The organism is Plantibacter sp. RU18 (genome assembly GCF_050613355.1).
GTDB lineage: Bacteria > Actinomycetota > Actinomycetes > Actinomycetales > Microbacteriaceae > Plantibacter.
Window position 1 is genome coordinate 1,867,438 of sequence record NZ_CP159618.1, and the last position, 57,390, is coordinate 1,924,827.

A 57,390-nucleotide genomic window follows, 5' to 3' on the forward strand; every position below is an offset into this window, starting at 1 on the left:
GATCGACTGGTCGCTGCGCTGAATCGTTGCGGCGCACGGGCCGCGCAAGGGCTGTCCGCGGTCCTGCCGCCTGGCTAGGCTTGGGGCATGCTGGAAGAGGAGTACGAGCCGAGGCGCAAGCTTCCGCCCCATCTGCGCAAGCCGCCGACTCCCGAGGCGCCCTTCAGCTTCACGATGCGGGAGGCGACCCCCGAGGACCTGCCCGACATCCGGGCGATCTACAACCACTACGTCGCCAACAGCATGGTCACCTTCGATGAGGACGCGATGACGCTCGCGGAGTGGCGTTCGAAGTTCACCTACCTCAGGCGATTGCAGCTCCCCTTCATCGTCGCCGTGAACCCGAGCGGTCAGATCCTCGGGTACGCGCTGTGCGCGCCGTGGAAGCAGAAGCGCGCCTACCGCTTCACCGTGGAGAGTTCGATCTACCTCGGGGCTGCAGCCACCGGGAAGGGGCTCGGGACGGACCTGCTCGCCGAGCTCGTCGAACGTGCGAAGGCCGCCGGGCTCAAGGAGATGCTCGCGGTGATCGCCGACAAGGGCGCTGAGTCGTCGATCGCCCTGCACGAGAAGTTCGGCTTCACCGAGGTCGGACGCATGGGTCGTGTCGGGTTCAAGTTCGACCGTTGGATCGGCACCGTGCTCATGCAGAAGTCGTTGAAGCGGTAGCACCTCGACAGGCTCGGTGGCCGGGTCCGGCTCGGTGACCGGGTCGGTAGGCTTGGGGAATGGCGGACCTCCACGAGTTGACGGCCCTCGAGCAGTGGCAGGCGCTCCAACGCGACGAGGTGTCACCGACCGAGTTGGCCCGGCACTACCTCGATCGCATCGAGCGGTTGGACGGCGAGATCGGGGCGTTCACCGCCGTCGCCGCGGGCGGACTCCCGGCTCGTCTCGCCGCCGTCGAGTCCCTTCCGCGCACCGCTCCGCTGTGGGGACTGCCGCTCGCCGACAAGGACCTCGTGGCCCGCACGGGTCTTCCCGTCCGATACGGCTCGCGGCTCACAGCCGACGTCGTCGCGACCGCCGATGACGAGCTCGTCGCGGTGCTCGACCGAGCCGGGGCGGTGAGCCTCGGGAAGACAGCCACTCCGGAATTCGGGCTCTACGGCTACACGGAGCCGATCGGAGGGGTGCCGACCCGGAACCCGTGGGCGCTCGACCGAGGCGCTGCGGGATCAAGCGGTGGCGCGGCGGCGGCGGTCGCAGCACGACTCCTCCCGTTCGCTCCCGGTTCCGACGGCGGTGGTTCGATCCGTATTCCGGCAGCGGCATGTGGTCTCGTCGGCTTGAAGCCTACCCGCGGCCTCGTCCCGGTGGGCTCGGGCGTCGATCGTCTGGCGGGTCTCGTCGTCTCGGGACCGATCGCCCGGACCGTCGCCGATGCCGTGCTGCTGCTCGACGCCATGATCGAGCGCGTCCACGGGCGCATCGACCACCACTTCACCCTCCGAGCGCCGGAACAGGACGACGGTCCGCTCCTCGGTCACGCGATCCGAGGGGAGGGCCGTTTCCAACTGGCGGTCCTCCGCGGCTCGCCGTGGGACAACGCCTTCGACCTCCGCTACGACCCGGGAGCCATCGAGGCCGTCGACGTCGCGGTGCAGGCGCTGAGCGGCATGGGGCACGGTATCGACGAGGTGCGCCTGCGGGACGCCGACCGTTACCCGACGGACTTCACGACCATCTGGCAGGCCTCGGCCTCCGGGGTCCCGGCGACCACAGATGCGGAGCTCGCCCTCCTCGAACCGATCACGCGCACGCTCGTCGAGCGCGGACGGTCGCTCCGTGCGACGACGCTCATGGAGACGCTCTCGAGCCTGGCACGATTCGAACGCAGCGTGCTCGCGCAGTTCGCCCCGTTCGATGCGGTCATCACCCCGGCACTCGCAGAGACGCCTCGCCCGATCGGCTGGTACGACACCCGCTCGCCCGAACTGAACTTCGAGCAGCAGGTCCGCTACGCGCCGCACACCTCCTTCGTGAACGCCACCGGTCTGCCGGCCATCACACTCCCTGTGCATCAGACGTCCGACGGACTCCCGATGGGGGTGCAGCTCATCGGCCGTCCGGGCGGTGAAGCGACACTGCTCGCGCTCGGCGCCCAGCTGGAACGGCGTCTGCGCTGGCAGCACAGGGTGCCTCCGATCGCTCGCTGACCGGTCCCGGCCGGGAGGCGGCCGGCCCCGCCCGGATGTGACGGGATATGACGCGGCCGACGGGCGAGGCGGGTGGACGCGCGCCTAGGGTGCTCAGGCGGCTCATCGGAACCGATCGATCGGCCGCTCCACCAGAGGAGCAGATCATCACCGTCCAGCGACCCCCCAAACAGCTCATCCTCAACCTGTTCGAGATGAACTGCGTCAGTCACATCACGCACGGTCTGTGGCGGCTGCCGGGTAATCACCGGGAGCAGTACACGGACATCCGCTACTGGACACGGATCGCCCGCACAGCGGAGGAGGGCGGGTTCGACGCGATCTTCATCGCCGACGTCGTCGGAGCCTACGACGTCTTCCGCGGTGGCCCGGCAGACGCGCTCCGCGAGGGGCTGCAGATCCCCAACAACGACCCGATGCTCGTCGTCCCGGCGATGGCGGCGGTCACCGACCACCTCGGCTTCGGGATCACCTTCTCCACGAGCTACGAGCCGCCGTTCGCCTTCGCCCGACGGATGTCGACACTCGACCACCTGACGAACGGGCGGGTGGCCTGGAACATCGTCACCTCGTATCTGCCGAACGCCGCGCGGAACTTCGGCCTGTCGGAGGAGATCCCGCGCGATGAGCGGTTCGCGATAGCCGAGGAGTACCTCGACGTCGTCTACAAGCTCTGGGAGGGGTCCTGGGACGACGACGCCGTCATCCGTGACCGTGACGCCGGCGTCTACTCGGACCCCGACAAGGTGCGCTACATCGATCACGTCGGGACGCACTTCCAGGTCGCGGGCCCGCACCTGTCGGAACCGAGCGCTCAGCGTACCCCCGTGCTGTTCACCGCGACCGCGTCTCCGGCGGGCATCGCCTTCGCCGGCCGCCACGCGGAAGCGGTGTTCACGGGCGTCCGTGGGCCGGGTGGCGCCGGTCCGCTGCTCGAGCGGTTCCGCGCCGCAGCGGCGGAGAACGGCCGTGACGGCGCTGCGCTGAAGATCGTCGTGCAGGCGGCGGTGATCGTCGCACCCACCCAGGAGGAGGCCGAGACCAAAGCCGCCCGATACCGCGAGTACGCGAGCATCGTCGGGCGGTACGTCCATGCGAGTCTGCCCTTCGATCCCGCTGCGCATCCGGCCGAGCGCACGGTCGCGGAGGCGCTCGCGGTCGAGGGTGCGGCACCAGACGCGCTCCCCGCGCAGGTGACGGCCGGGACCGTCGGTGACTTCGTCGCCCGGGTCGGCAGCGACCTCGAACAGGACTTCTACGCTGTCGGCACGCCGGAGGTGGTGGCCGATGAGATCGAGCGCTGGCTCGACGAGGTCGGCATCGACGGGATCAATCTCCGGCAGTACCACAGCTTCGACACCCTGACCGATTTCGTCGAGCTCGTCGTTCCGGAGCTGCGGCGTCGTGGTCGACTGCGCGACGCCTACCGTCCAGGCGAGACGCTCCGGGAGCGGTTGACCGGCGGTGCGGCACGCCTCCCCGACGATCATCCCGCGGCCCGCTACCGCGGCGGTCGAGAGCTCGGCACCGACCGGATCGCCGCCGAGCTGACGGGATCACGAGCATGACCCGCCTGTTCGGCGACTGGCACCTGAGCGGGGCGGCTCCCGATCCGTGGGCCAGGCGACATGCGGCGCTCCCCGTGCCGTCGCGCAGCACGGAACCCGTCGCCTCGTGTCACAAAACGTCACCGGCGGAGCTCATCGGAAACCTGTCGTAACACTCCGGTGTGGGTGCCGGATCCGGCCCCAGGATGGGCAACCACACCGGCTCAGCACCGGCGACCCGCCCCCACCGATACCCAGGAGCATCCGTCATGACCCGAACCTCCAGACGGCGAGCCCGACTCGCCGCAGCAGCCTTCGTCGCGTTGAGCATCACGCTCACGGGCTGCTCCGCTGCATCGGCCTCCTCGGATGCCGACGGCGGCAGCCTCACCTACCTCGACGCCGAGATCCCGACGTCGGCGCAGGTGCAGGAGTCCGGAACCTGGCAGACCAGGGCGCTGCAGCAGAACATCACAGACCGCCTGATCTCCCGCAACGCGGAGACCAACGAGCTCGAGCCGTGGATCGCCGACTCCTGGACCGTGAGTCCCGACGGACTCACCTACACCTTCGTCATCCGGGACGGCGTGACCTACAGCGACGGCACCGACGTCGACGCCAAGAGCGTCGCGAAGAACCTGAACTGGCAGTCGACCGGTGACGACGCGAAGGGCACGACCCCGAACGCGCAGTTCCCCGCGGGCCTGGTCGCCACCGCCGATGACGCCGCGAGCACCGTCACCGTCGTCCTGCCCACGCCGTACGCGCCGTTCCTCAACGTGCTCACCGGTTGGGGTGCCGGGCTCGTCGCCGACGCCACGATCGATGCGAGCAAGGAGGAGCAGTCGAAGTTCGTGAACCTCATCGGTTCCGGCCCGTTCGTCGTGACCTCCGAGACCTACGGCAAGGAGATCGTGCTGGAACGTCGAGACGGATACGCCTGGGCGCCGCCGTCCTCGCCGAACCAGGGTGAGGCGCATCTCGCGAAGGTCACCGTCATCCCCGTGCAGGAGGACAGCGTCCGGCTCGGCACGCTGAAGTCGGGCGAGGCCGATGTGATCCGCTACGTCCAGCCGAGCGAGGAGCAGGCGCTCGCGGACGCCGGGTACGACATCGTCTCCAAGACTGGTGTCGGCCTCAGCAACCAGTGGTTCCTCCGCAGCCAGGCACCCTTCCTCGACGACATCAACGTCCGCAAGGCGCTCCTGCACGTCATCGACCGCGAGCAGATCATCGAGACGCAGTACACCGACAGCTGGACGCCCGCGAGCTCAGTGCTCTCGCCCGGTACCTTCGGCTATGTCGACGAGTCCGACAAGCTCGCCTACGATCCAGGCGTCGCGAACGCCCTCCTCGACACCGCCGGATGGACCGAGCGCGACGCCGACGGCTATCGCACCAAGGGTGGTGAGCGACTCACCGTGAAGACGTACCTCGACGTCTACGACAACACCGCGAAGAGCCTCTTCCAGCAGATCCAGAACCAGTTCAAGGACGTCGGTATCGAGCTCTCGCTGAACGAGCTGGACTATTCGACCTACTGGGCCACGGCCTTCGCGGATCCCGAGGTCGGTGCCCTGCGCGTCGGCTGGCCGCACCCGGACCCGTCCAAGGGGCTGAGCGAGTACTACAGCGCCGACGGGTCCGATCTCCTCGGCCTCGCCGGTTCCGACACGACACTGCAGTCGCTCCTCGACTCGCAGTACGCGGCGACCGACGACGACACCAGGGCGGCGATCCTCGGCTCGATCCAGGACTACCTGATCGACCAGGCCTACGTCGTACCGATCCTCAACGACAGCCAGGTGTTCGTCACCCAGCAGCGGGTGAAGGGCTTCTCGCTGACGGACGGCGCGCTCCCCGAGTTCTACAACACCTCGATCGAGGACTGACCGGTTGGGGAGGGGCAGCACCCGCGGCCCCTCCTTGACCATCATCCGTCTGCCGTCAGGAGGCCCCATGCAGTACCGCAACCATGTGATCCGCCGTGTCGCCCAGGCGCTGCTCGTGATCGCCCTCGTCTACACCCTCGTCTTCTTCACGCTGTTCGTTCTGCCGGGCGACCCGATCGAGAACAAGCTGACGAGCCCGATCAACCCGCTGCCGCAGTCTGCCGCTGAGGCGCTGCTCGCCTATTACAACTTCGACCTCGCGCCGCTGCAGCAGTTTGGTCTCACCGTGAGCCGGTTGCTCCAGGGTGATCTCGGATACTCGCTCGTCAGCGGACGCTCCGTGGGCGAGCTCGTGGCCCAGGGCTTCTCGGACACGATCGTCCTCGCCGCCGTCGCGTTCGTCTTCACGATCGCCCTGTCGCTCGCGATCGCTCTCACCGCGGTGTACGCCCCGGGCGTCGCCGTCCGCAGCTTCGCGGGATCCATGCCCATCGCGTCGATCTCCGCACCGAGCTTCCTCATCGGCTTCGTGCTCCTGGCGATCTTCTCCTTCCAGCTCGGCTGGGTGTCATCGGTGCGCGACCAGGGATTCGTGTCGTACATCCTCCCGGCGCTGACCCTTGCGCTCGCGGTCAACGGTCCGCTGACGCAAGTCCTCATCCAGGGCCTGCGGAAGGCCGCGGATGCGCCGTTCGTGACGGTCCTGCGCGCAAAAGGCACGAGCGAGCGACGGATCGCGCTCGGGCATGTGCTGAAGAACGGTGCGATCCCGTCGATCACGATGCTCGCGCTCATCGTCGGTGAGCTGCTCGCCGGCGCGGTGATCGTCGAAGCGGTGTTCACGAGGACGGGACTCGGCTTCATGACCTTCGAGAGCGTCCGGGACCAGGACACCCCGATGATCCTCGCGATCGTCATCCTCATCTCCTCCGTCTACGTCGGGATCAACCTCGTGACCGACCTCATCTACCCGATCCTCGACCCGCGCATCGTGCGGCCGGCGCGCGCAAGTGGCCGCCGGCCGCGAGCCGCGAACCAGCGGATCGAGCGCGCGAGCACCGCGCCGGCGACGGCAGCTGCGACGCCCGGCGAGAGCCCGACGAAAGCGAGTGTGGACGCATGAGCATCCGTCTCCAACAGGACCGCGACATCATCTCGAGCTCCGCTGAGCCGGGCGCCATCGGGCGATTGGTCGCGCGCCTCGGCGTTGCCGACGTGCTGGCGATCGTCGTCGTCGGACTCGTCCTCCTCTCCGTGGTCGCCCCGGGCGTGCTCGCGCCGTTCGATCCGCTCGAACCCGACGACGCGAACGCGTTGGCGGCTCCGTCGGCCGCCCACTGGTTCGGCACCGATTCTCTCGGCCGGGACCTGCTCTCCCGTGTGATCCATGGCACCGGCCGCACCTTGCTCGGTTCGGTGGTCGCCGTGTTCATCGGGCTCGGGGTCGGGACGATCCTCGGTCTGGTCGCCGCCACGTTCGGCGGGATCGTCGACGCGGTCATCAGTCGGATCGTCGACGTCCTGCTCTCGATCCCAGGCCTGTTGCTGGCGATGGTCGTCGTGGTCGCCCTCGGGTTCGGCACGCTGAACTCGGCGATCGCCGTCGGGATCTCCTCGATCGCCGCTTTCACGCGGATCATGAGGTCCGAGGTGCTGACCGTCAAGGACCTCCCCTTCGTCGAGGCCAGCCATCACCTCGGGGGATCGCGGGCGTATGTGCTCGCGAGGCACATCTTCCCGAATTCGTACTCGGCCGTCCTGTCCCTCACCGCGCTGCAGTTCGGCCTGGCGATGATCTGGATCTCCTCGTTGAGCTTCCTCGGCTACGGTGCACCGCCGCCGGATCCGGAGTGGGGACTCCTCGTCTCCGAGGGGCGTCAGTACGTCGTGTCCTCGCCGTGGCTCGTCGTCGTCCCGGGCCTCGTGATCGCCGCCACCGTGCTCTCCATCAGCCGTCTCAGCCAGCTCACCCGCGAGAGGACCGCAGCATGACGCACCCATCCCAGCAGCAGAACGCGCTCCGTGCGGTCACCGATCAGCCGCTCCCGCTGGTCGTCGAGCGGCTCGACGTCGGGTACCGCTCCGGCGGATCGAAGCGACCGACAGGCACCGTCCGGGACGTCTCGTTCCAGGTGGGACGAGGGGAGACGGTGTCGCTCGTCGGACAGTCCGGATCCGGCAAGAGCACGATCGCACGAGCGGTCGCCGGGCTCCTTCCGGCGAACGGCGTCGTCACCGGCGGACGCGTGTCGGTGGCCGGTCACGAGGTCGCGGGCTTCTCCCGGAAGCTCTGGCGCCCACTGCGAGGTACGACCCTCGGCTTCGTCCCACAGGATCCGTTGAGCTCGCTCGACCCGTTGCAGCGCGTCGGCGTGCAGATCGCGCAAGCCGTCCAGGTGGCGGGCGAGACGCCCAGATCGGAGGTCCCGGCGCGTGTCGTCGAGCTGCTCGAGCACGTCGGTATCCGGCAGGCCGCGACGCGGGTCAGGGCGTATCCGCACGAACTGTCGGGCGGGCAGCTGCAACGCGTCCTCATCGCGATCGCGATCGCCGCGGGGCCGAAGCTCCTGATCGCCGACGAACCGACGTCGGCACTCGACGTGACGGTCCAGCGGCGCATCCTCGACCTCCTCGACGGTCTGCGTGAGGAACTCGGTCTCGGCATCCTGTTCATCACGCATGATCTGGCATTGGCGCAGGAGCGCAGCGACGCGATCGTCGTCCTCCAGGACGGTGACGTGCGGGAATCGGGAGCGGCCGAGGACGTGCTCCTGACGCCGAAGCACCCGTACACGATCCGACTGCTGTCCGACTCGCCGGCATCATCGCCGCTGCGGTACCGCGAGCGCATCCGTTCTGCCGCCGAGCATCTCCGTACCGAACAGCGTGGCGAGACGACGTCGACCGCGGCCGTGGTCGAGGTCGCACAGGTGTCGAAGCGGTACGGCCGGGATACGCAGTCGCCGCTCGCGCTCGACGGTGCATCGCTCGCCCTCAGACCGCGTTCGATCCATGCCCTCGTCGGAGAGTCCGGCTCCGGGAAATCGACGCTTGCCCGCATCGTCGCCGGACTCACCTCCTTCGATGAGGGCGCTGTCACCGTCGCCGGGCGGGGGCTGCCCCGCGAGAACCCCGTGGCCAACCCGTTCGCCCGGGATCTCCAGCTCGTCTACCAGAACCCGTTGTCGGCTGTGGACCCGAGGTTCACGGTGCGGCAGATCATCGAGGAACCGCTCCGCATCCACGGGGTGCGCAGCGCCGCAGAACGGCGGCGACGCGTTGCGACGATCCTCGACCAGGTGGCGCTGCCGACGAGCGCGCTCGGACGGCGCGCCCGCGAGGTGTCAGGCGGTCAGCGCCAGCGCGTCGCGCTCGCGCGGACCCTCATCCTCGCGCCGTCGGTCCTTGTGCTCGATGAGCCGACGTCCGCTCTGGACGTGTCGGTGCAGGCGCAGATCGTCGAACTCCTGCTGGACCTGCGTGACGAGCACGCGCTCAGTTACCTGTTCATCTCCCACGATCTCGGGCTCATCCGCCAGATCGCCGACGAGGTGACGGTGCTCTCGTCGGGCCGCGTCGTCGAGTCGGGATCGGCATCGGCCGCGCTCGATCACCCGCAGCACGAGTACACTCGGGAGCTGCTCGACGCGGTCCCGCGGTTCGATGTGGCGCGACTCGACCCCTCACGGTTCGAGGCTGTCGGATGACGAGCGCACCGACGATCCGGGAGGAAGCAGTGTCACGCACGTTCGAGGACCTGGTGGCCGAGGCCGATGCCGCGTCCGTCGACGGGTGGGACTTCTCCTGGCTCGACGGCCGCGCGAGTGAGGAGCGACCGTCGTGGCGTTTCTCGGAACTGCTCGGGAGGCGTCTCGCGGGAGTCGACTCCTCGCTCGACCTCGAGACCGGCGGGGGAGAGGTGCTCGACACGGCACAGTTGATCCCGACGCTGGCAGTCGCGACCGAGTCCTGGCCGCCGAACCTGGCGCGGGCCGCCGCCCGCCTGCACCCGCGTGGCGTCGTGGTCGTGCGGACCGAGGAGGGCGCACCGCTGCCCTTCGCGGACGGGTCGTTCCAGCTCGTCTCCAGCAGGCACCCGGTGTCGGTCGACTGGTACGACGTGGCCAGGGTCATCGCGCCCGGCGGCAGCTACCTGGCTCAGCACGTCGGCCCGTCCAGTGTGTTCGAGCTCATCGAGGTCTTCCTCGGTCCGCAGCCGGAATCGGTCCGTCGTGGTCGTCATCCCGATGACGAGTCCGCGGGCGCCCGGGCAGCGGGTCTCGAGATCGTGCAGTTGCAGACCGAGCGTCTGCGGATCGAGTTCGCGGACGTGGGGGCGATCGTCTGGTTCCTCCGCAAGGTGATCTGGATGGTTCCCGGTTTCACCTCCGAGCGGTACCTGGGTCGGCTCCGCGAGCTGGACGCGTCCCTCCGGCACGATGGTCCGTTCGTCGCCCACTCGTCACGGACGCTCATCGAGGCCCGCAAACCTCTTTGAGGCGCTGCCGTGACGGCTGGTCGGCGAGCCCGTCATCGAGTCACTCCCGGTGACCGAGCTTGTCGAGGTGCCGAGACCTCGTCAGAGGCGGGGGACCGAAGCCAACAGCTGCGTGGTGTACGGGTGGGACGGTCGGCTGAGGACTCGCGACACCGGGCCCTCCTCCACGATCGCCCCGTCTCGCATGACGATCACGCGGTCGCACAGGTGCTGGACGACGCCGATGTCATGGGAGACGAGCACGACGGCGAGGCCGAGTTCGGCGCGGAGCCGCGCGAGGAGTTCGAGGATCTGGGCCCGCACGGTCACATCGAGGGCGCTGAGCGGTTCATCGCCGACGAGGAGTCGTGGGCGGTGCACGATCGCCCGGGACAGCGCGATCCGCTGCCGCTGACCACCGGAGAACTCGTGCGGGAACCGGTCGGCGGCATCGGCGTCCAGCCCGACGAGGCGGAGGACGGCCCTGACGCGCGAGCGGTGCTCTCCGTCGATGCCGAGCGCTTGCAGCGGTTCGGCGACGATCCTGCCGACGGTCATCCGAGGGTCGAGCGAGGCGTACGGGTCCTGGAAGACGATGCCCGTCTGACGGCGGAACCGGTGCAGGCTCTTCGCACTCGCCGCGGCGGTGACCGGACGTCCCTCGAACTCGACGGTCCCGGACGAGGGCGTGTCGAGCGCGAGGAGGAGCCGGACGAGCGTCGACTTCCCGGACCCGGACTCGCCGATGATGCCGACAGCCTCGCCCGGTGCGACGACGAGGTCGTTCGGCTCGAGCGCGACCGTGCGGCTCGGGCGCTGGAAGAGGCTCTCGCGTGGGTTCGTGTACACCCGGCTGACGCCCGTGGCACGCAGAAGCGGCTGGGTCAGCTGGGTCAGGTCGGGTGTCTCAGTCATCGTCCTCGCCCTTCCAGCTCATCGTCTTCGCTGCCGCCAGCAGTCGCTGCGTGACGGGGGAGACCGGGGCGGACAACAGCTTCGCGACCGGACCGGCTTCGACGACCTTGCCCTGCGCGAGGACGACGGCGTCGGTGGCGATGCGGGACAGCACCGCGAGGTCGTGTGTGATGAAGACGAGAGAGGAACCGGTCTCGGACACCAGACGTTCGAACAGGCCGAGGATCTCGGACTGGATCGTGACGTCGAGCGCCGTGGTCGGTTCATCGGCGATGAGGAGCGACGGACGGCACGCGAGCGCGATCGCCGCAGCGACGCGCTGGCGCTGGCCACCGGAGAGCTGATGCGGGTATCGGCGGACGATACGGTCGGGTTCTGGCAGACGCACTCGGGCGGCGAGGTCGATCGCCCGCGCCATGGCCGCGCGCTTCGACGCGCCCTCGTGGATGCGCAGCGGCTCTCCGATCTGTCGTCCGATCGTGCGGATGGGGTTCAGCGCGGTGCGCGGCTCCTGGAACACGATGCCGATCTCACGTCCGCGGATCCTCGCCAGTTCGCGATCGTCGCGTCCGACGAGTTCCGTCCCCTCCCAGCGGATGCTCCCGCCCACCTCGGCTCCATCCGGCAGGAGTCCGAGGATCGCCAGAGCCGTCAGCGACTTCCCGGAGCCCGACTCGCCGATGATCCCGAACCGTGCGCCGTCCGGAACGCTGAACCCCACGCCGTCGACGACGCGTCGTCCGCCCAGGGTGATGACCAGGTCCTCCACCTCGAGGCTCATGCCGTGACCCCCTGTGGCGAGGTCGGTGTGGTCGTGGGCGCGCGGCGTCCGAGCGTCGGATCGGTCGCGTCGCGCAGGGCATCGCCGAGCAGGTTGAGCGCCAGCACCGTGATCGTGATGGCAAGCCCCGGCCACAGCACGGACAGCGGGTGCACGGCGAGGTAGGTCTGTAGTTCGCTCAGCATGCGGCCCCAGGACGGCACACTCGACGGGGCGCCGTAGCCGAGGTAGGAGAGGCCTGCCTCGGCGAGGACGGCGACCGCCATCGACCAGGACAGCTGCACGATGAAGACGGGCGCCACGTTGGGCAGCAGGTGCCTCGTGAGGTTGCGCACCGGACCGAGTCCGGCAGCTCGTCCGGCGAGCACGTACTCGCTGTGCGAGACGCGACGGATCTCGGGCCGCGTCACCCGCGCGATGTTCACACCGAAGCTGATGCCGACAGCCCAGATGACGACCCAGAGGGAGCCGCCGAACACGGATGCGATCATCATGGCGATGAGCAGGGTCGGGAAGGCGATGAGGATGTCGATGAGCACGGCGACCGCCTCACGGACCCAGCGTCGGGTGAGCGAGCCGAGGGCCGCGAGCGCGACTCCGACGATCGTCGAGACGACGGCGGAACCGATCGCGACGGCGACCGTGACCCGCGATCCTACGAGCAGCAGACTGAAGATGTCGCGGCCGACCTCGTCGGTTCCGAGCAGATGCTCGACGGACGGCGGCAGCCACTTCGCGAACGGGTCGGTGAGCTGCGGATCGTGGGGCGTCCAGAGGAATGAGATGCCGGCCGACAGGACGAGGACCGTGACGACGACGACTCCGAACGCGCCTGCAGGGCTCGTCATGAGCGCGCGGAATCCGGCTGAACCGGCGCGTGGTCGGCGAAGGCGCTGCTGCCCGCTCATGAGGTGCGCTCCCGCTCGCGGAGGCGGGGATCGACGAGGCGGTGGATGACGTCGACGACGGCGCCGATCACCAGCACCACGCCCGTGAGGACGAGGAGCTCGCCCTGCACCTTCACGAGATCGCGGTTGCCGACGTCGGCGACGAGCATCCGCCCGATGCCGGGCAGGGTGAAGAGCTGCTCGATGATGACGCTCCCGACGATGAGGCCCGCGATCTGCAGGCCGAGCACGGTGACGACGGACAGGGCGACGTTCGGCAGCCCATGACGGATGAGCGCCTGCGATCGCGTCAGCCCTTTCGCGGCCGCGGTGCGCACGTAGTCCTGACCGATCGCGTCGAGGGCGGCCGATCGGACGAACCGCAGGAGGACGGCACCCTCGACGATGCCGATCGTGAGCGCCGGCAGCAGGAGGGCGCGGATGGCGGCACCGGGATCGTCCCATCCGGCGCGCGGGAACCCCTGAGCGGGCAACCAGCCGAGCACGACTGCGAAGAGCAGCACGAGCATCATGCCCGCCCAGACGACCGGGACCGCTGCGAGGCCCTGGGAGGCGAAGGAGATGACGGTGCCGGTCGCCCGCTTGCGCCGGAGCGCAGCGAGCACGCCGAGCGGCACACTGAACGCGAGCGCGATGACGAGCGCCATGATGCCGAGTGCGAGTGTCACCTGGGCCTTCTCGACCAGTTCGCTTGCGACAGGCGTCCCGGTGATCAACGAGTTGCCGAGATCGCCGCGGAGGAGGCCGCCGAGCCAATCGAGGTACTGCAGGAGGACCGGCTGGCCGAGGCCGAGCTGCTCCCTGATCGCGGCGACCGCTTCCGGGGTGGCGTCGGTACCGGCGATGACCTGCGCCACATCGCCCGGCAGCACCCTGATCGTGAAGAAGATCAGGGCGCTGGCGGCGAGCAGCCCGACGAGGAGCAGGACGAGCCTCGTCAGGATGAAGCGGGTCACCCGGTCACGGCGACCTTCGCCAGGTTGATGCGCGCGTTGACCGAGTCGACCGGGAAGCCGGTCACGCCGTCGCGCACCACCGTGAGGGTGATCGCGGTGTAGAGCCAGTCGGCTGCGTTGTCCTTCGACACGAGGTACGCCGCCTCCTTGAGCTTCTGAGCTGCGACGGCCGGATCGGTCGCCGCTACGGATTCAGCATAGAGCGACTGCACCTGGGCGTTGTCGTAGCCGAAGTAGTAGTTCGGGTTCGCCCAGTTCTGGAAGTCGCGCGCCTCGACGTGGTTGACGTAGCTGAGGTCGTAATCCTTGTTCGTGTAGACGTCGTTCAGCCAGGTCGGGAACTCCACGCTGTCGACGTTCAGCGTCACGCCGATCGCCTTGAATTCGGACACGAGGACGTTCGCGACGGAGGTGCCGTAGAAGCTCGGGATGGTGAGCGTGAGGGACAGGTTCTCCTGTCCGGCCTGCGCGAGGAGCGCCTTCGCGGCATCGGGGTCGTAGGAGACGAGCTCGCTGAGGTTCTCATAGCCCGGGTCGAGCTCCGGGATCGGGCCGAACTGCTCGACGGCGGCACCGCCGACCGCCTCGACGATCGCTGCGTGGTCGATTGCCGTGCGGAGCGCCTGACGGACCAGCGGGTCGTTGAGCGGTGCGCGCTGGTTGTTGAACGCCAGCGTGTACTTGTCGGTCGTCTTGCCCTCGGTGATGCTGAAACCGTCGGCCTTCGTGATCTGGTCCTGCAAGTTGGCGTCGAGGGCCGTCTGCACGTCGAGTTCGCCAGCAAGGGTCGCGTTCACCGCGGAGGCGGCGTCGGGGATGTAGCTGAAGACGACCTCCTTGACGGCCGGCGCGTCGCCCCAGTAGTCGTCGTTCCGCTCGAAGGTGATGCTGTCGCCCTGCTTCCACGTCTTGAGCGTGAAGGGACCGGTGCCGTTCGCCGTCATCGACAGGTCGTTGTCGGCGCCCGCTTCGAGCACGAGACCGGCGCGGCCCGTGAGGGTCCAGAGCAGGTTGGAGTCGGGGGAGGTGAGCTGGAGCTGGACGGTGGAGTCGTCGACGGCCGTCACGGAAGCGACCTTCTGCAGTGCGACGTTGTCGACGAAGGCCGGATTCTGCTGGACCTGGGTGATCGAGTCGACGACGTCTGCCGCGGTGAGCGCTGCGCCGTCGTGGAACGTCACGCCGTCGCGCAGGACGAAGGTGTATGTGAGACCGTCATCGCTGATCTCGTGACTCTTCGCGAGGGTGTCGACGACCTCGTTCGTCTCGGTGCGGGAGACGAGGCCCTGGTACACGTTGTCGATGAGGATCTGGTCGAGTGCAGCGCCCGAGGTGGAGCGGATGTTGAGGTCCGAGGGCTCGAGGACCAGCCCGACGCGCAGGCTCGCATCCGCGTCGGCGGTGGGCTTCGCAGCCGGGCCGGCGCATCCGGTGAGGACGAGGGCGGCGCCGGTGACCGCGACGACGGCGGTGAGGAGCTGACGACGCAGCTGACGATGACGCATGATGGTCCTTTCAGGGATGCTGGGTTGGCGAGCGTCTTGTAGACGCTCAACCGAGTCCGGGCAGCGGGGATTCCCGCGTCGGGCCGCCGAATAGTGGACCGCGTCCGGAAAGCCGCGTCGCTGCGGCATCAGCGAGCGTACCCAGTCAGCGTGTGCGGTGCCACTTGCGCCGTCAGACCGCGTCACACAGTGATCGGATTGTGATCTGCCGCACAGCCGACGGTTTCGGGGCGGACCGCAGCTTAGGCATGCCTATACTTAGCCCGTGAGTTATTTCGAGGAACCGGCAGAGTTCGCACTCGCCGATGCACGTCACGTGCTCCTCGCCGGTGACGAGTCGTCCATCGGTGAGCTGGCCGACGTGCTCGCCATGCTCCCGATCTGCGCCCGTGGCCAGGTCTTCGTCGAGGTGGAGGATGCGAGCGCCATCGAACTGCTGCAGTCTCCCGGCCGCGTGGTGGTGACCTGGCTCACCCGGACGGCCCGCAGCGGCGAACCCGGCACCGGCACCGGCTGTGCCCGGGGTCAGGCCGTCGCACGGGCCACCCGCGCCTGGGCGAGCGAGATGCTCGACGTCGACGGACACGAATCGGCCGAATACCACGTGTGGATCGGCGGCGAGACGGACCACCTCATGGGCCTGCGCAACGACCTCCGCATGACGCTCGCGAGCGTCGGTGCGCGTGCAGCTCGTCGTGCCGGCGCGCCTGAACGCGCCTCGCACTGACCACGGTCGACCGACGACTCGCGGGGTCAGGTCGCGGAGCGACGACGCGGCAGATAGCCACCGGCCTCGAGCCCTGCCTCGATCTCGAACCGGTTCTGCAGCGGGTCACGGCCGGCGATCGCGTACATGAGCGGGAACAGCATGCCGTAGCGCTGCCACTGACGCTTGTGGACGGCCTCGTGCTCGAGGACGCGGGTCGAGACGTTCCGGTTGGTCAGGTACACGCCACCGACGCACGAGCCGCCGCGACCGAACGACCACGCAGGCATGCCGCGGAACACGATCATGCCGCCGCGACGCTCGACCTTTCCGGTGCTCCAGATCGCGCCCCAGATCACACCGGTGAGGGTCGCGTACCAGTAGCCGAGGCGGCTGATGGGCGTGTCGAGGAGCGGGCCGCCGCCCCTCCTGTCGCGAGCGGTACTCGCAGACGATACGGGAGCGCTCACGCACCGCTCCGATAGGTCTCGAGCAGGCGCAGCCAGATCTCGCTCATCGTCGGATAGGAGGGCACCGCGTGCCACAGCCGGTCGACGGGGACTTCGCCCACGACGGCGATCGTCGCGGCGTGCACGAGCTCTGCGACGTCCTGGCCGACGAAGGTCATGCCGATGATGACACCTCGGCTCTCATCCACGACCATCCGCGCCCGGCCCGTGTAGCCGTCGGCGTGGAGGCTCGCGCCGGCGATGCTGCCGATCTCGTAGTCGACCACGCGGTGGTCGATCCCCGCCTGCTGCGCTTGCGCGGCGGTCAGGCCGACCGCGGCGACCTCCGGCTCCGAGAAGACGACCTGAGGGACCGCCGCGTGGTCCGCGGTGGCCGAGTGGTCGCTCCACGCGGCAGTGTCCACGTCGCCGCCCGTCGCGCGAGCGGCGATGACGGACCCTGCGGCGCGCGCCTGGTACTTACCCTGGTGGGTGAGGAGTGCACGATGGTTGACGTCGCCGACCGCGTACAGCCAGTCGCTGCCGCGTACCCGGAGCTGATCGTCGACGTCGATCCAGGAGCCAGGCTCCAACCCGACCGTCTCCAGCCCGAGGTCGTCGGAGCGGGGCGTGCGTCCGGTTGCGACGACGAGTTCGGCTGCGGTGACGGCGTCATGGCCGTCGAGCTCGATCGTCACGGCGCCGTCGTCGCTTCGGGAGACCGCGGTCGGCGAGGCGTGCACGATGGTGATGCCGAGGTCGCGGAGGGATGTCTCGACGAGTTCACCGGCGAACGGTTCGGTACCGCGGAGCAGGCCGCTCCGGGCGATGAGCGTCACCTCGACGCCGAGCGAGCGGTACGCGGTCGCGAGTTCCACCGCGACGACGCCGCCGCCGAGGAAGGCGACCGACTCGGGTAGATCCTGGACACTGGTCGCCTCGCGGCTCGTCCAGGGCAGTGACTCGGCGAGGCCGGGGACATCCGGGAGGAGCGCTGCCGAGCCGGTGCACACGGCGACGGCGTGGGTGGCGAGGAGCACGGTCGTCGAACCGTCTGCGGACGTCACCGTCACCTCACGCTCACCCGTGAGCCTGCCGTGCCCGCGCACGAGGTCGATCCCCGCGCCCTCGAGCCACTGCACCTGGCCGGCGTCAGACCAGTCGCTCGTGAACGAATCGCGGCGGGCCAGCACCTTGAGCGGGTCGAGAGCCGTGTCCTCCGGGATCGAACCGCCCGTGAGCTTCGCTGCCCGGAGCGCTGCCCCGGAGCGGATGAGCGCCTTCGACGGCATGCACGCCCAGTAGGAGCACTCGCCCCCGACGAGCTCGCTCTCGACGATGACGACGCTGAGCCCGGCCTGGTGCGCATAGTCGGCGACGTTCTCGCCGACGGGTCCTGCGCCGATCACGATGAGGTCGACGGTACGGGTCATGAGGTGATTCCTGTCGTTGTCGGTGTGCTGGATCTCGGTTCTCGGCTGATCGCACCGATGATGCGGAGGATGGTTCCGAGGTCGTCGGATGCCGCGTCGGGCGATCCGGGGGAGAAGCCTGTGACGCCTGCACCGGCGAAGCCGAAGCGGGCGCGCAGTTCGGTGATGCAGTCGAGCAGGGTGGAGAGCTCGAGACCGAAGGGCACGGCCGAGCTGACCCCGGCGATGACCGAAGGATCCAACACGTCGACGTCGACGTGCAGGTACACCCGCTCTGCTCCGGTCGACTCGACGGCGGCGACGACCTCGGCCGCACTCGTCATCACGGACGAGACCATCGGGATGCTGCGTTCCTCGACGTGTGCGAGTTCGGCGTCGTCGAGATCGCGGACGCCGACGAGGACGAGGTGTGCCGGGTCGAGCGGGACCTGGGGGAGCAGACCGGCCGCGCCCTCACCGGTGAGTGCTCTGGCGACCATGTCACTGAAGGAGCCGGACGGCGAGCTGAGCGGCGTGTTGAGATTGCCGTGCGCATCGAACCACACGACCGCGATGCCGGGGTCCCGTCGGAGTGCCTCTCCGACGGAGGCGAGTTCGACACCGCAGTCGCCGCCGATCGTGATGACGGGGTCGGTGATCCCGGCGATCGCCTGGCGCTGGAGCTCGGCGGTGGTGATCAGGGAGCTGGCGCGACGGATGTCGGTGTCGAGCGCCTCGCCCGCCTCGGCCGGCACGAACACGAGCGTCGTGGCGGCCGTCGGCAGGTCTCCGCGGATCGCCTCCGCTCCGTCGATCAACTGCATGGCCCTCGACGAGCCGGAGCCCTGCCACTGTGGGACGACGACGAACTTCGTCATGCTGTGCCTTCCTGATCGGTGCGGATCCGACGTGCGCGGACGTGATCCGTGCGGAGCGGATGCTGCGACGGCGAAGGGCCTCACCGGGTGGACGGAGCGTCGCCGATGGGCCCTTCGCGCGGGTGCTAGGAGCCTGAGCTCGGCGTGTACTCGGGTCCGGCGGACTCGATGGCGGGTGAAGAGGCGGCCGGGCCGCCCTTCAGGGCTGCGAGGCGGGCCTCGACCTCAGTGAGCTCACCCAGGTCGTCGAGGTCGTTGAACTGCGCGTCGAGGCTGGATGCCGCAAGTTCCTGTTGTCCGAGGACCTTCGCCTCCTCGCGACGGATCTTGTCCTCGTAGCGGCTGAGATCGCTCGTGGGGTCGAGGATGTCGATGCTGCCGACGGCGTCCGCGACCTTCTTCTGCGCCTCCGCGGTCTTCGAGCGGGCGACGAGTTCGCTGCGCTTCGTCTTGAGTTGCTCCAGCTTCCCCTTCATGCCGTTCAGGCCGTTCTTCAGCTGGTCGACGACCTTCGTCTGCGACGCCAGCTGCGGTTCGGCCTGCTTGGCCTCGTTCTCCGCTCCGATCTGACGCTGCAGCGCGATCTTCGCGAGGTTGTCGAACTTGTCGGCGTCGGCGGCGTTGCCGGCCTGACGGTACTCGTCCGCCTTCCGGCTTGCGGCGAGGGCCTTGTTCCCCCACTCCGATGCGGCCTCCACATCCTCTTTGTGATCCTGCTCGAGGAGACGCAGGTTCCCGATGGTCTCGGCGATGGCGCTCTCGGCGTCGGCGATGGAGTTCGTGTAGTCACGGACCATCTGATCGAGCATCTTCTGCGGGTCCTCTGCGGAATCCAGCAGCGCATTGATGTTCGCCTTGGTCAACTGTGCGATTCGTCCGAAGATGGACTGCTTCTCGGCCATGGTGTGTTTCCTCTCGTGTCCTGCTCGGTGTCGTGTCGGTCGGATGATGACGGTTCGCGTCGTGGTGGTCTGTGGCGGTGTGGCTCAGAATCGGCCGCCGCCGCGACGGGAGCGGGTGCCGCCGCCGCCGAAGCTGCCCGGGCTGCGGGACGAGCCGCGCGACGAGCGGGACGAGCCGCTGGAGCCGCCCCCGAACATCCCGCCGCTCGACCGGCCTCCGCCTCCGCCGCCGAGGACGGAGTTGATGAGGATGCCGCCGAGGACCGCCCCGAGCACGCCGTTGCCGCCGCCACCCTGGCTCTGCCCGCCGCCGAAGATGCTGTCGAGTCCGCCGGCCGCCTGCGTCTGGAACTGACCGAGGTCGGCCTGCGCGAGCTGGACCGACTGGCCGGCGAGCGAGTTCGCCCGCTGCGCGAGGGAGAGCGCCTGTGCGGGGTCGGAGGACGCGAGGCCCTGCGCCTGGACGAGCGTGCGCCCCGCCTCCGCGAGCCGGGTGCGTGCCTCCGCTCCGACGGCTCCACGTCGGGAGACGATGAAGTCCTCAGCCGCCGACACCTGCGCACGAGCGGTTTCGAGCGTCTGGCCGAGCGCGGCCGCGGCACGCTGCTGCTGCTCGACGGCGGTGCGCACACCCTGCATGGCTCCGTCGATCTGAGCGTTCGCCGCGTCGAGACGTGCGAGCAGCGCGATCGGGTTGCTGGGGGCTCCCAGCGCCCCCCGCACCTGGGCGACGACGGCCGCGGTGCTCGCCACCACGGGCGCGAGGGTGCCGGTCGGATCGGGCTGGCCGCCGGCCGCGGCGATGTCGCCGTCGAGTTCGGCGAGTCGGGCCGCGAGGTTCTGCTCAGCCGCGGTGAGGTCGGCCTGGAGGCGCTTGACCGCGCCCGTCAGCTGAGCGCTCTGATCGAGGGCCTCCTCTGCCGCCCGGATCCCGACGGCGGCTTCGCCGGAGTCGCCGGCGGCGAGCTTGGTCGCTGCATCGGCCACAGCGGTGCCGACGAACGTGAGCCGTTCCTCGGCCTGCGACGCGTTGTCCACGACGGTGATGAGCGCATCAGGGGTGTATCTGCTCTGCAGCGCGGCAACGGTGTCGCGCGCCGCTCGGATGGTCGGCTCGGCCGCAGCCGCGCGCGCCCGCAGCTCCTCGACGGCGGCCGGGGCGTTCTTCTCCAGGGCGCGGAGTTCGTCGAAGGAGGCTGCTTGCTCGTCCAGGACATGATTCGCGTGCTCGCAGAGGCGGATGATGTGGATGTTCCAGTCGCGGTGCTGCTGCTCGGTGTCCGGCTCCGCGTCATCGAGCCGCTGCTTGAGTGCGAACGCCTGTGAGAGCTCGTCCTTCGCTCCAGCGAGTGCCGTCGTGAACGCGGCTGTCGACGCCTCTCCGTACGAAGCCGTCGCGAAGCCGAGCTCCTCCTCGCTCGTGCGCACGGCGTCGTCGGTCTGCACGAGGGCGCTGCCGGCGAGACGGACCAACTCGGGGATCGGGGTGGTCGTCAGCGGGTCGACGGGCTGGCCGGCGGGGCCGGTGCCGACGGATCCCGCGGCCTTGCGACGCCTGCGGGAGATGAGGAACAGGACCAACGCGCCCGCTGCGACCACCAGGACGAGGATCAGGATCACCCATGCCCCCGAGCCGATTGATCCGCCACCGGACGAGCCGATGGATCCTCCTCCGACCGCGGTGCCGAGGCCCTGGGCGGCGGCTACCCCCGCGCCGGCCCAGTCGTCTGCGCGCAGCTGCGGCAGGATGAGCTGTTGCTCGATCTCGGTCAGCTGATCGCCGGAGACGGGTCCGCTCGAATCGCCGGAGAGGTAGTAGGCGCGGTCGTCGGTCGCGACGGCGAGCAGGTACTGGTTCGGGCCGAGGTTGTTGTCCTCGGCGGTCTGGTTCGCCCACGACTCGGCGTCGCTCGGGTTCGTGAAGGTCGGGACGTAGACGACCCACAGGTCGACGTTGCGGTCGGAGGCGAGCGAGTCGATGGCATCGGTGACACTCGCGACCTCGCCGCTGCTCAACACGCCTGCGCTGTCCGCGACGCGTCCGCTGCCGAGCTGCACGGGGTCGTCGGCGATGGCAGCCGTCGCTCCTGCTCCGAGGAGCACGGCCGTGCAGAACGCCCAGATCGATATCGCCCAGCGAACCCGCATCGGTCACCTCGTCACTCGTTCGGACCATCCGAGCCCCACCCCGCGGCTCGGTTCCGAGTCTAGGACCGGGTCACCCGACTTCTCTACAGCAGCCTCCCAGGCAAGAACGGCTCGGATCGCCGGGGGTTCTGTTACCGACCGTGACGCCACTGCTCGCGGATCCGGCCAGGCGGCGTCAGACTTGGTGGGTCGTCTCACGGACCCTCGGAAGGAGCATCATGCAAGGACACGTCTCACCCATGTTGGCGCTCGTCGAGGTCACGAGGTTCCGCGAGGACGACCAGGCGTATCACGAATACGTCCAGGTCCTGATCGGCCGCACCATCGCTGCCGCCGAGCGCGCCGGGTGGCGCGTCAGCAGGCTCGCCGCCCAGGACCTCGGAACGGATGCGCTGCTCGCCTCCACCGATGCGGCGTCGGCCGTCGTCATCATGGGCGGCGCCGACATCGACCCGATCCACTACGGCGGGACCGGCGGCTACCGCGGCGAGGGTCAGCACTTCGCCGAGGCCGACCGCGCCCAGCTCGCCGTCGCGCGTCGGGCCGCCGAGCGCGGAACGCCGTTGCTCGGGATCTGCCGCGGCCACCAGATCATCAACGTCGCGCTGGGCGGGACGCTCGTGCAGGACCTCGGTGAGCACAGCTCGCACCGCAACGACGGCGTACCCGTGGACCAGATCATGACGCCGCACGAGGTCGAGCTCGACCCGTCCAGCGCCCTGGCGTTCCGCCTCGGCGGTCGACGGGTGCAAGTGCAGAGCGCGCACCACCAGTCCGTCGGCGCGCTCGGTGACGGCCTGCGGGCGGTCGGCTGGGCGTCCGACGGCACGATCGAGGCCATCGAGCACCGCACGCTCCCGATCACCGGTGTGCAGTGGCACCCGGAGGACCCAGGCACCGTCGACGACCAGCTCGGCCTGCTCCTCGGAGGCCTCGCCCGCGAAGCCGAGCGAGCAGCGGCCTGACCGCTGCTCCGTCGGGACAGGCCGCCGCGCCGCTGGGCTCCTGAGATCGCGCAACGGGTTGAGTAGCGTGGACAGGTGTTCGAAGACAGGTACGGCCAGGACGTCCTCGCGGGTGACTGGCGGAAGAAGAACCGAGTGGTCGCCCGAGAGGTCGAGGCGGTCACCGATCTCGTGGTCGAGGAGCTCGGCGGGTTCTGCGGAGCGATCACTCGCGTCGAGGCGAAGACGGTCGAGCTCGAGGACTACCGCGGTCAGCGCAGGATCTTCCCCCTGGGTACAGGATTCCTGCTGGAGGGCGAGCCTGTCGTCCTGATCGTGCCGAAGGCCGCACCGACCGGTCGGGCCCGCACCGCGTCGGGGTCGTTCGCGGTGGAGACGACCGCTCGGGTCGCCCGAGCCAGCCGCATCTTCGTCGAGGGTCGGCACGATGCCGAGCTCGTCGAACGCGTCTGGGGTGACGACCTCCGTGTCGAGGGCGTCGTCGTCGAGTACCTCGCAGGTGTCGACCACCTCGATGCCGCGTTGGCCGAGTTCCGTCCGGGTCCCGACCGACGGGTCGGCGTCCTCGTCGATCACCTCGTCCGCGGATCGAAGGAGCAGCGGATCGCCGACGCCGTGATGGCAAGACCGAACGGCAGGAACGTGCTCATCGTCGGGCACCCCTACGTCGACATCTGGCAGGCGGTGAAGCCGGCTCGCGTCGGACTGACCGAGTGGCCGACGATCCCGCGCTCCATCGAGTGGAAGAAGGGCATCTGCGACGCCTTCGGATGGCCACGCGACTCCCAGGCGGACATCGCGCGCGCCTGGAAGCGCATCCTCGGTCAGGTGCGCGGCTTCAACGACCTCGAGCCCGAGCTCCTCGGACGGGTCGAGCAACTCATCGTCTTCGTCACCGTCGACTGACCCCACCTGTCGTGCCACCAGCGCGGTGCGCTGGACCGAGCGCGCCCCATTGGCGCGAGCGTGCCCCTCCAGAGACCTGCTGTCGCGCCAGAGGGCCGCGCCGCCGCCGGTCGACGCATGCTCGGTCGAGCGCACCGCGCTGCCACCCACAGACCCGCGCTCGGTCGAGCGCACCGCGCTGGGATGGGGGACGGACTAGGAGGCGACCTGGGCCAGAGCCGTTTCCAGGACGGAGACGGCATCGCGCAGGAGGTCGTCCGACATCACCGCACTCGGCAGCAGTCGGAGGACGGAATCCCACGAGCCGGCGTCGAGGACGAGCACGCCCTGAGCGATCGATGCGTCGATGATGGTCTGCAACGCGGTCGGGTGCGGGTCCTTCGTTCCGGCCACGACCAGTTCGACCCCGGCCATCGCACCGATGATCCGCACCTCGCCGACGATGTCGAATCGCTCCGCCCAGTCGCCCATGAGCGAACGCAGCGTCGCCTCCACCCGACGGGCCTCGCCGAGGATGTCCTCGCGCTCGATGACGTCGAAGGTCGCGAGCGCCGCCGCGGTCGAGACGGGGTTGCTGCCGAAGGTGCCGCCGATGCCGCCCGGCTGCACCGAGTCCATGATCTCGGCGCGGCCGGTGACGGCCGACAGCGGGAAGCCACCGGCGATACCCTTCGCGCTCGTGATGAGGTCGGGCACGACGCCATGGTGTTCGATCGAGTACCACGCGCCCGTGCGCCCGATTCCGGCCTGGATCTCGTCGGCGACGAACACGATGCCGTTCTCGGTGCACCACTCGCTGATACGCGCGAAGTAGCCGGGCGCGGGGATGACGATGCCACCGTCGCCGAGGACGGGCTCGGCGAAGAACGCAGCGACCTCGCTCGCACCGATGTGGCGCTCGATGTAGTCGATGGTGACCTCTGCAGCCTCAGGTCCCGTCAGTCCGTCGCGGAAGGGGTAGGACAACGGCACGCTGTAGATCTCGCCGGGGAACGGGCCGAAACCGAGGCGCTCGGGTGCCGGACGGTAGGTCATCGCCATGGTGAGGTTCGTGCGACCGTGGAAGGCATGGTCGAGGGCGACGATCGCGCGACGACCGGTGTACTTCTTCGCGATCTTCACGGCGTTCTCGACCGCTTCGGCGCCGGAGTTGAGCAGGATCGAATGCTTCTCGAAGTCGCCGGGGGTGATCTCGGCGAGCTTCTCCGCGACCTTCAGGTAGTTCTCGTACGGAGTCACCGTGAAGAGTGTGTGCGTGAGCTTCGTCGCCTGCTCGGCCGCGGCTGCTGCGACGTCGGGGTTGGCGTGTCCGATCGTCGTGACGCCGATGCCGGTGCCGAGGTCGATGATGTGGTTGCCGTCGACGTCGACGAGGATGCCGCCGGAACCGTGGTCCATCCAGACCGGCGCGAGGTTGCCGGCGCCGCGCGACACTGCTTTTCGGCGACGCTCCGTGAGGGCGATCGATCGGGGACCGGGGATGGCGGTCACGAGCTGGCGTTCCTGGGGCACGGTGTATTCGATGGTCACGCGCCCCATGATAGGCACGGCGCCTGGGCGGGAACCCAGGCGCGGCCGGTGGGTCGCGGTCGTATCGGGGACATCTGACGGTTGACTGGTGTTCACCAACCGTCCATGCGCGCTGCCTACCGTTGGCGACGCCATCAGCCGGACGACAGGGGATCGCGCATGGACGCAGACACGACCGCGGCTCTGCTCGCCGAACGGCAGCCGGGGCTCCTGGGCGGTGCGCGCACACCGCCCGAGCGCACGCTGTTGGACGTCCTCCGCCAGGTCGCTGCGACGCACCCGGAGGCATCGGCGCTCGAGGATCCGGAAGGCGCACTGAGCTACCGTGAGCTCATCGTGCACGCCGAGCGTGTCGCGGCCGGACTGTTCGCCGTCGGAGTCCGTCGTGGTGACCGGGTCGGGGTCAGGATCGCCTCGGGGACGCGAGACCTCTACCTGGGCATCCTCGGGATACTCTTCGCCGGTGCCGCATACGTGTCGGTCGACGCGGACGATCCTGAGGAGCGGGCCAGACTGGTGTTCGGGGAGGCCGCCGTGGTCGGCGTGCTGACGGACGGCGGCGTCTTCGAGCGTCCGCTTCCAGCTGAGGGGATCGGGGGCGCACCTGCGGCGTCCACCGAACGCGTGCAGCTTGTCTCCGGTGCGGCACCGCATCCCGCGACCCGTGCCACCTCGGTCGTCGAGCAGGCTCGGTTGGACGACGATTCCTGGATCATCTTCACCTCGGGTTCAACGGGCACACCGAAGGGGGTCGCGGTGTCGCACCGGTCGGCCGCCGCGTTCGTCGATGCGGAGGCCCGCCTCTTCCTCCGGGCGGAACCGCTCGGGCCCGGCGACCGGGTGCTCGCGGGCCTCTCCGTCGCATTCGACGCGTCCTGCGAGGAGATGTGGCTCGCCTGGGGTCACGGCGCCTGCCTGGTCCCGGCACCGCGGTCGCTCGTGCGCAGCGGCATGGACCTCGGTCCGTGGCTCACCGCGAAGGGCATCACCGTCGTCTCCACGGTCCCGACCCTCGCGGCCATGTGGCCGGCCGAGTCGCTGGAGAACATCCGCATGCTCATCTTCGGTGGCGAGGCGTGCCCGCCCGAGCTCGCCGCCCGTCTCGCTGTGGACGGCCGCGAGGTCTGGAACACCTACGGCCCGACCGAGGCGACCGTGGTCGCGTGTGCTGCGCTGCTGACTGGGGAGGATCCGGTGCGGATCGGCCTCCCGCTCGACGGATGGGATCTCGCTGTCGTGGACGCCGACGGTGTCCCGGTCGAGGAGGGCGGCACCGGCGAACTGATCATCGGCGGTGTCGGACTCGCCCGGTACCTCGACCCTGCGAAGGACGCGGACAAGTACGCAGCGATGGAGAGCCTCGGCTGGTCGAGGGCGTACCGCAGCGGCGACCTCGTCCGGTACGAGGCCGCCGGACTCGTGTTCCAGGGCAGGGCCGACGACCAGGTCAAGATCGGCGGACGCCGGGTCGAACTCGGCGAGATCGAGGCGGCGTTGCAGGCGCTCCCCGGTGTCTCCGGAGCCGCGGCGGCAGTGCAGAAGACTGCCGCGGGGAACTCGGTTCTGGTCGGGTATCTCGCCGTCGCCGACGGCTCGGGCTTCTCGATCGAGGCGTCGCTCGCGGAGCTCCGCGACCAGCTGCCGGCCCCGCTCGTCCCGCTGCTGACGGTGGTCCCCGAGCTGCCGACACGGACCTCCGGGAAGGTCGACCGTGCCGCGCTGCCATGGCCGCTCGGCGGCGCCGACGGTGAGGACGCATCGACGCTGTCCGGCACCGCGGCCTGGTTGGCCGAGCAGTGGACGGCCGTCCTCGGGGTGCGTGTGACCGCCGAATCCGACAACTTCTTCTCCCTCGGCGGCGGCAGCTTGGCTGCCGCGCAGCTCGTGTCGCTCATCCGCACCCGCGATGCCGAGTTCACCGTCGCCGACATCTACGGCCACCCGAGACTCGGGGCGATGACGGCGGAGCTCGACGGCCGTCGGCCGGAGCGCCGCAGTGCGGCCGTGGTGGCCGATCCGGTGCTGCCGGTGCCGCTCGGGACCCAGTGGGCGCAGACCCTGCTCGGCATTCCGCTCCTCATCCTCGTCGGTCTCCGCTGGCTCGTGTACCTGCTCGCCGGGAGCCGGGTGCTCGGCCTCGTCGCCGACGTGCCCTTCCTGCCCATGGTGTCGTGGTGGTGGATCGCGATCGGTTTCCTGCTGTTCATCACGCCGATCGGCCGTATGGCGATCTCCGTGATCGCGTCGCGCCTGTTGCTCGGCGGGGTGCGCCCCGGCGACTACCCGCGCGGTGGCTCCGTGCACGTGCGCCTGTGGCTCGCCGAGCGCGTCGCCGATTCGGTGGGCGCGGTCAGCCTGGCCGGAGCGCCCTGGATATCGAACTACGCGCGTGCGCTCGGCGCGAAGATCGGCCCGGACGCCGACCTCCACAGCGTCCCGCCGGTGACGGGCTTCCTCACCGTCGGTGCCCGTGCGTCGATCGAACCGGAGGTCGATCTCCGCGGGTACTGGATCGACGGCGACACCCTCCGGCTCGGGCACGTGCACATCGGTGCGGAGAGCACGGTGGGAGCGCGCAGCACACTGCTCGCGGGGACCCGCATCGGGAAGCGGGCCGAGATCGCACCGGGATCGTCGGTGTTCGGCCGTGTGCCGTCCGGGCACCTGTGGTCCGGATCGCCCGCCGTGCGGGTCGGCAAGGCGAAGCCAGTGTGGCCGGTCGAGCGACCGCCCCGTCGTCGGCGCTGGCTCCTCGCGTACGGCGCTGGCTCTGCAGTGCTGTCGGTCCTTCCGTTCCTCGCCTTCGTGCTCGCTGCGGTGGTTGTCGCGGCCGGTGCGGTCGGCTCCGCGGACCTCTTGGAGTTCTCCGTGCGGGCACTCGTCTGGATCCCCGTCGCGACGGTCGTGTGGTTCGTCGTCCTGGCCGTCAGTACCATCGGCCTCGTGCGCCTGCTCGGGCTGGGCCTCCGAGAGGGGTACTTCCCGGTCCGCAGCCGCGTCGGCTGGCAGGTGTGGGCCACCGAACGCCTGTTGGATGCCGCGCGCACCCTGCTCTTCCCGCTCTACGCGAGCCTCTTCACCCCCGTCTGGCTCCGCCTCCTCGGCGCGAAGGTCGGCCGGAACGTCGAAGCGTCGACGGTGCTCCTGCTCCCGCGCATGACGACCGTCGGCGACGGCGCCTTCCTCGCAGACGACACGATGGTCGCCTCCTACGAGCTCGGTGGCGGGTGGATGAAGATCGCCGGCGCGTCGGTCGGGAAGCGCGCCTTCCTCGGGAACTCCGGGATGGCGGGGCCCGGCATGCACGTTCCGAAGAACGGGCTCGTCGCCGTCCTATCGGCCGCCCCGCGAAAGGCGAAGTCCGGCTCGTCCTGGCTCGGCAGCCCGCCGATGCGTCTGCGCCGGCAGGTCTCCGACGCCGACCTCGACCGGACATACGATCCGCCGGTCCGACTGCGGATCGCCCGGACGCTGTGGGAACTCTGCCGCATCGTGCCCGTCATGGTCACGACCGGAATCGCCCTGCTCGTCCTCCTCGCGCTCGCGTGGCTCGCCGACACGTGGAGCCTCGGCGTCGCAGTCGTGCTGAGTGGTGCCGTCTTGCTCGCGGCCGGGGCGCTCGCCGCAGGGATCACGACGGTGGCGAAGTGGGTCATCGTCGGCCCGATCCGATCGGGGGAGCACCCACTCTGGTCGTCGTTCATCTGGCGGAACGAGGTGTCCGACACCTTCGTCGAGATGGTGGCGGCGCCGTGGTTCGCGCAGCCTGCCACCGGGACGCCTGCGCTCAACTGGTGGCTGCGGTCACTCGGTGCGCGCATCGGGCGCGGGGTCTGGTGCGAGAGCTACTGGTTGCCGGAGGCCGATCTCGTCCGTCTCGGCGACGGAGCGACCGTCAACCGGGGGTGCGTTGTGCAAACCCACCTGTTCCATGATCGAATCATGAGCATGGATCAGGTCGAACTCGCCTCAGGCGCCACTCTCGGGCCGCACAGCGTCATCCTCCCCGGCGCACGGATCGACGACGATGCCACGGTCGGACCGGCTTCCCTCGTCATGCGTGGAGAGCGTGTCCCGGCAGGTAGCCGGTGGAGCGGGAACCCCATCGGGCCGTGGCGCGAGGTGACGACGGCGGAGTACCGCGAGCCCGCGATCGCCGCGTCCTGATGGGAGACTCCCTCGTCCGTCTGCGCAGCGCGGGCGACCCGTACACGCCGAGCAGCGGGAACACCGGCTATTCGGTCTCGCATTACGAGCTCGAGCTCGACTACGACGTCGATCGCAACGGCGTCGCCGCGACAGCCCGCATCACCGCGGTCGCGACCGAACGACTCACCCGGTTCTCGCTCGATCTCCACGGGCTGCGTGTCGGGAAGGCGCAGGTGGACGGCGCGGAGGCGAAGCGGACCCACGGCTCCGGCAAGTTGACGCTCACGCCTCGCGTGGCGATCGAGGACGGCGCCGCATTCACCGTCGTGATCCGGTACTCGGGGAACCCGAAGCCCGTCAGGAGCCCGTGGGGCGACATCGGTTGGGAGGAGCTCGAGGACGGCGTCATCGTCGCCTCGCAACCGTGCGGGGCGTCGAGCTGGTATCCGTGCAACGACCATCCCTCCGACAAGGCGGCCTATCGGATCAGCGTGACCGCGGCATCGGCGTACGCGGTCGTGGCTCCGGGCGAGTTGGTCTCGCGCGTGGCCAAGGCGAGCAAGACCACCTGGGTGTACGAGCAGCGCGAGCCGATGGCGGCGTACCTGGCGACGGTGCAGATGGGGCGCTACGAACGATTCGTCGTGAATGCACGGGCGGACGCACCGGTGCCGGTCGTCGCGCATCTGCCCACAGACCTGCTGCCGGAATTCCGGCGCGACTTCGCCGATCAGGTCGGCATGATCGCCTGCTTCGAGCGTGCGTTCGGGCCGTATCCCTTCGCGAGCTACGGCATCGTCGTCACGGATGACGAGCTGGAGATCCCGCTCGAGGCGCAGGGCATGTCGATCTTCGGACGGAACCACGTGGACGGTGCGGGCGGCTCCGAGCGCCTCATCGCGCACGAGCTCGCGCACCAGTGGTTCGGGAACAGCCTGACGATCGCGGCTTGGAAGGACATCTGGCTGCACGAGGGCTTCGCCTGTTACGCCGAGTGGTTGTGGTCGGAGGAGTCCGGTTCGGCGACCGCTGATGCGTGTGCTCGAGCGCATTACGCCGTGCTCCGTCGCGAACCGCAGGACCTCGTCGTCGGCGATCCGGGACCCGAGGCGATGTTCGACGATCGCGTCTACAAGCGCGGTGCGATCGCCCTGCACGCCGTCCGCGTCCTGCTCGGGGACGCCGCGTTCTTCGACATGCTGCACGACTGGGTCGAGTCGTACCGGTTCGCGAGCGTGTCGACGGACGGCTTCATCCGCACGGCCGAGCGGCACGCGCCGGAGCCCGTCGAAGCCCTCCTCGACGCCTGGTTGTTCCACGAACGTCTGCCGCCCTTCCCGAAGCGCTGAGCGGAGGGACGTCTCCGGTCAGGGAGACCAGCACCGCGACTGCGGTGAGGAGGCCGGGTGCGAGTTCCGGCCGGCTGAGGACGAACCGTCGGCCGACGACTTCCACTGGCACCACCTCGGTGGGCTGCGGTAGCTCGACGGTCGCCGGATCCATCCGGAGCCCGGTCCCGAGTGCCTTCACGATCGCCTCCTTCATCGTCCAGTGCTCGGCGAGCGCACGCAGGCGGTCGGTGCCCGGGAGAGCAGACCATCGGCGGAGCTCGGCGGGGGAGAGGACGACACCCTCGACTCCTGCGAAGCGTCTCGGGTCGAGTCGTTCGAGGTCGATGCCGATCGACGGCGCGGACGAGATCGCCACCGCAGTGGACGTGGTGGTGTGCGACACGCTCGCCGCGACAGTGGGCCCGCCGATATCGACGGTCGGTCGTCCGTGCTCCAGCCCGCAGTCCGCGCATCGAGCGCTGACGATGACGAGCGATTCAGCGACGCCGAACGTCTCTGAGACGGTCCGGGTGATGAGCGCACGGCCGACGAGGAATCGTCGTACGTCGGCGGGGGAGCCTTCGTCGAGTCGTCGGCGACCACCCGCGCCGAGGCGGGCGGCGGTACCGTCCAGGTCGAGCTCGTCTGCCGCGGACCGGTCGACGATGCGGAGCGTCACGTCCGGGAGACGATTGGCGCGTCGCATGGCTCAAGTATCGCCGATGCGCTGCGGACTCGGTGCTGATGCTGCTGGTGGTGCCCTCGACTGGATTCGAACCAGCGACTTCTTCCTCGCGAGCTGGAACAGTGCGCTTGTCCGTCTGGTCATGCGGAATGGCGAGGATGCTGCTGGTGGTGCCCTCGACTGGATTCGAACCAGCGACTTCTTCCTCGCGAGCTGGAACAGTGCGCTTGTCCGTCTGGTCATGCGGAATGGCGAGGATGCTGCTGGTGGTGCCCTCGACTGGATTCGAACCAGCGACTTCTTCCTCCGGAGGGAAGCGCTCTTCCGCTGAGCTACGAAGGCGGAACGAGACCAAACTACCAGAGTCGGGACGGAAGCCGGAACCGAGCCGCTTCGGGGCTGGCGCGCGGGTCGTGCGTGTGACAATGAGGGCATGCAGCGCACCCTCACCGCGTCGCTCGACCTGCGGGTGCACGACCGAGCCGACCTCATCCTGTCCATCGCGGCCGCCGGCGGGACTCCGCTCGCGAGTGAGCGGCTGCAGGTGCAGTCCTCGCAGGGTCCGTGCGCGGTCACGGAGATCATCGGCCCGGACGACACGAGGCTCCATCGGGTCGTGGCCGAGCCTGGGCAGCTGCACGTCGAGTACGAGGCCGTCGTCGTCGGTCATGCCGTCCCGCGCGCCGTCGATGCGCTCGAGACGGTGACCTATCTGCGTCCGAGTCGCTATTGCGAGTCCGACGTGCTGTTCTCCCTCGCTCGGAACGAGCTCGGTTACCTGCTCCAGGATCGCCGTCTCGATGCGGACGGTTCGGTGTCCGGCGGTCTGCAGGTGCTGCCGTGGGTCGCGGCGTGGGTGGGGCGCCACCTCTCCTACGTGTCGGGGTCGACAACGGTCTCGGACAGTGCGGTGTCGACCCTCGCCGCCGGCCGGGGCGTCTGCCGGGACTTCGCGCACCTCACGATCGCGATGCTGCGTGCGCTCGACATCCCGGCACGGTACGCCTCGGTGTATGCGCCGGGGCTCGTGCCGATGGACTTCCACGCGGTCGCCGAGGGATTCGTCGACGGAGCCTGGCACGTGGTGGACGCGACGGGCCTTGCCCCGCGTCAGTCCCTCGTCCGCATCGCGACGGGACGGGACGCGGCCGACGTCGCTTGGTTGAGCAACCACCAGGGCAACGTGTCCGTCGAGGACATGCGGGTCGACGCGTTGATCGACGTGCTGCCGTCGGACGATCCCGCACAGCCGGTCGTCCTCGCCTGACTCGTCTGGTCGGGCGTCACCGGACGCCTGGTGACCCGCCTGCCGGGTAGAATCGCTCCTCGTGACTCCTGAAGACCTCGCCTCCGCCCTCCACGCCATCGTCGTCCCGATCGTCGAGCGACGACGCGATGTTGCCGGTATCACGGAGGATGTCGGTGTCTCGGTTGACGACGTCGTCCTGGAGCGCCCGAAGAACCGCGATCACGGTGACTGGGCGTGCAACATCGCGATGAAGCTCGCGAAGCGGGTCGGCGCCAACCCGCGCGAGCTCGCGCAGGAGTTCGCCGACGCGCTCGTGCAGGTCGACGGCGTCGCGTCCGTGGAGGTCGCGGGCCCCGGCTTCATCAACGTGCGTCTCGATGCGGCTGCCGCCGGTGCGCTCGCCAAGGTGATCGTCGACGCCGATGAGGCCTTCGGCCGCAACGACACGCTCGCCGGCCAGACCATCAACCTCGAGTTCGTCTCGGCCAACCCGACCGGGCCCCTGCACATCGGCCACACCCGTTGGGCGGCGCTCGGCGACTCGCTCGCGCGTGTCCTGACCGCCTCAGGCGCGAAGCTCGTCAGCGAGTACTACATCAATGACGCCGGCAACCAGATGGACACCTTCGCCGATTCGGTGCTCGCCGCGGCCAAGGGCGAGCCGACGCCGGAGGGCGGATACCCGGGCGCCTACATCGGCGACCTCGCGAAGGCCGTCCTCGCGGACATCCCCGATCTGCTGGAACGTCCCGACGCCCGCGAAGTGGCGCGCGAACACGCCTATGCGCTGCAGCTCGGCGAGATCCAGGCGTCACTCGAACGGTTCAACGTCCACTTCGACGTGTGGTTCAGCGAGCGCACGCTCCACGCGAAGGGCGAGGACGGCACGAGCCTCATCGACCAGGCCGTCGACCGTCTCCGCGAGCAGGGGCACGTCTACGACGACGAGGGAGCCGTCTGGGTGCGCACGACCGACTTCGGCGACGACAAGGACCGCGTCATCCGTCGCTCGAACGACGTCTTCACCTATTTCGCCGCGGATGCCGCGTACTACCTGAACAAGGGTGACCGCGGCTTCCAGCACAAGATCTACCTGCTGGGCGCCGACCACCACGGGTACGTGCACCGTCTCAAGGCGCTCGCGGGTGCTGCGGGCGACAACCCCGACCGCGACATCGAGGTCCTCATCGGACAGCTCGTGAGCGTCAACGGCGCCCGTCTCTCCAAGCGGGCGGGCAACATCATCGAGCTCGACGACCTCCAGGCCTGGATCGGCACGGATGCGCTGCGCTACTCGCTCGGTCGGTACCCGGCCGACTCGCCGCTCGCACTCGATCCCGAGCAGCTGCGGAGCCGCACGAACGACAACCCCGTGTTCTACGTGCAGTACGCGCACGCCCGCACGAACTCGGTCGCACGGAACGCCGCGTCGGCCGGTGTCGACCGCAGTGCGTTCGCGCCGGAGCTGCTCGTCCACGAGTCGGAGTCCGCGTTGCTCGGTGTCCTGCAGGAGTTCCCGCGGATCGTTGCGCAGGCGGCCCAACTGCGTGAGCCGCACCGGGTCGCGCGCCACCTGGAGGAGACCGCGAGCCTGTACCACAAGTGGTACGACAGCTGCCGGGTGGTCCCGATGGGAGAGGAGCCTGTCACGGATCTGCACCGCACGCGCCTGTGGCTGAACGACGCGACGGGTGTGGTCATCCGCAACGGCCTCGACCTGCTCGGCGTCTCCGCCCCGGAGCGCATGTAGCGGTCAGCACCACGGCAGGACGTCGGCACGGGAGCAGGACGATCCCGCCGCGGAGACCCTGCGCTCATGCGTTCCACCTGCCGCCGCGAGATTCGGTAGCGTCGGGGTATGACTCGTGCGTGGAAGAACCGACCGTTGCTCGTCGCGGGGGTGCTCGTCGCAGCCCTCGCCCTGACCGGCTGCGTGGGATCGGTGCCTGAAGACGGGCCTCCGAGCACCGCCGGTGCGACGTCCCCGGCATCGTCGGCAGTCGATCTGCGCGCGTTCGTTCCGCGGGGGACCGAGGGGTCAGGGGTCTCCATCCGGCTGCAGTTCCCCGACGGCTTGGTCGCCGGCAGTGTGGGCACGATGGACTACCTGCAGAACATCGCGCTGCCGCCGGTGCAGTGTGCGCCGTTCGAGATCGAACTGCGGGAGGCCGGGGTGAGCACGCTCCAGATCGACGGCGCGCTCGAGGTGGTCGTCCGCGGCGAGGGCGGCTCGACGGTCGCGCCGGCGTTCATCGTCCCCGGCGACCCGGTTCAGGCTGCGTTCGCTTCGGCCGACGTGCTGACGGAGACCTCCCTCGAGGACTCGGACCTGACCGAGCTCGAGGGGTTCACGCTGGCGTCGTTCTACCCGAACACTCCGGAGGACTGGGAGCGCTTCAGCGGCCGGGTGCTCGACAGTGCCGAGGTACAGCTCGATCAACCGTGCTGACGGCGGGGCACCCCAGCAGGACGTCGGCTCGAGGGCAGGACGACCCGGCAGAGGAGCCCTGCTCTGGCGCGTTCCTCCTGCGCCCAGGCGCGGTTGGGTAGCCTCTGAACATGAGTGAGCAGCAGCTGCCGAAGCGCAAACGCCCGTGGGTGCCCGTCGTCATCATCGTCGGAGTGCTCATCGTCCTGATCGGGGTGTTCTTCATCGCCGACACGATCGTGCGGGGCATCGCCGAGCAGCGGGTGTCCGCTGAGATCGAGCAGAAGCTGCCGGACAACGTCGATGCTGACGTGGACGTCTCGATCGGTGGTGCCTCCGTGATCGCTCAATACCTCGGCGGCACGTTCGAACGCGTGGAGTTGCGTGCCCCGAACGCGAGCGTCGACGGCGTCCCACTCGACGTCCACGTGACGGCAGACGCCGTCCCCGTCGACACCAGCACAGCCATCGGCAAGGTGGTCGCGACCATCAGGATCGACGCGGCGGGCGCTCAGTCGCTCGCACGAAGCGCCGGGCTGCCGGGCGAGCTGACCCTCGGCGATGGCGAGGTCGGCTACGCGTCGGAGGCGACGGGGCTCGGTCTGACGATCCCGTACGACTTCTCGGTCGCCCCGACCACGACCGCGCAGCGAGTGACGCTCACACCGACCTCGGTCGAGGTCGACACCGGAATCCTCGGCGTGATCGACCTGCAGGCTCTCGTGACGGGACTGCTCCAGGGCGATCCCCCGAGCATCTGCGTCGCAGAGTACCTGCCGGAGGGCACGCAGTTGGACGCCCTCACCGTGACACCCGACGCGGCCACCGCCGAACTGTCCTCGACGACCCTCCGCCTCGACGAGGACGCGCTGTCGACGCTCGGCAGCTGCGACTGAGATCGGATCGACGGGTGGCGACGATCGGGTGACGCCTGCGCGTCATGATTCTGCGTGATCGCGCCCGGCTCGCTAGACTTTCTCCACACCCACTGCTCCGACCGAGTGGTGAGGTGCGTCATCGGGCCGTCAGGTCCGTGCATCACCTCAGCCGTTCCAACCGAGCGGCGATGGGTGCGAACGACCGGGATCACCATCCTCCGGAGCGCGCGCACCCTCCTTCATCGGTGCTCTCCTTATCGGTGCTTCAGGGGCCAACCCGGGTCCGCTCGCCCAACGAGAACCTCCTCTTCCGCTTCCCAGGACTCAGGACAACCCCGTGGCCAGAAATCCCCTCGCCCCCGACTGGCTCGCAGAGCCGGTCGATCCGAATGCGCTCGACCCTGCCGTCTGGCCGGCGTCCGCCGACCGTGACGCCGACGGCGTCCTCCGAGTCGGTGGTGTCGACGCCCGCGCCCTGCAGGCCGAATTCGGCACGCCGCTTTATGTCGTCGATGAAGACGACGCCAGGGCCCGAGCGCGCACGCTGCGCCAGGCGTTCGAGCGTGAGGCCGCAGCTCGCGGCACCTCGGTCGCCGTCTACTACGCGGGCAAGGCCTTCCTCTCGGCGGAGGTCGCGCGCTGGATGACGGCGGAGGGTCTCCGCATCGACATCTGCAGCGGGGGAGAGCTTGCCGTGGCACTCGCGGCCGGGACCGATCCGGCCCAGCTGGGCTTCCACGGCAACAACAAGTCGCTCGCGGAGATCGCGCGAGCCGTCGATGTCGGCATCGGTGCGATCGTCCTCGACAGCCTCGTCGAGATCGAGCGGGTCGCAGCCGCAGCCGACCGGGCACGGCGCGTCCAGCCCGTCCGACTCCGGGTGAACAGTGGCGTGCACGCGCACACCCACGAATACCTGGCGACGGCGCACGAGGACCAGAAGTTCGGCTTGCCGCTGGACGGCGCTGCGGCGGCCGTCGCGCGCATCCGCGAGCACGCTTCACTGGACTTCCTCGGCTTGCACTGCCACATCGGCTCGCAGATCTTCGGCTCGGAGGGATTCGCCGAGTCGGCTCAGCGTCTGCTCGCGGTGCACGCGCAGCTCCTCGAGGACGGTCCGGTCCCCGAGCTGAACCTCGGCGGGGGTTTCGGCATCGCCTATACGAGTGCCGACGACCCGACCCCCATCGAGCGCCTCGCGGCAGACATCCTCGCGGGTGTCGCGACCGCGGCTGAGACCCACGGCGTCGCGATCCCGAAGCTCGCCTTCGAGCCCGGTCGCGCGATCATCGGCGGTGCCGGCATCACGCTCTACGAGGTCGGTACGGTCAAGGACGTCGTGGTGTCGACGGACGACGAGGGCCATACGGCGATCCGGCGCTATGTGAGCGTCGACGGTGGCATGAGCGACAACGCACGCCCCTCGCTGTACGGAGCCGACTACGCCGTCCGGATCGCCGGGCGCGTGAGCGACGCTGCTCCGGCGCTTGTCCGCATCGCCGGGAAGCACTGCGAATCGGGGGACATCGTGGTGAACGCCGACTACCTGCCGGCGGACGTCAGTGACGGCGACCTCCTCGCCGTCCCGGCGACCGGTGCCTACTGCTGGTCCCTCGCCAGCAACTACAACTACCTCGGCCGCCCGGCCGTCGTCGCCGTCTCCGGTGGCGAGGCCCGCATCATCGTGCGGGGCGAGACCGAGCACGACCTCCTCAGCCGCGACGCGGGATTGGACACGGAATGATCGAATACCGCGGACTGAAAGTCGCCCTGCTGGGTGCCGGCTCGGTGGGCTCACAGGTGGCGCGACTGCTGCTCGAGCACGCCGAGGAGCTGGCGTCCCGCGCCGGCGCGAGCCTCGAACTGATCGGGATCGCCGTGCGCGACGTCGATGCGCCGCGCGACGTCGATCTCCCGAAGGAGCTCTACACGACCGACGCCGAGCAGCTCATCCTGAGCGCGGACATCGTCATCGAGCTCATGGGTGGCATCGAGCCGGCGCGCAGCTACATCCTCCAGGCGATCAACGCAGGAGCCGATGTCGTCACCGCCAACAAGGCGCTGCTCGCGACCCACGGCCCTGAGCTCTTCGACGCCGCGGAACAGGTCGGCGCCCAGCTCTACTACGAGGCCGCAGTGGCCGCCGCGATCCCGATCATCCGCCCGCTGCGCGAGAGTCTCGCCGGCGATCGCATCAACCGGGTGCTCGGGATCGTGAACGGCAGCACGAACTACATGCTCGACCGGATGGACCGCTTCGGCGACACGATGGAGGACGCGGCAGCGGTCGCCAGCGAACTCGGGTTCCTCGAGGCCGATCCGACCCTCGACGTCGAGGGCTATGACGCGGCGCAGAAGGCGACGATCCTCGCGAGCCTCGCCTTCCACACGACGGTTCCCGTCGAGGCCGTGCACCGCGAGGGCATCACCGGTGTCACGAAGGCCCAGGTCGACCTCGCGCGCAGCCAGGGCTATGTCATCAAGCTCCTCGCGATCGCCGAGCGCATCGTCGACGAGGCCACCGGCGAGGAAGGCCTCTCCGCTCGCGTCTACCCGGCGCTCATCGGTCGGGAGCACCCGCTCGCCGCCGTGCACGGTGGCAACAACGCCGTGTTCGTCGAGGCGGAGAACGCCGGCAGCCTGATGTTCTACGGTGCGGGCGCCGGTGGCAAGGAGACCGCATCCGCGGTCCTCGGGGACCTCGTGTCGGCAGCCCGCCGTCACGTCGCCGGGGGGCCGGGCGTGGGCGAGTCGACACACGCCGACCTGCCGGTCCTGGAGATCGGCCGGGTCACGACGCGCTACCAGGTGACCCTCGAGGTCACGGACGAGCCGGGCGTGCTCGCGGCCGTCGCCGGGATCCTCAGCGACGGCGGCGTCTCGGTCGAGACGTTCCAGCAGTCCGTGGCCTCCTCGGACGGCACGCGCTCGACCGCTACCCTGGTGATCGGCACACACCGCGCGCTCGAATCGGCCCTCGCGGCCACCGTCGAGCAGCTCGCCTCGAACGCCAACGTCGAGCGGGTCGTCTCGGTGCTCCGCGTCGAAGGCGCCGAATAGCCTCCGGCCGCGCCGGGCCGCCTCAGCGGGCGGCTGTGCTCCACCGCGGTCCGACCGCACCCGAAACATCCCACCGACCACCACTCCTCAGATTGCAGGCCACCGAATCATGCAGATCGGACACAGCGTCACCGTCAAGGTGCCGGCGACCACCGCCAACCTCGGTCCTGGCTTCGACACCCTCGGGCTCGCGCTCGCGCTGTACGACGAGCTGACCGTGACGGTCCGCGAGGAGCCGGGCGTGTTCGTCGAGGTGATCGGTGTCGGTGCCGGCGAGGTCCCGACCGACGAGTTGAACCTCGTGATCACGGCCATCGCCCACGCACTGCGTGCCTATGGACGTGAGTTGCCGGGCCTCGACGTCGTGGCGCGCAACGCGATCCCGCACGGTCGCGGACTCGGCTCCTCGGGTGCAGCGATCGTCTCGGGCATCATGGCGGCGAAGGGCCTGCTGGAGGGCGAGGTCGACCTCGGCCCCGACGACCTCCTTCGCCTCGCGACGGAGATGGAGGGCCACCCCGACAACGTCGCGCCGGCGCTCTTCGGCGGCCTCACGATCGCGTGGACGACGGACGCCGGCCCGCAGCACAAGAAGCTCATCGTGCACCGGGGCGTCTCGCCACTCGTGCTCGTGCCGGAGCACACGATGTCCACCGAGCTCGCGCGGAGCCTCCAGCCGGCGAACGTGCCGCACGCGGACGCCGCGTTCAACGTGTCGCGCTCGGCGCTGCTCGTGGCCGCGCTGACGCAGAGCCCGGAGCTGCTCCTCGCCGCGACCGAGGATCGCCTGCACCAGAGCTATCGCGCAGCGGCCATGCCGGAGACCAACACGCTCATCACGATGCTCCGCGATCACGGATTCGCAGCCGTGGTGTCGGGAGCTGGTCCGTCCATCCTCGTGCTCGCCGACGACCCCGGACGCCGCCTTGAAGCGACCGCCCTCGTCGCCGAACACGCCGAGACGGCGTGGCAGTCGCTCATGCTCGCTGTCGACTTCAAGGGTGCTACAGTAGGAAGGCACCCGGCCCACCCCGCCACTTCGGCGTAACCGGCTTCCGGGGCAATTCCGCACAATCATCGCTTTCGCACCAATTGATCGCGTCTGTTCGGGTCCCATCGTGTCTCCACCCTGCTGAGGTATCCCTCCGCTGGGTCGTCTCACCGGGCTATCCGCACAGGCTCTGCGTCGTGTGAACATCACCCACCCGCCGCACAGGATCGCAGGTCGCGATCGCCGCCTGCGCGAGACAGCTCTGTCTCGACGCGAGGGAAGGAAAACACACGTGACAGACGTCAACGAAGGCGCCTCAGGCGTCTCGCTGGATGCCGACCCGAAGACGCTCAAGGTTGCAGGCCTGCAGCGTCTCGCCGCCGCCCTCGGGGTGGCCGGTGCTTCCAAGCTCCGCAAGGGCGAGCTGGTCGAGGCCATCCAGGCAATCCAGATCAGCCAGACTGGCTTGAACAGCAGCGACACCGACGCCGCGACCACCGAGACCGCTGAGGTCATCGAGTCCGTCGCAGCGGTCGAGGTCGCACCGCCGGCACCGGTGCAGTCGAAGCTCCCCGAGCTCGACCTCGCGCTCGACCAGGCGTTCGGCTCCGAGAACGCGGCACCGCCGGTGCGCAAGCGCGCCTCGCGCCGCGCCACCTCGGCGACCGTCGCCCCGTCGACCACGCCGATCGTCGGAGCCCCCGTCGTCGAGACGCCGGAAGCTCCGGCACTCGCCCCGTCGGCTCCCGCCGAGTCGGCACCGGTCGCGGCCGAGCCGGCCGAGGTTGCTGCACCCGTCGAGGCAGGCGACTCAGCCGCAGCCCCGACGACCGACGCCGCGCCCGCCGAGGACGCAGCTCCCGAGCAGGGCCAGCGCCGCTCGCGTGGCAACCGCCGCGGCCGTGGTCGCGATCGCGAGCGCAACGCCGATGAGGCCGAGCAGAACGGTGCCGAGCAGAACGGTGCCGAGCAGAACAGTGCCGAGCAGCGGGACGCCTCGCAGAACGCCGCAGAGCCCTCCAACGACGAGTCCGGCAGCTCGGACGGCGACTCCGACGACTCCTCCAACCAGGACGGCGCCGAGCAGCAGGACGGTCAGCAGGCCGGTGGACGCCGTGGGCGTGGTCGCGGACGCGGCCAGAAGGCTGACGGCAACCAGAAGGCTGACGGCAACCAGAACGGCGGCGGCAACCAGAACGCGGCCGACGCCGGACAGAAGTCCGAGCCGAAGCAGGAGCAGGGCGGCCAGAACCAGAACCGCGGCAACCAGGGCGGTCAGCCCGGCCAGGCCGACGACGCCGATGGCCGTGGGGGACGCAGCCGGTACCGCGACCGGAAGCGTCGTGGGTCCGTGCAGAACGACGAGGTCGAGCCCGAGATCGCCGAGGACGACGTCCTCATCCCGGTCGCCGGCATCCTCGACGTCCTCGACAACTACGCCTTCGTCCGCACGTCCGGCTACCTGCCCGGTACGAACGACGTCTACGTCTCGCTCGGCCAGGTCAAGAAGTACCACCTGCGCAAGGGTGACGCGGTCGTCGGTGCGATCCGCCAGCCGCGCGACAACGACAGCAGCAGCCGCCAGAAGTACAACGCGATCGTCAAGGTCGACTCCGTCAACGGCCTGTCCGTCGAGGAGGCTGCAGCGCGCGTCGAGTTCGGCAAGCTGACCCCGCTGTACCCGCAGGAGCGTCTCCGCCTCGAGACCGAGCAGACGAAGCTCACGCAGCGCATCATCGACCTGATCGCCCCGATCGGCAAGGGCCAGCGCGGCCTCATCGTCGCGCCGCCCAAGGCCGGCAAGACGATCGTCCTCCAGCAGATCGCGAACGCCATCTCGATCAACAACCCTGAGGTCCACCTCATGGTCGTGCTCGTCGATGAGCGTCCGGAAGAGGTCACCGACATGCAGCGCACGGTGAAGGGTGAGGTCATCGCCTCCACCTTCGACCGTCCTGCCGAAGACCACACGACGGTCGCCGAGCTCGCCATCGAGCGTGCCAAGCGTCTGGTGGAGCTCGGTCACGACGTCGTCGTGCTGCTCGACTCGATCACGCGCCTCGGCCGTGCCTACAACCTGGCGGCTCCGGCCTCCGGTCGTATCCTCTCGGGCGGTGTCGACGCTGCTGCGCTGTACCCGCCGAAGCGCTTCTTCGGGGCTGCTCGCAACATCGAGAACGGCGGCTCGCTCACGATCCTCGCGACCGCACTCGTCGAGACCGGTTCCAAGATGGACGAGGTCATCTTCGAGGAGTTCAAGGGCACCGGCAACTCGGAGCTGCGTCTCTCGCGTCAGCTCGCCGACAAGCGGATCTTCCCGGCCGTCGACGTCAACGCGTCGTCGACCCGTCGCGAAGAGATGCTGCTCGCTCCCGACGAGGTCAAGGTCACCTGGAAGTTGCGTCGTGCCCTTGCCGGTCTCGACCAGCAGCAGGCCCTCGAGGTCGTCCTCGGCAAGCTCAAGGAGACCACGTCGAACGTGGAGTTCCTCGTCCAGATGCAGAAGTCGATGCCCGCACCGACCTCGCACAGCCACGGACACGAGAACAACCACCGCTAGCGGTCCCGACCGACCCCATCTGCACCCGAGCCGCATGGCTCCGGTGCGGGTGGGGTCGGTCTCGTTTTCCCCCGGGTGCAGTTGCGCCTCGGTGCAGCATGATGGTCATGAAGGAAGTGAACGATGTTCGAATCAGTTGAGACGCTCGTCGCCGAGCACAGGGATCTCCAGGATCAGCTCGCCGACCCGGCGGTGCACGCCGACCCCGCGCGGTCGAAGAAGATCAACCGCCGGTACGCAGAGCTGTCGAAGATCATCGCGGCCTACCACACCTGGCAGTCCACGCAGGAGGATCTCGACGCCGCTCGCGAGTTGGCCAAGGAGGACGACGCGTTCGCCGAGGAGGTGCCGGTGCTCGAGGAGCTGCTGGTCACCAACCAGGAGAAGCTCCGACGCCTGCTGATCCCGCGCGACCCGGACGACGGCCGCGACGTGATCATGGAGATCAAGGGAGGCGAGGGTGGAGCGGAGAGCGCGCTCTTCGCCGCAGACCTGCTGCGGATGTATCTGCACTACGCCGAGTCCAAGGGCTGGAAGACGGAACTCCTGGAGCGCACGGAGAGCGATCTCGGCGGCTACAAGGACGTGCAGGTCGCCATCAAGTCCAACGCCACGGATCCCTCGCAGGGCGTCTGGGCGCACCTGAAGTACGAGGGTGGTGTGCACCGCGTGCAGCGTGTCCCCGCGACCGAGTCGCAGGGCCGCATCCACACGTCCACCACCGGTGTCCTCGTCTTCCCCGAGGTGGACGAGCCGGAGGAGGTCGAGATCAGCCAGAACGACCTGAAGATCGACGTCTACCGCTCCAGCGGCCCCGGCGGTCAATCCGTCAACACGACCGACTCGGCGGTGCGCATCACCCACCTGCCGACGGGAATCGTGGTGTCGATGCAGAATGAGAAGAGCCAGCTCCAGAACCGGGAGGCCGGTATGCGTGTCCTCCGCGCCCGCATCCTCGCCCGGCAACAAGAGGAACAGGCTGCGCTCGACAGTGCGGCGCGCAAGACCCAGATCCGTACGATGGACCGCTCTGAGCGCATCCGGACGTACAACTTCCCGGAGAACCGCATCGCGGATCACCGCACGGGCTACAAGGCGTACAACCTCGATGGCGTCATGAACGGAGCCCTCGGCCCGATCATCGAATCGGCCATCGCCGCCGACGAAGAGGCGCGTCTGGCCGACATCGGCGACCAGAGCTGATCCTCCGGGTTCCCGGCCCGTCGACAGGCTCAGGAACCTCGTGTCGACGGGCTCAGCCGATGCGGAGGCGCTTCGTCGCGACCTTGTCGGCGAAGAAGCGGTCGTGGCTGACGACGACGATGGCGCCGGGGAAGTGCACCAGGGCGCGCTCCATGACCTGCGTGCTCGCGAGATCGAGGTGGTTGGTCGGCTCGTCGAGCAGGAGCACGGAGGCGCCGGACAGCAGACACTGGGCCATCGCGACGCGTGCGCGCTGGCCTCCGGAGAGCATCCCGATCTTCTGTTTGAGGTCGGCGTCCGAGAACTGGAACATCCCGAGGAAGCGGTTCACCGACTTCTTCGTCGCAGCGAACGCGAGACTGTCGGGCATCGCGCCGACGGCATGCGCGACGGTGTCGGTGAGGTCCAGCTCGTCGACCATCTGGTTGTACGAGGCGAAGCGCACGCCGCCGGTCCAGGTGACGCTCCCCTGATCGGGCCGCTCCTCGCCTTCCAGGATCCGGAGGAACGTCGACTTGCCGGCGCCGTTCGGGCCGTGGACGACGATGCGCTCTCGTCGGCCGATCTCCAGGTCGAGACCGTCGAAGAGCGTGTGCTCGCCGTACGACTTCGTGAGGCCCTGGATCCGGCAGAGGGTGTCCTTGATGTGCAGGCCGCCGTAGATGTCCGTGATGATGTCGTCGACGGGCCGCGGCGGTCTCGCCTTCTTTATCTTGGCGAGCTGCGAGGACAGGTCCTTCTTCCCGGCCGCCTTCGTCGCCTCGCGCCTGTCGGAGATACCCTCCGCCTCGAACGCGAGGAGCTCCGATTCGTGCACGAACTGCGCCTCGAGCGTCTTCAATCGGAACTGCTTCTGGATGACGTACTCGTCGAAGCTGCCGGGGTACTCGTGGAGGTGGAAGTTCTCGACCTCGACGATGCGGGTGACGACGGCGTCGAGGAAGGTGCGGTCGTGCGAGACGACGATCGCGGCCCCGCGGAAGCCGCCGAACCAGGACTCGAGCCACTCGACACCCGCGACGTCGAGGAAGTTCGTCGGCTCGTCGAGCAGGAGGACGTCCGGACGCTCGAGGAGGATCTTCGCGAGCGCGGCGCGGTTGCGCCAACCGCCGGAGAGGGCGTCGATGGGGAGCACACGGCGGGCGGTGTCGAATCCGAGCGTGGTCAGCGCGGTGTCGATGTGGCGCTGGTAGTCCCAGCCGTCCTGCCGCTCCATCTCCTCGAAGAGTTCGGCCTGGCGTTCGATGAGCTTCGTCATCCCGTCGAGGTCGTTGGGGTCCGCGGCGATCGCGGCGTCGATCGAGGCGAGCTTGGCCTCGATCTCGTGGATGTGCGCGAACAGACCTTCCAGGACCTCGGTGATGGTGGCGCTGCCGTCGAGTTCGGAGAACTGGGAGAAGTAGCCGATCCGGGTGCCGTCCTCGACGGTCACCGTTCCGGCGTCCGGCTGTAGCTGATCGAGGGCGAGTTTCAGCAGCGTCGACTTGCCGGAACCGTTGCGGCCGATCAGTCCGACACGATCACCTGGTTCGAGCCGGAAGAAGACGTCGCGGAGGACCGGACGATCCTCGAACCGGACGGTGACGTCGTTCAGGCGGATGAGACTCATGGGTGACCTCTCGAGGTGCTGGGGGCGGCGCGGATTCCGTCGATCTGCGACGGCGGACAGCGGAGGATGGGGGGTGGTGCCCGAGTCAGATGTGGTACTCGGGATCCAGCAGAGCGAGGCCGTGGGAGCCCGGGCCGAGCGGGCGTTCGACGGCGGGCACGCCGAGCAGCAGACTGTGCGGTGGGCAGGCTTTCGTGACGACCGCGTTCGCGCCGACGATGCTCCCGGCGCCGATCAGGATCGGCCCGAGGATCTTCGCTCCGGCTCCGACTGCGACCCCGTCGCCGATGGTGGGGTGGCGCTTCCCGGCGCCTCGGCTCTTCCCGCCGAGCGTGACCCCGTGGTAGATCATGATGTCGTCTCCGAGTTCGGCGGTCTCGCCGATGACGACGCCCATGCCGTGGTCGATGAAGAACCGTCGGCCGATGCGCGCACCAGGATGGATCTCGATGCCGGTCAGGAAGCGCGCGAACTGCGAACCGAAGCGCGCGAGAGTGCGGAACCCACGCTGCCACAGCCGATGGTTGACGCGATACGCCCAGACAGCATGCAGTCCTGAGTAGCTGAGGACGATCTCGACGGTGCCGCGGGCCGCAGGATCGTGGACGCGTGCAGCGCCGACGTCCTCGCGCACCCGCGACAGTATTCCCATGTGTCCGAGCCTAGTCGCGGAGATCGTCGTACATCGTCGTGGAGAGGTAGCGCTCGCCGGCGTCGGGGATGATGACGACGATCGTCTTCCCGTCCATCTCCGGGCGACGGCCGACCTCGAGGGCCGCCCACACGGCTGCGCCGGCGGACATGCCACCGAGGATGCCGTCGTCCGTGGCGAGCTGGCGTGCGACGGCGTAAGCGGTGTCGGTCTCGACGGGGATGATCTCGCTGAACAGACTCGTGTCGAGGATCGCCGGGACGAAGTTCGGCCCGATGCCCTGGATCTTGTGTCCGCCGGCCCTGCCCTCGCTGAGCAGCGGGGAGTCGGCCGGCTCGACGGCGATGATCTGCACGTCCGGGTTCTTCTCGCGCAGCCACTGTCCGACGCCCGTGATGGTGCCGCCCGTACCGATGCCGGCGACGAAGGCGTCGACGACGCCGTCGGTGTCCTCCCAGATCTCCGGAGCAGTGGTGCGCTTGTGGATCGCGGGGTTCGCCTCGTTCTCGAACTGCCGCACCCACACCGCACCCGGCGTCTCGTCGACGATGCGCTTGGCCTCGTCGACGGCGAGCGCCATACCCTTCGTCGGGTCGGTGAGGACGAGCTCGGCGCCGAACGCGCGCAGGAGCGTGCGTCGTTCCTTGCTCATGGAGGCCGGCATCGTGAGGATGACCTTGTACCCGCGGGCGGCGCCGACGAGGGCGAGCGCGATGCCGGTGTTGCCACTCGTCGACTCGACGATGGTGCCACCGGGCTGCAGTTGACCCGATGCTTCTGCCGCGTCGACCAACGCGATGCCGAGGCGGTCCTTGACGCTCGATCCGGGGTTGTAGAACTCGAGCTTCGCGAGCACGGTCGCGCCGACGCCTTCGGCGATGCGGTTGAGGCGGACGAGCGGGGTCCGTCCGTATGCCTGGGTGATGTCGGTGTGATGGTGCCTGCCACGGGGTCCTCTTCCTCGAACGGGGTCGTCGGCATCAGCCTACGACGTGCCTCCTGGGCGGAACGCTCTATGACGGCGCCCGCCCGGAGCGGACGGTGACCCGTGCGGTAGGCTCGATCCGGCCCTCCCGACCAGGCCGCACAGACGATGACTTCGCTCATGCACCCCACTTCTCCTTCAGCCTCAGCCGCAACGCCGTCCCCCGAGGGGGCGGGCGATGCTTCGAGCGCGCCCACGACCGGCCACCCGGCGACGGTCGTCGTCGCCAGGCAGCACGCCGTCGACGTCCTGACCCGCGCAGCTGTGCCCTCGCCCGAGGTCGATGCGGAGCTCCTGCTCGGCCACGTCCTGGGCCTCGGGCGCGGTGCCGTCCAGGCTGCCGCGATCACCGGGCGGGTGCTCGACGCCGAGGAACGGACCGTCTTCGCCGAACTCGTGGAGCGTCGTGCCTCACGCGAGCCGCTGCAGCACATCACCGGTCGTGCGGCATTCCGCTCGATGGAGCTGGCCGTCGGGCCCGGGGTCTTCGTGCCCCGACCCGAGACCGAGTCCGTCGTGCAGTTCGCAATCGACGCACTTCGTGCCGTCCCGATCCCGCGCCCGATCGGCGTCGACCTCGGCACCGGCAGCGGCGCCATCGCGCTCGCCATGGCGACCGAGGTGCCGAACGCCGCGATCTACGCCACCGAGAACTCGGTGGACGCCTTCATCTGGGCGAAGCAGAACTTCGCCGAGTCGGGCGCGGACAACGCGACCGTCGTGTTCGAGCATCTCGCCGATGCGTTCCACGAGCTCGACGGCATGGTCGACGTCGTGATCTCCAACCCGCCCTACGTGCCGGACGACGCGATCCCGCGCGATCCCGAGGTGCGCCTGTACGACCCGTCGGCCGCGCTGTACGGCGGGCCGGATGGCCTCGACGTCGTCCGATATGTGTCGGCGACCGCTCAGCGTCTGCTGCACCGTGGTGGCACGCTCATCATCGAGCACGGCGAACTGCAGGGTCAGGCGATCCGCGAGCTGTTGACGGCAGACGGTTGGCAGGCGGCCGCGACGCACCGCGACCTCACGACGCGCGACCGCACCACCATCGCGATCCGCTAGACCCGCCTCACGCCGTGGCCGCGACGAAGGCGTCGATCGCCGCGTCGAGCCCGGCGATGTCGAAGACGCCCGCGGTGTCCTTCGTGAGATGGAAGGCGTGCATGCCGACCGCGCGGGCGCCGTCACAGTTCGCGGCGGAGTCGTCGATGAGGATCGAGTTGCCGGGCGCGACGCCGTAGCGACTGAGCGCACGGGTGTACACCCGTGGCTCGGGCTTCTCGGCGCCGAGGACAGCCGAGACGAGGTCGTTCTCACCGAGGACCGAGGCCGCCTCCGGGGCGAGGGTCGTGAACGAGTCGCGGAACGGGATCGGGTTGTTCGACAGGAGCGACACGGTGCCGAGGGAGGACGCCCGCACCAGCGTCGCGATGGCACCGGGGATCGGGCTCATCGCGGCTGCCCGCGCTTCTCGCCATTCGTCGAGCGAGAGCGGATAGCCGGTGACCTCGGCGAACGCGGCCAGATAGTCGTCGCTCGTCGGATACTCACCGATGTTCGCGGCCTCCTCGTGCCCGCCGACCCACCAGAGCTTCGCCAGTCGGTATTGACTGACGCCCGTGAGGCGGGAGAGGGCTGGAAGCCGCTTCCGGAAGTCGTAGTCATAGAGGGTCTTGTCACAGTCGAAGAAGAACACACGCTCAGTCACCCCTCCAGTATGCCGCCGCCTCCTCCCAGCCCTCGCCCGAGCAGCACGTAGACTGACGGGGCGCAGCAGACGGAGGTCTGCGCGCGCTCGGTGGTGCCGTCCCGCCGCCGGAGAGGTGCAGCAGTGGATCGTCCCTTGACCGGGTGCATCGTCATGTACCAGAACGATCGCGCGAAACTGCGGGCCGCCATCGATTCCACGCTCGCGAGTGAGCTCGTCGAGACGCTGTACCTCGTCGACAACTCACCGACCGACGAGCTCCGCGACCTCGCGGACGACCCGCGCATCGAATACCTCCACAACCCCGCCAACCCGGGCTTCGGAGCCGCGCACAACATCGCCATCGCCAAGGTCTTCGGACGATCGAAGTTCCACATGGTGATCAACCCAGACGTCTACTTCGAGCCTTCGGCGATCGAGGAACTGTATGAGTTCATGCTCGACCACCCTGAGGTCGGCCATGTCATGCCGAGGGTCCTGTACCCGGACGGCTCGCTCCAGTACCTCGTGAAACGGAACCCGTCGGTCTTCGACCTGTTCGCCCGTCGTTTCCTCCCCGGCCCGCTCCAGAAGCTCTTCGCGAAGCGCATGGCCGCCTACGAGTACCGCGACATCGATGTGAACCCCGCACACGACTACAGCAAGACCATGTTCGACGTGCCCTACCTCTCGGGGTGCTTCATGTTCCTGCGCACCTCGACCCTCCATAGGGTCGGATACTTCGACGAGCGCATCTTCATGTACATCGAGGATGCGGACCTCACCAGGCGTTTCCTGCAGGTGTCGCGGACCGCCTACTACCCGGGCGCGACGATCTACCACCACTTCGCGAAGGGTTCGCATCAGAACCGGAAGCTCATGTGGTACTCGATCCAGGGTGCCTTCGTGTACTTCCGCACGTGGGGTTGGTTCGGCCGATGAGCCGCGTGCTCGTCACCGGTGCGACCGGCTTGATCGGGACGAACCTCGTACCCGTCCTCGAGGCGGCAGGCCACGACGTCCTGCCGTTCTCGCTGCGCGGCTGGACGGGGGAGGCCTTCCCCGAGGGGATCGACGCCGTCGTGAACCTGGCCGGGAAGGCCCACGACCTCGACGGCACCGCATCGCCGGACGTCTACCGTCGGATCAACACGGATCTCGCCGAACGCGTCTACGCGGCATTCCTCGACTCCTCCGCCACGACGTTCGTGCAGCTGAGCAGCGTGGCCGCCGTCAACGAGGAGTCGGTCGACGGCACGCTCGACGAGAGCGCTGAGCCGCACCCGGTGACGCCCTACGGGAAGTCGAAGCTCGCTGCCGAGCGGCTGTTGCTGGCGGTCGAGCCTCCGGCCGGCCGGCGAGTGGTCATCCTGCGCCCGACGATGGTCCACGGACCCGGCGACAAGGGCAACCTACGTCTGCTGTTCGGCATGCTCTCCCGCGGCATCCCGTACCCCCTCGACGCGTACGCGAACGAGCGGAGCTTCGTGTCCATCGGCAACCTCGCCTGGACGGTCACGAGTGTGATCGAGACGCCGACGATCCCGACGGGGATCTATCTCGTCGCTGATGACGAGCCCGTCTCGACCGGTCATCTCGTCACCCTCATCGCCGAGGTGACCGGCCGACCGGTGCGTCGGCTCGCCATCCCGCGTCCGGTCGTCCGTGCGGTCGCGCGACTCGGCGATCACGTCCCGTTGGTGCCGCTGAACAGTCGGCGGCTCGCGAAGCTCACCGAGGACTACCGTGTGTCGGGCGCGCGTCTGCTCGCCGCTCTCGGCCGCGACAGGATGCCGATCGCGACCGACGACGGGCTCCGATCGTCCATCGCGGCGCTGGCGGCCGAGCGCGGCACGAGCGGCGGTTCCGCCGACGCGCAGCCGGCCCGCAGGTTACCCGAAGCCGACGATCGGTAGGATTGACAGGTTATGACCCCCACTCTCCCCGACGCCCCCCGTAGGTGGACGCAGGCGCCAGGACCTCGCTTCGCAGCCAAGACCGCGCTCGACGCACTGTGCTGGGTGTTCGCGATCGTCGTCGCCCAGCTGGTGCGCTTCGAGCTCGACTACGAGCGAGTCTCGCTGCGCGGCACCATCGCGCTCTGCATCATCGCCGTGGTCGCGCAGCTCATCGTCGCGTACATCTGGTCCTACTATCACGGGCTCCACAGCTTCGGCAGTTTCTACGAAGCCAAGCAGCTCATCATCGTCGCGCTCATCGTCACGGCGATCCTCATCGCCGTGAACGCGATCTTCGGTGTCGCCTGGGGTGTTCCACGGTCCACGACCGTGATCGCATTCCCCTTCGCCATCGTCTTCATGGGCATCATCAGGTACGTGAAGCGCTTGTTCGTCGACAGTCGCAGTCGTCCGATCGAGGCGCAGCGCGTCCTCGTCTACGGCGCCGGCGCCCTCGGGATGTCGATCATCCCGCGACTGATGCGCGACCCGCAGTCGCCCTACCTCCCGGTCGGCGTCATCGACGACGATCCCGGCAAGAAGAACTTCCGCATCGCCTCCGTGGCCGTCCTCGGCACGGGGGCAGACCTCGTCGCCGCTGTGAGGAAGACGGGTGCCCAGGCGCTGATCATCAGCATCGCGGACGTCGACAACGACTTCGTCCGCCAGGTGAGCGAACGTGCGGACGAGGCGAAGCTGCGGGTCCTCGTGGTGCCCACGATCGACGAGATGCTCGCACCGGACAAGGGCGAGAGCGCCCCGAGCCTGCGCGATCTCAACGTGGAGGACTTCATCGGCCGCAACCCGGTCGACCTGCAGGTCGAGAGCATCGCCGGGTACCTCACCGGCAAGCGCGTCCTGGTCACGGGTGCCGGCGGCTCCATCGGCTCGGAACTCGCCCGCCAGGTCAACCAGTTCGGTCCGGCGGAGCTCGTGCTCCTCGACCGCGACGAGACGGGCCTCCACACCACCCAGCTGTCGATCTCCGGCCATGGCCTGCTCGACACGAAGGAGGTCGTCCTCGCCGACATCCGCGACTACCCCTCCCTCCTCGAGGTCTTCGAGGACCGCAGACCCGACGTCGTCTTCCATGCCGCTGCACTCAAGCACGCTCCCATGCTCGAGCAGTACCCGGACGAGGCCTGGAAGAACAACGTGCTGGGGTCGTTGAACGTCCTGAACGCGGCTCGCGCCGTCGGCGTCGGAACCTTCGTGAACATCTCGACCGACAAGGCCGCCAACCCCACCACCGTGCTCGGCTACAGCAAGCGCATCGCCGAGAAGCTCACCGCATGGATGAGCGCTCAAGAACCCGACTCGCGCTACCTCTCCGTCCGGTTCGGCAACGTGATCGGCAGCCGAGGTTCCGCGATCCCGGGCTTCACCGCGCAGATCGAGGCCGGTGGCCCGGTGACGGTCACGCACCCCGATGTCACCCGTTTCTTCATGACGATCCCCGAGGCGTCGAAGCTGGTCATCCAGGCCGGCGCGATCGGCGACCCCGGAGAGGTCCTCATCCTCGACATGGGCCGTCCGGTACGCATCCTCGATGTCGCCAAGCGCATGATCGCCGTCAGCGGCAAGGACGTCGAGATCGTGTTCACCGGGCTCCGACAGGGGGAGAAGCTCCACGAGGTCCTCATCGACACCGATGAGATCGCGGACCGCTCCAAGCATCCGAAGGTCTCGCACACCAAGATCCAACCGCTGGACCCGGCCTCACTCGACATCGCGGTATGGCGCGACACGATCTCGGCCGACGGCCCGAGCGCACACCACCTGGTGCAATGACGACAGCCCTGCTCGCCGGAGTCATCGCACTGGTCGTGAGTCTGGCCTCGCAGCTCGTGATCCGGCCGATCCTCATCCACCGCTCGATCGTCGACACGCCGAACCATCGCTCCATGCACGTCACGCCGACGATCCGTGGCGGTGGCATCGGCGTCGCCGTCGCCGTCGCCGCCGGTCTCGGCACCGCGGCGGTCCTCCTGCACAGCCTGCCGCTCTGGATCGTCGCTGCGGTCGCCGTCCTGAACGCCGCGATCGGCGCGGTCGAGGACGTGGCCGGGCTGCCCGTCCGGGTGCGCTTCGGTCTCCAGGTCGTGCTCGGTCTCGTCGCAACCTGGGTCCTCGTCGTGTCGATGGATGCGACGTTCTGGTGGATTCCGCTCGGGATCGTCGCGCTCGTGGCCTACACGAACATCGCCAACTTCATGGACGGCCTGAACGGCATCTCCTCCATGCACGGCACGATCGTCGGCGGATTCTACGCTGCGCTCGGGGCGGCCGCGGGGCTGCCAGGGGTCACTGCTGCAGGTCTGGTCGTCGCGTCCGCCTTCCTCGGGTTCCTGCCCTGGAACCTCGCCAAGCGGCGGATGTTCCTGGGCGACGTCGGCAGTTACCTCCTCGGCGGTTCACTGGTCGCGGTGGCGATCTACGCCGCGTTCAGCGGCATCTCCTTCGTTGCGCTCATCGGGCCCGTCCTCGTGTACGTCGCCGACACCGGGACGACGATTCTCGCGCGCTGGAGGCGCGGGGAGGCGCTCCACGAAGCCCACCGCAGCCACGTCTACCAGCGCCTCGCGGCCGCAGGTCTCGGGCATCTCGGTGCCACCGCTGTCGTCAGCGTGTCCACCGTCATCACGGGTCTGCTCGGGGTCGTGGTCGCGACGGCCGCCCTGCCGCTGCAGATCCTCGCTGTGATCGGCATCGTGGTGGTCCTCGCCTGCTACCTCCTGTCGCCTCGGCTGCTCGCCACGGCCTCGCGACTATGATTGAGCGTCGTCACCCAGCTCCTCCAGTTCACCCAGCTCATCCGGCCGACTGATCACCGATCGACGGCCCCGCCGCAACGAAGGATCCCCACATGCCGCAGACCTTCGACTGCCAGGATCACTCACAGCTCCTCGCCGGGATGCGTCTGGCCAGGACGGCGCTCTCGCGTGGGGAACTCGTCGTGCTCCCCACCGACACGGTGTACGGCCTCGCCGCCGACGCGTTCTCGCCCGCAGCCGTCCAACGGCTGCTCGACGCGAAGGGGCGCACTCGCCAGTCGCCTCCGCCGGTGCTCGTCTCCGGTGTCAACACCCTCGCCGCGCTCGCCGCGACGGTCCCCGACGCGGTGCACAAGCTGGTCGAGGAGTTCTGGCCGGGTGGGCTCACGATCGTCCTCGAAGCTCAGCAGTCGCTCGCCTGGGACCTCGGCGAGACCGCAGGGACGGTGGCGCTCCGGATGCCGTCGAACCCGATCGCGCTCGAGCTCCTGCAGGAGACCGGACCGCTCGCGGTCTCCTCGGCGAATCTGACGGGCAGGCCGGCGGCCACGACGGCTGCCGCAGCGCTCGACATGCTCGGTGACTCCGTTGCCGTCTACCTCGACGGTGGCGCGAGCGGCGAAGAATCGTCGACGATCATCGACGCCACCCGTCTCGGCACCGCGGACGAACGCATCATCGTCCTCCGAGAGGGTGCGATCTCGCGCGAGGCGATCAGGGGAGTGGTGGGCGAGCTGCTCGCCGATCCGATCGGCTGATGAACCAGTTCTCCGGCTACCTCATCGTGCTCGCCGTGAGCGCGGGCATCACCTTCGGCTTCGCGCATCTCGCGCGCCGGGTCGGGGTGAAGTACGGCATCCACCCGCCGATCAGGGAGCGTGACGTCCATCAGACGCCGACGCCTCGTCTCGGTGGGGTCGCGATGTTCATCGGCATCCTCATCGCCTTCGGGGTGGCGTGGCAGCTGCCGTTCTTCGCCCTCGTGTTCGCCGACCCGGAACCGGTCCTCGCAATCCTCGGAGCGGCCCTCTTCATCGTCGCCATCGGGGTCGCCGACGACCTCTGGGACCTCGACTGGATGATCAAACTGGCTGCTCAGTTCATGGCGGCCGGCCTCGTCGCCTGGCTGGGGGTGCAGATCTACTCGCTCCCGATCGGCGGTCTCACGGTCGGGTCCTCCTGGGTGTCGTTCACGATGACCGTCTTCGCGATCGTCCTCGTCATGAACGCGATCAACTTCGTCGACGGACTCGACGGTCTGGTCGCCGGCGTGGCCATCATCGCGAACACCGTCTTCTTCATCTACACCCAGCTGCTCGTCACCTCGACGGGCGCGAGTGACTACTTCAACCTCGCCTCGCTGATCGCCGCGATCCTCGTCGGGGCATGCGTCGGGTTCCTGCCGCTCAACTGGCATCCCGCGCGGCTGTTCATGGGAGATGCCGGTGCGCTGCTGGTCGGGTTGCTCATGGCGACCTCAGCCGCCGCTGTGACCGGCCAGGTCGATCCGGCGGCACTCGGACGGACGCAGCTGCTGCCGGCGTTCATCCCGATCCTGCTGCCCTTCGCGATCCTGATCGTGCCGCTCGCCGACTTCGTCCTCGCGGTGCTCCGCCGGCTCCGCGCGGGGAAGTCGCCGTTCAGCGCCGACCGCATGCACCTGCACCACCGCCTGCTCGACCTCGGTCACAGCCAGATTCACGCCGTGCTCATCTTCTACGGTTGGACCGTGATCATCTCGGTGGGTTGTCTGTTGTTCTTCGCCGTACCAACGTGGCTCGCGATCCTCTTCGTCTCGGTCGGCGTGGTCGTCTGCACGGTGGTCACCCTCCTGCCGCTCGGCCGCCGTCGCCGCGCCGACCGCCTGGCTCAGCGGGTGGACGCCGACGCCCCGGGTTCTCCCGGCTCCGCGCTGTACGATCGGCTGGACGCGGCCTCCGGGCGACGCGACCCCGAGGCGCCCGTGTCGGGCGCGACCCTCGACTCCCTCGCCAAGAAGGACCAGCAACCATGACCTCCAACGCCAAGTCCGGCTCCCAGATGAGTTCGAACGCGGTCTTCCGCGCGGCACTCAAGTACAGCGCGCTCCTCGCGCTCGTGATCGCCGTCGTCGGGGGAGTGATCGGCTGGAGCGTCGACGGTTCCCGCGGACTCACGAGTGCGCTGATCGGTACGGCGATGGCGCTCGTGTTCCTCGGCATCACCTCGGTCAGCATCCTTTTCGCGAACCGCTGGGCGGGTCAGGACTTCTTCGTCGGCATCCTCTTCGGTGTGGTGATGGGGAGCTGGTTGCTGAAGTTCGTGATCTTCCTCGTGCTCGGCTTCATCCTGAAGGATCAGCCCTGGGTGAATGCGCCGATGCTCTTCGGCAGCGTCATCGTCGGGGTCATCGGCTCCCTCGTCATCGATGCGATCGTCGCAGCGAAGGTACGGGTCCCGTACGTCTCGGACGATGTGCTGCCGACGGCACCGGTCGAGGACGACCCGCGCTGACCCGTCGGTTCGGTCGAGCAGTACGCATGCCGCCAGGGGCATTCGTATGTGTTCGGCCTGAATACGCGGGAATATAGCCGCCGAATGCAGCCCCCAGGTTCGTCACGGCCAGGTTTCCTTGCTAGACTGGTCAACGAATCCTCCCACTAACACTACTTCGGCGTGCGTGGAGGAGACATCCCCCCTGTTCGTCGCCGCGAGAGCTCTGCTCCACGCCCCCGAAACTGGAGATACGTGCTGTTCGCTAACGCTGTGCACTTGATCGCACCGATGGCCGCCGAAGATGGCGAGTTCCACGGTCCGTCGATCGACGAGTTCTTCCCTGACATCATCTTCTTCGAAGGCACGCCCTTCGCGATCAACCGGGTCATGTTGATCCGGTTCGTCGCGGTCATCGCGCTCCTCCTCTTCTTCTGGCTGTCGACCCGGAAGATGCGTCTCGTCCCCGGACGCGCGCAGAGTCTCGCCGAGATGGGCCTGGGCTTCGTCCGGGTCAACATCGCCGAAGACCTCCTCGGCAAGAAGGACGGCAAGCGGTTCCTGCCTATCCTCACCACCATCTTCTTCATGGTGCTGGCGATGAACCTGACCGGCATCATCCCGTTCTTGAACCTGGCCGGCACCTCGGTCATCGGAGTGCCACTGGTGCTCGCACTGGTGTCCTACATCACGTTCATCTACGCCGGTATCAAGAAGAGCCCGGGCAAGTTCTTCAAGAACTCCCTCTTCCCCTCCGGTGTGCCGTGGCCCGTGTACATCATCGTGACGCCGATCGAGCTCATCTCGACCTTCGTCATCCGTCCGCTCACGCTGACCCTCCGACTCCTCATGAACATGATCGTCGGTCACCTGCTCCTGGTGCTGTTCTTCGCCGCGACGCAGTTCTTCATCGTGAACCTCGGCGGCTGGTTCGCGCTCATGGGTGTCGGCACGCTGGCCTTCGGCCTCGTCTTCACCCTCTTCGAGCTCCTGGTCGCTGTCCTCCAGGCCTACGTCTTCACCCTCCTCACCGCGGTCTACATCCAGCTCGCGGTCGCAGAAGAGCACTAATCGAGCCCGGCACCCGCCAGGTCTCACCCAACGGAAGGAAACAAACGTGGACGCAACTACCGTTCTCGCCGCCCTTGACGGAAACATCGCGACGGTCGGTTACGGTCTCGCAGCCATCGGCCCCGCAATCGGTGTGGGTATCGTCGTCGGCAAGACGATCGAAGGCACCGCGCGTCAGCCCGAGCTGGGTGGCCGTCTCCAGGTCCTCATGTGGATCGGTATCGCCTTCACCGAGGCGCTCGCCTTCATCGGCATCGCGACCTACTTCATCTTCGTCTAAGCCCCCTTTCACAACTCCGAAGGAGGCAAGATGTCTCACGCAGTGATTGCAGCTGCTGAAGAGGCGACGAAGAACCCGCTGATCCCCGAGTGGTACGACATCATTTGGTCAGCGGTCGTCTTCGTCATCATCCTCGGTTTCTTCTGGTTCCTGATTCTCCCGAAGGTGCAGAAGCTCCTCGACGACCGCGCGGCGGCCATCGAGGGCAACATCGCCAAAGCAGATGAAGCCCAGAAGCAGGCCGAGGCAGCGCTCGAGCAGTACAACGCTCAGCTCGCTGAAGCGCGTCAGGAAGCCGGTCGTATCCGCGAACAGGCTCGTGTGGACGG

Annotated in this window: 50 protein-coding genes and 1 tRNA gene (2 of these 51 cut by a window edge); 34 read left to right on the forward strand and 17 right to left on the reverse strand. The window is 68.6% G+C overall.

What is annotated here, in order from left to right:
* From ABMA10_RS09025 to ABMA10_RS09065, 9 genes are all read left to right on the forward strand, one after another.
* A protein-coding gene (locus ABMA10_RS09025; RefSeq protein WP_347868392.1) for a uracil-DNA glycosylase crosses the window boundary here: on the forward strand, window positions 1–22 show its final stretch. The gene continues 689 nt to the left of window position 1, outside the view; only the last 22 of its 711 coding nucleotides appear in the window; its start codon lies off the left edge, out of view; it ends in the stop codon at window positions 20–22.
* A 65-nt stretch (window positions 23–87) separates the two neighbouring features.
* A complete protein-coding gene (locus ABMA10_RS09030) occupies window positions 88–669 on the forward strand; it encodes a GNAT family N-acetyltransferase (protein ID WP_347868391.1) in 582 nt (193 codons plus the stop codon).
* Window positions 670–728: 59 nt separating this feature from the next.
* Window positions 729–2,159 (forward strand): amidase, encoded by a 1,431-nt coding sequence (locus ABMA10_RS09035; RefSeq protein ID WP_347868390.1) that lies wholly within the window; start codon window positions 729–731, stop codon window positions 2,157–2,159.
* Window positions 2,160–2,206: 47 nt separating this feature from the next.
* Entirely contained in the window at window positions 2,207–3,727 is a 1,521-nt protein-coding gene (locus ABMA10_RS09040; RefSeq protein WP_431031436.1) for an NtaA/DmoA family FMN-dependent monooxygenase, read from the forward strand.
* Window positions 3,728–3,975: 248 nt separating this feature from the next.
* Window positions 3,976–5,598 carry an ABC transporter substrate-binding protein gene (locus ABMA10_RS09045; RefSeq protein WP_347868388.1) on the forward strand — a complete coding sequence of 541 codons (1,623 nt, stop codon included), beginning with the start codon at window positions 3,976–3,978 and terminating at the stop codon, window positions 5,596–5,598.
* Window positions 5,599–5,665: 67 nt separating this feature from the next.
* Window positions 5,666–6,721, forward strand: coding sequence for an ABC transporter permease (locus tag ABMA10_RS09050; protein ID WP_347868387.1), 1,056 nt, complete (start codon window positions 5,666–5,668; stop codon window positions 6,719–6,721).
* Window positions 6,718–7,590 (forward strand): ABC transporter permease, encoded by an 873-nt coding sequence (locus tag ABMA10_RS09055; RefSeq protein WP_347868386.1) that lies wholly within the window; start codon window positions 6,718–6,720, stop codon window positions 7,588–7,590. Before ABMA10_RS09050 ends, ABMA10_RS09055 begins: the two co-directional genes overlap by 4 nt.
* A complete protein-coding gene (locus ABMA10_RS09060) occupies window positions 7,587–9,305 on the forward strand; it encodes a dipeptide ABC transporter ATP-binding protein (protein ID WP_431031437.1) in 1,719 nt (572 codons plus the stop codon). The genes ABMA10_RS09055 and ABMA10_RS09060 overlap by 4 nt, the downstream gene beginning before the upstream one ends.
* Entirely contained in the window at window positions 9,302–10,096 is a 795-nt protein-coding gene (locus ABMA10_RS09065) for an SAM-dependent methyltransferase (RefSeq protein ID WP_347868384.1), read from the forward strand. The genes ABMA10_RS09060 and ABMA10_RS09065 overlap by 4 nt, the downstream gene beginning before the upstream one ends.
* A gap of 81 nt (window positions 10,097–10,177) precedes the next feature.
* Here ABMA10_RS09065 and ABMA10_RS09070 read toward each other — a convergent pair whose 3' ends face one another.
* The 5 genes from ABMA10_RS09070 to ABMA10_RS09090 are packed head-to-tail and all read right to left on the reverse strand — an operon-like array spanning window position 10,178 to window position 15,140.
* Entirely contained in the window at window positions 10,178–10,990 is an 813-nt protein-coding gene (locus ABMA10_RS09070) for an ABC transporter ATP-binding protein (protein WP_347868383.1), read from the reverse strand.
* Window positions 10,983–11,771 carry an ABC transporter ATP-binding protein gene (locus ABMA10_RS09075; RefSeq protein ID WP_347868382.1) on the reverse strand — a complete coding sequence of 263 codons (789 nt, stop codon included), beginning with the start codon at window positions 11,769–11,771 and terminating at the stop codon, window positions 10,983–10,985. Before ABMA10_RS09075 ends, ABMA10_RS09070 begins: the two co-directional genes overlap by 8 nt.
* Window positions 11,768–12,679, reverse strand: a complete 912-nt coding sequence (locus tag ABMA10_RS09080; RefSeq protein WP_414693659.1) for an ABC transporter permease — start codon at window positions 12,677–12,679, stop codon at window positions 11,768–11,770. Before ABMA10_RS09080 ends, ABMA10_RS09075 begins: the two co-directional genes overlap by 4 nt.
* Complete coding sequence (locus ABMA10_RS09085; RefSeq protein WP_347868381.1) at window positions 12,676–13,635, reverse strand: ABC transporter permease; 960 nt, start codon at window positions 13,633–13,635, stop codon at window positions 12,676–12,678. Before ABMA10_RS09085 ends, ABMA10_RS09080 begins: the two co-directional genes overlap by 4 nt.
* Complete coding sequence (locus tag ABMA10_RS09090; protein WP_431031438.1) at window positions 13,632–15,140, reverse strand: ABC transporter substrate-binding protein; 1,509 nt, start codon at window positions 15,138–15,140, stop codon at window positions 13,632–13,634. The genes ABMA10_RS09085 and ABMA10_RS09090 overlap by 4 nt, the downstream gene beginning before the upstream one ends.
* A gap of 265 nt (window positions 15,141–15,405) precedes the next feature.
* Here ABMA10_RS09090 and ABMA10_RS09095 point away from each other — a divergent pair, with 265 nt between their 5' ends.
* Entirely contained in the window at window positions 15,406–15,867 is a 462-nt protein-coding gene (locus ABMA10_RS09095) for an SIP domain-containing protein (protein WP_347868379.1), read from the forward strand.
* Window positions 15,868–15,893: 26 nt separating this feature from the next.
* Here the strand turns inward: ABMA10_RS09095 and ABMA10_RS09100 are convergent, their stop codons facing one another.
* From ABMA10_RS09100 to ABMA10_RS09120, 5 genes are all read right to left on the reverse strand, one after another.
* The gene (locus tag ABMA10_RS09100; protein ID WP_347868378.1) at window positions 15,894–16,316 is read right to left on the reverse strand and encodes a Fe-S oxidoreductase; all 423 of its coding nucleotides are present in this window, start codon (window positions 16,314–16,316) and stop codon (window positions 15,894–15,896) included.
* Window positions 16,313–17,728 (reverse strand): dihydrolipoyl dehydrogenase family protein, encoded by a 1,416-nt coding sequence (locus ABMA10_RS09105; protein WP_347868377.1) that lies wholly within the window; start codon window positions 17,726–17,728, stop codon window positions 16,313–16,315. Before ABMA10_RS09105 ends, ABMA10_RS09100 begins: the two co-directional genes overlap by 4 nt.
* The gene (locus ABMA10_RS09110; protein WP_431031439.1) at window positions 17,725–18,585 is read right to left on the reverse strand and encodes an arginase family protein; all 861 of its coding nucleotides are present in this window, start codon (window positions 18,583–18,585) and stop codon (window positions 17,725–17,727) included. The genes ABMA10_RS09105 and ABMA10_RS09110 overlap by 4 nt, the downstream gene beginning before the upstream one ends.
* 125 nt (window positions 18,586–18,710) lie before the next feature.
* Window positions 18,711–19,487: a PspA/IM30 family protein gene (locus ABMA10_RS09115; protein WP_431031440.1), complete on the reverse strand. Its 777-nt coding sequence runs from the start codon at window positions 19,485–19,487 to the stop codon at window positions 18,711–18,713.
* An 84-nt stretch (window positions 19,488–19,571) separates the two neighbouring features.
* On the reverse strand, window positions 19,572–21,635 hold the full coding sequence (locus tag ABMA10_RS09120) for a TPM domain-containing protein (RefSeq protein WP_347868374.1): 2,064 nt from the start codon (window positions 21,633–21,635) through the stop codon (window positions 19,572–19,574).
* A 218-nt stretch (window positions 21,636–21,853) separates the two neighbouring features.
* On the opposite strand from ABMA10_RS09120, the gene ABMA10_RS09125 reads away from it, so the two are divergent.
* Entirely contained in the window at window positions 21,854–22,600 is a 747-nt protein-coding gene (locus ABMA10_RS09125) for a gamma-glutamyl-gamma-aminobutyrate hydrolase family protein (protein WP_347868373.1), read from the forward strand.
* 75 nt (window positions 22,601–22,675) lie between these two features.
* Window positions 22,676–23,506: a DUF3097 domain-containing protein gene (locus ABMA10_RS09130; protein WP_347868372.1), complete on the forward strand. Its 831-nt coding sequence runs from the start codon at window positions 22,676–22,678 to the stop codon at window positions 23,504–23,506.
* Between the two features lie 195 nt (window positions 23,507–23,701).
* Here ABMA10_RS09130 and ABMA10_RS09135 read toward each other — a convergent pair whose 3' ends face one another.
* Window positions 23,702–25,045: an aminotransferase class III-fold pyridoxal phosphate-dependent enzyme gene (locus ABMA10_RS09135; protein ID WP_431031520.1), complete on the reverse strand. Its 1,344-nt coding sequence runs from the start codon at window positions 25,043–25,045 to the stop codon at window positions 23,702–23,704.
* A 150-nt stretch (window positions 25,046–25,195) separates the two neighbouring features.
* Here ABMA10_RS09135 and ABMA10_RS09140 point away from each other — a divergent pair, with 150 nt between their 5' ends.
* Window positions 25,196–29,203: a Pls/PosA family non-ribosomal peptide synthetase gene (locus tag ABMA10_RS09140; protein WP_431031441.1), complete on the forward strand. Its 4,008-nt coding sequence runs from the start codon at window positions 25,196–25,198 to the stop codon at window positions 29,201–29,203.
* Window positions 29,203–30,534: a M1 family metallopeptidase gene (locus tag ABMA10_RS09145; RefSeq protein ID WP_347868369.1), complete on the forward strand. Its 1,332-nt coding sequence runs from the start codon at window positions 29,203–29,205 to the stop codon at window positions 30,532–30,534. Before ABMA10_RS09140 ends, ABMA10_RS09145 begins: the two co-directional genes overlap by 1 nt.
* On the opposite strand, the gene ABMA10_RS09150 is transcribed toward ABMA10_RS09145, so the two are convergent.
* On the reverse strand, window positions 30,437–31,222 hold the full coding sequence (locus ABMA10_RS09150) for a 4'-phosphopantetheinyl transferase family protein (RefSeq protein ID WP_431031442.1): 786 nt from the start codon (window positions 31,220–31,222) through the stop codon (window positions 30,437–30,439). The genes ABMA10_RS09145 and ABMA10_RS09150 overlap by 98 nt on opposite strands.
* A 246-nt stretch (window positions 31,223–31,468) precedes the next feature.
* Window positions 31,469–31,543, reverse strand: a tRNA-Arg gene (locus ABMA10_RS09155).
* Window positions 31,544–31,634: 91 nt separating this feature from the next.
* Between ABMA10_RS09155 and ABMA10_RS09160 the strand changes: the two genes are divergently transcribed.
* The 9 genes from ABMA10_RS09160 (at window position 31,635) to prfA (ending at window position 43,570) form a co-directional block, all read left to right on the forward strand.
* Complete coding sequence (locus ABMA10_RS09160; RefSeq protein WP_431031443.1) at window positions 31,635–32,468, forward strand: transglutaminase-like domain-containing protein; 834 nt, start codon at window positions 31,635–31,637, stop codon at window positions 32,466–32,468.
* Window positions 32,469–32,529: 61 nt separating this feature from the next.
* Window positions 32,530–34,200 carry an arginine--tRNA ligase gene (locus ABMA10_RS09165; RefSeq protein WP_347868366.1) on the forward strand — a complete coding sequence of 557 codons (1,671 nt, stop codon included), beginning with the start codon at window positions 32,530–32,532 and terminating at the stop codon, window positions 34,198–34,200.
* A gap of 108 nt (window positions 34,201–34,308) precedes the next feature.
* A complete protein-coding gene (locus ABMA10_RS09170) occupies window positions 34,309–34,899 on the forward strand; it encodes a hypothetical protein (RefSeq protein WP_347868365.1) in 591 nt (196 codons plus the stop codon).
* 110 nt (window positions 34,900–35,009) lie between these two features.
* Window positions 35,010–35,774 carry an LmeA family phospholipid-binding protein gene (locus ABMA10_RS09175; protein ID WP_347868364.1) on the forward strand — a complete coding sequence of 255 codons (765 nt, stop codon included), beginning with the start codon at window positions 35,010–35,012 and terminating at the stop codon, window positions 35,772–35,774.
* Window positions 35,775–36,093: 319 nt separating this feature from the next.
* Complete coding sequence (gene lysA / locus ABMA10_RS09180; protein WP_347868363.1) at window positions 36,094–37,500, forward strand: diaminopimelate decarboxylase; 1,407 nt, start codon at window positions 36,094–36,096, stop codon at window positions 37,498–37,500.
* On the forward strand, window positions 37,497–38,816 hold the full coding sequence (locus ABMA10_RS09185) for a homoserine dehydrogenase (protein ID WP_347868362.1): 1,320 nt from the start codon (window positions 37,497–37,499) through the stop codon (window positions 38,814–38,816). The genes lysA and ABMA10_RS09185 overlap by 4 nt, the downstream gene beginning before the upstream one ends.
* A 109-nt stretch (window positions 38,817–38,925) precedes the next feature.
* Window positions 38,926–39,864 (forward strand): homoserine kinase, encoded by a 939-nt coding sequence (thrB, locus tag ABMA10_RS09190; protein WP_347868361.1) that lies wholly within the window; start codon window positions 38,926–38,928, stop codon window positions 39,862–39,864.
* A gap of 235 nt (window positions 39,865–40,099) precedes the next feature.
* Window positions 40,100–42,367, forward strand: a complete 2,268-nt coding sequence (gene rho / locus ABMA10_RS09195; protein ID WP_347868360.1) for a transcription termination factor Rho — start codon at window positions 40,100–40,102, stop codon at window positions 42,365–42,367.
* Between the two features lie 123 nt (window positions 42,368–42,490).
* A complete protein-coding gene (gene prfA / locus ABMA10_RS09200; protein WP_347868359.1) occupies window positions 42,491–43,570 on the forward strand; it encodes a peptide chain release factor 1 in 1,080 nt (359 codons plus the stop codon).
* A 52-nt stretch (window positions 43,571–43,622) separates the two neighbouring features.
* Here prfA and ABMA10_RS09205 read toward each other — a convergent pair whose 3' ends face one another.
* The 3 genes from ABMA10_RS09205 to cysK all read right to left on the reverse strand — a co-directional run bounded on the left by ABMA10_RS09205 (window position 43,623) and on the right by cysK (window position 46,756).
* Window positions 43,623–45,179 (reverse strand): ABC-F family ATP-binding cassette domain-containing protein, encoded by a 1,557-nt coding sequence (locus ABMA10_RS09205; RefSeq protein ID WP_347868358.1) that lies wholly within the window; start codon window positions 45,177–45,179, stop codon window positions 43,623–43,625.
* Between the two features lie 85 nt (window positions 45,180–45,264).
* Window positions 45,265–45,831: a serine O-acetyltransferase EpsC gene (gene epsC / locus ABMA10_RS09210; protein ID WP_431031444.1), complete on the reverse strand. Its 567-nt coding sequence runs from the start codon at window positions 45,829–45,831 to the stop codon at window positions 45,265–45,267.
* 10 nt (window positions 45,832–45,841) lie between these two features.
* The gene (gene cysK, locus ABMA10_RS09215; protein WP_431031521.1) at window positions 45,842–46,756 is read right to left on the reverse strand and encodes a cysteine synthase A; all 915 of its coding nucleotides are present in this window, start codon (window positions 46,754–46,756) and stop codon (window positions 45,842–45,844) included.
* A 180-nt stretch (window positions 46,757–46,936) separates the two neighbouring features.
* Here cysK and prmC point away from each other — a divergent pair, with 180 nt between their 5' ends.
* Entirely contained in the window at window positions 46,937–47,881 is a 945-nt protein-coding gene (gene prmC / locus ABMA10_RS09220; protein WP_347868356.1) for a peptide chain release factor N(5)-glutamine methyltransferase, read from the forward strand.
* 7 nt (window positions 47,882–47,888) lie between these two features.
* On the opposite strand, the gene ABMA10_RS09225 is transcribed toward prmC, so the two are convergent.
* Window positions 47,889–48,527 (reverse strand): HAD-IA family hydrolase, encoded by a 639-nt coding sequence (locus ABMA10_RS09225; RefSeq protein WP_347868355.1) that lies wholly within the window; start codon window positions 48,525–48,527, stop codon window positions 47,889–47,891.
* 135 nt (window positions 48,528–48,662) lie between these two features.
* On the opposite strand from ABMA10_RS09225, the gene ABMA10_RS09230 reads away from it, so the two are divergent.
* The 10 genes from ABMA10_RS09230 to ABMA10_RS09275 form a co-directional block, all read left to right on the forward strand.
* The gene (locus ABMA10_RS09230) at window positions 48,663–49,448 is read left to right on the forward strand and encodes a glycosyltransferase family 2 protein (RefSeq protein ID WP_347868354.1); all 786 of its coding nucleotides are present in this window, start codon (window positions 48,663–48,665) and stop codon (window positions 49,446–49,448) included.
* A complete protein-coding gene (locus tag ABMA10_RS09235) occupies window positions 49,445–50,422 on the forward strand; it encodes an NAD-dependent epimerase/dehydratase family protein (protein WP_347868353.1) in 978 nt (325 codons plus the stop codon). The genes ABMA10_RS09230 and ABMA10_RS09235 overlap by 4 nt, the downstream gene beginning before the upstream one ends.
* 12 nt (window positions 50,423–50,434) lie before the next feature.
* Entirely contained in the window at window positions 50,435–52,255 is a 1,821-nt protein-coding gene (locus tag ABMA10_RS09240) for a polysaccharide biosynthesis protein (protein ID WP_347868352.1), read from the forward strand.
* Window positions 52,252–53,238: a UDP-phosphate glycosyltransferase gene (locus ABMA10_RS09245; RefSeq protein ID WP_431031445.1), complete on the forward strand. Its 987-nt coding sequence runs from the start codon at window positions 52,252–52,254 to the stop codon at window positions 53,236–53,238. Before ABMA10_RS09240 ends, ABMA10_RS09245 begins: the two co-directional genes overlap by 4 nt.
* 92 nt (window positions 53,239–53,330) lie before the next feature.
* Window positions 53,331–53,996, forward strand: a complete 666-nt coding sequence (locus ABMA10_RS09250) for an L-threonylcarbamoyladenylate synthase (protein WP_347868350.1) — start codon at window positions 53,331–53,333, stop codon at window positions 53,994–53,996.
* Window positions 53,996–55,252 carry an MraY family glycosyltransferase gene (locus ABMA10_RS09255; RefSeq protein WP_347868349.1) on the forward strand — a complete coding sequence of 419 codons (1,257 nt, stop codon included), beginning with the start codon at window positions 53,996–53,998 and terminating at the stop codon, window positions 55,250–55,252. Before ABMA10_RS09250 ends, ABMA10_RS09255 begins: the two co-directional genes overlap by 1 nt.
* On the forward strand, window positions 55,249–55,731 hold the full coding sequence (locus tag ABMA10_RS09260) for a hypothetical protein (protein WP_347868348.1): 483 nt from the start codon (window positions 55,249–55,251) through the stop codon (window positions 55,729–55,731). Before ABMA10_RS09255 ends, ABMA10_RS09260 begins: the two co-directional genes overlap by 4 nt.
* Window positions 55,732–56,001: 270 nt before the next feature.
* A complete protein-coding gene (gene atpB, locus ABMA10_RS09265; protein WP_414693660.1) occupies window positions 56,002–56,781 on the forward strand; it encodes a F0F1 ATP synthase subunit A in 780 nt (259 codons plus the stop codon).
* Between the two features lie 46 nt (window positions 56,782–56,827).
* The gene (atpE, locus tag ABMA10_RS09270) at window positions 56,828–57,061 is read left to right on the forward strand and encodes an ATP synthase F0 subunit C (RefSeq protein ID WP_347868346.1); all 234 of its coding nucleotides are present in this window, start codon (window positions 56,828–56,830) and stop codon (window positions 57,059–57,061) included.
* A gap of 30 nt (window positions 57,062–57,091) precedes the next feature.
* Window positions 57,092–57,390: the 5' portion of a F0F1 ATP synthase subunit B gene (locus ABMA10_RS09275; RefSeq protein ID WP_347868345.1), read on the forward strand. It continues 250 nt past the right edge of the window; 299 of the gene's 549 nt are visible here — the first part of the coding sequence; the start codon lies at window positions 57,092–57,094; the stop codon falls past the right edge of the window.

Excerpts from the sequence above, each read along its gene's own strand:
- ABMA10_RS09030 (WP_347868391.1), top strand. The coding sequence starts at position 88 with ATGCTGGAAGAGGAGTACGAGCCGAGGCGCAAGCTTCCGCCCCATCTG.
- ABMA10_RS09035 (WP_347868390.1), top strand. The coding sequence starts at position 729 with ATGGCGGACCTCCACGAGTTGACGGCCCTCGAGCAGTGGCAGGCGCTC.
- ABMA10_RS09040 (WP_431031436.1), top strand. The coding sequence starts at position 2,207 with ATGACGCGGCCGACGGGCGAGGCGGGTGGACGCGCGCCTAGGGTGCTC.
- ABMA10_RS09045 (WP_347868388.1), top strand. The coding sequence starts at position 3,976 with ATGACCCGAACCTCCAGACGGCGAGCCCGACTCGCCGCAGCAGCCTTC.
- ABMA10_RS09050 (WP_347868387.1), top strand. The coding sequence starts at position 5,666 with ATGCAGTACCGCAACCATGTGATCCGCCGTGTCGCCCAGGCGCTGCTC.
- ABMA10_RS09055 (WP_347868386.1), top strand. The coding sequence starts at position 6,718 with ATGAGCATCCGTCTCCAACAGGACCGCGACATCATCTCGAGCTCCGCT.
- ABMA10_RS09060 (WP_431031437.1), top strand. The coding sequence starts at position 7,587 with ATGACGCACCCATCCCAGCAGCAGAACGCGCTCCGTGCGGTCACCGAT.
- ABMA10_RS09065 (WP_347868384.1), top strand. The coding sequence starts at position 9,302 with ATGACGAGCGCACCGACGATCCGGGAGGAAGCAGTGTCACGCACGTTC.
- ABMA10_RS09070 (WP_347868383.1), bottom strand. The coding sequence starts at position 10,990 with ATGACTGAGACACCCGACCTGACCCAGCTGACCCAGCCGCTTCTGCGT.
- ABMA10_RS09075 (WP_347868382.1), bottom strand. The coding sequence starts at position 11,771 with ATGAGCCTCGAGGTGGAGGACCTGGTCATCACCCTGGGCGGACGACGC.
- ABMA10_RS09080 (WP_414693659.1), bottom strand. The coding sequence starts at position 12,679 with ATGAGCGGGCAGCAGCGCCTTCGCCGACCACGCGCCGGTTCAGCCGGA.
- ABMA10_RS09090 (WP_431031438.1), bottom strand. The coding sequence starts at position 15,140 with ATGCGTCATCGTCAGCTGCGTCGTCAGCTCCTCACCGCCGTCGTCGCG.
- ABMA10_RS09105 (WP_347868377.1), bottom strand. The coding sequence starts at position 17,728 with ATGACCCGTACCGTCGACCTCATCGTGATCGGCGCAGGACCCGTCGGC.
- ABMA10_RS09110 (WP_431031439.1), bottom strand. The coding sequence starts at position 18,585 with ATGACGAAGTTCGTCGTCGTCCCACAGTGGCAGGGCTCCGGCTCGTCG.
- ABMA10_RS09115 (WP_431031440.1), bottom strand. The coding sequence starts at position 19,487 with ATGGCCGAGAAGCAGTCCATCTTCGGACGAATCGCACAGTTGACCAAG.
- ABMA10_RS09120 (WP_347868374.1), bottom strand. The coding sequence starts at position 21,635 with ATGCGGGTTCGCTGGGCGATATCGATCTGGGCGTTCTGCACGGCCGTG.
- ABMA10_RS09125 (WP_347868373.1), top strand. The coding sequence starts at position 21,854 with ATGCAAGGACACGTCTCACCCATGTTGGCGCTCGTCGAGGTCACGAGG.
- ABMA10_RS09135 (WP_431031520.1), bottom strand. The coding sequence starts at position 25,045 with ATGGGGCGCGTGACCATCGAATACACCGTGCCCCAGGAACGCCAGCTC.
- ABMA10_RS09140 (WP_431031441.1), top strand. The coding sequence starts at position 25,196 with ATGGACGCAGACACGACCGCGGCTCTGCTCGCCGAACGGCAGCCGGGG.
- ABMA10_RS09145 (WP_347868369.1), top strand. The coding sequence starts at position 29,203 with ATGGGAGACTCCCTCGTCCGTCTGCGCAGCGCGGGCGACCCGTACACG.
- ABMA10_RS09150 (WP_431031442.1), bottom strand. The coding sequence starts at position 31,222 with ATGCGACGCGCCAATCGTCTCCCGGACGTGACGCTCCGCATCGTCGAC.
- ABMA10_RS09160 (WP_431031443.1), top strand. The coding sequence starts at position 31,635 with ATGCAGCGCACCCTCACCGCGTCGCTCGACCTGCGGGTGCACGACCGA.
- ABMA10_RS09170 (WP_347868365.1), top strand. The coding sequence starts at position 34,309 with ATGACTCGTGCGTGGAAGAACCGACCGTTGCTCGTCGCGGGGGTGCTC.
- ABMA10_RS09175 (WP_347868364.1), top strand. The coding sequence starts at position 35,010 with ATGAGTGAGCAGCAGCTGCCGAAGCGCAAACGCCCGTGGGTGCCCGTC.
- ABMA10_RS09185 (WP_347868362.1), top strand. The coding sequence starts at position 37,497 with ATGATCGAATACCGCGGACTGAAAGTCGCCCTGCTGGGTGCCGGCTCG.
- thrB (WP_347868361.1), top strand. The coding sequence starts at position 38,926 with ATGCAGATCGGACACAGCGTCACCGTCAAGGTGCCGGCGACCACCGCC.
- prfA (WP_347868359.1), top strand. The coding sequence starts at position 42,491 with ATGTTCGAATCAGTTGAGACGCTCGTCGCCGAGCACAGGGATCTCCAG.
- ABMA10_RS09205 (WP_347868358.1), bottom strand. The coding sequence starts at position 45,179 with ATGAGTCTCATCCGCCTGAACGACGTCACCGTCCGGTTCGAGGATCGT.
- epsC (WP_431031444.1), bottom strand. The coding sequence starts at position 45,831 with ATGGGAATACTGTCGCGGGTGCGCGAGGACGTCGGCGCTGCACGCGTC.
- prmC (WP_347868356.1), top strand. The coding sequence starts at position 46,937 with ATGCACCCCACTTCTCCTTCAGCCTCAGCCGCAACGCCGTCCCCCGAG.
- ABMA10_RS09235 (WP_347868353.1), top strand. The coding sequence starts at position 49,445 with ATGAGCCGCGTGCTCGTCACCGGTGCGACCGGCTTGATCGGGACGAAC.
- ABMA10_RS09240 (WP_347868352.1), top strand. The coding sequence starts at position 50,435 with ATGACCCCCACTCTCCCCGACGCCCCCCGTAGGTGGACGCAGGCGCCA.
- ABMA10_RS09245 (WP_431031445.1), top strand. The coding sequence starts at position 52,252 with ATGACGACAGCCCTGCTCGCCGGAGTCATCGCACTGGTCGTGAGTCTG.
- ABMA10_RS09250 (WP_347868350.1), top strand. The coding sequence starts at position 53,331 with ATGCCGCAGACCTTCGACTGCCAGGATCACTCACAGCTCCTCGCCGGG.
- ABMA10_RS09255 (WP_347868349.1), top strand. The coding sequence starts at position 53,996 with ATGAACCAGTTCTCCGGCTACCTCATCGTGCTCGCCGTGAGCGCGGGC.
- ABMA10_RS09260 (WP_347868348.1), top strand. The coding sequence starts at position 55,249 with ATGACCTCCAACGCCAAGTCCGGCTCCCAGATGAGTTCGAACGCGGTC.
- atpB (WP_414693660.1), top strand. The coding sequence starts at position 56,002 with ATGGCCGCCGAAGATGGCGAGTTCCACGGTCCGTCGATCGACGAGTTC.